The organism is Chlorogloeopsis fritschii PCC 6912 (assembly GCF_000317285.1).
GTDB lineage: Bacteria > Cyanobacteriota > Cyanobacteriia > Cyanobacteriales > Nostocaceae > Chlorogloeopsis > Chlorogloeopsis fritschii.
The window spans coordinates 1-57,671 of record NZ_AJLN01000066.1 but is presented as its reverse complement, the minus strand read 5'-3'; the positions used below and the strand labels follow the sequence as shown (position 1 = coordinate 57,671).

Annotated in this window: 51 protein-coding genes (1 of these 51 running past the window's edge); 21 read left to right on the top strand and 30 right to left on the bottom strand. The window is 41.0% G+C overall.

Annotated elements, in window-relative coordinates:
• On the top strand, positions 1-2,723 hold the 3' portion of the coding sequence (locus UYC_RS0111530) for a type I restriction endonuclease subunit R (protein ID WP_016878817.1). Its footprint begins 313 nt before the window's first position; the window shows 2,723 of its 3,036 coding nt (coding positions 314-3,036); the start codon falls outside the window, past its left edge; it ends in the stop codon at positions 2,721-2,723.
• Positions 2,724-2,894: 171 nt separating this feature from the next.
• A complete protein-coding gene (locus UYC_RS0111525) occupies positions 2,895-4,598 on the top strand; it encodes a glycosyltransferase family 39 protein (protein WP_016878818.1) in 1,704 nt (567 codons plus the stop codon).
• Between the two features lies 1 nt (position 4,599).
• Here the strand turns inward: UYC_RS0111525 and UYC_RS0111520 are convergent, their stop codons facing one another.
• Together UYC_RS0111520 and UYC_RS0111515 are read right to left on the bottom strand one after the other, a co-directional pair.
• Positions 4,600-5,940 (bottom strand): SCP2 sterol-binding domain-containing protein, encoded by a 1,341-nt coding sequence (locus UYC_RS0111520; protein ID WP_016878820.1) that lies wholly within the window; start codon positions 5,938-5,940, stop codon positions 4,600-4,602.
• Between the two features lie 177 nt (positions 5,941-6,117).
• Positions 6,118-6,576 (bottom strand): MarR family winged helix-turn-helix transcriptional regulator, encoded by a 459-nt coding sequence (locus UYC_RS0111515; RefSeq protein WP_016878821.1) that lies wholly within the window; start codon positions 6,574-6,576, stop codon positions 6,118-6,120.
• A gap of 306 nt (positions 6,577-6,882) precedes the next feature.
• Between UYC_RS0111515 and UYC_RS0111510 the strand changes: the two genes are divergently transcribed.
• A complete protein-coding gene (locus UYC_RS0111510) occupies positions 6,883-8,160 on the top strand; it encodes a sugar ABC transporter substrate-binding protein (RefSeq protein WP_235083181.1) in 1,278 nt (425 codons plus the stop codon).
• A gap of 128 nt (positions 8,161-8,288) precedes the next feature.
• Positions 8,289-10,835 carry a hybrid sensor histidine kinase/response regulator gene (locus UYC_RS0111505; RefSeq protein ID WP_016878823.1) on the top strand — a complete coding sequence of 849 codons (2,547 nt, stop codon included), beginning with the start codon at positions 8,289-8,291 and terminating at the stop codon, positions 10,833-10,835.
• 37 nt (positions 10,836-10,872) lie between these two features.
• On the opposite strand, the gene UYC_RS0111500 is transcribed toward UYC_RS0111505, so the two are convergent.
• Complete coding sequence (locus tag UYC_RS0111500) at positions 10,873-11,955, bottom strand: RuBisCO accumulation factor 1 (RefSeq protein WP_016878824.1); 1,083 nt, start codon at positions 11,953-11,955, stop codon at positions 10,873-10,875.
• 358 nt (positions 11,956-12,313) lie between these two features.
• On the opposite strand from UYC_RS0111500, the gene UYC_RS0111495 reads away from it, so the two are divergent.
• The 3 genes from UYC_RS0111495 to UYC_RS0111485 all read left to right on the top strand — a co-directional run bounded on the left by UYC_RS0111495 (position 12,314) and on the right by UYC_RS0111485 (position 15,454).
• Complete coding sequence (locus UYC_RS0111495) at positions 12,314-13,276, top strand: response regulator (RefSeq protein ID WP_016878825.1); 963 nt, start codon at positions 12,314-12,316, stop codon at positions 13,274-13,276.
• 173 nt (positions 13,277-13,449) lie between these two features.
• The gene (gene ubiE, locus UYC_RS0111490; RefSeq protein WP_016878826.1) at positions 13,450-14,142 is read left to right on the top strand and encodes a bifunctional demethylmenaquinone methyltransferase/2-methoxy-6-polyprenyl-1,4-benzoquinol methylase UbiE; all 693 of its coding nucleotides are present in this window, start codon (positions 13,450-13,452) and stop codon (positions 14,140-14,142) included.
• Positions 14,143-14,212: 70 nt separating this feature from the next.
• A complete protein-coding gene (locus tag UYC_RS0111485; RefSeq protein ID WP_016878828.1) occupies positions 14,213-15,454 on the top strand; it encodes a DUF445 domain-containing protein in 1,242 nt (413 codons plus the stop codon).
• Positions 15,455-15,610: 156 nt separating this feature from the next.
• Here UYC_RS0111485 and UYC_RS0111480 read toward each other — a convergent pair whose 3' ends face one another.
• Both UYC_RS0111480 and UYC_RS0111475 read right to left on the bottom strand, forming a co-directional pair.
• Positions 15,611-16,156: a hypothetical protein gene (locus tag UYC_RS0111480; RefSeq protein WP_016878830.1), complete on the bottom strand. Its 546-nt coding sequence runs from the start codon at positions 16,154-16,156 to the stop codon at positions 15,611-15,613.
• 319 nt (positions 16,157-16,475) lie between these two features.
• Positions 16,476-17,825, bottom strand: coding sequence for a trans-splicing intein-formed DNA polymerase III subunit alpha C-terminal partner DnaE-C (locus UYC_RS0111475; RefSeq protein WP_016878832.1), 1,350 nt, complete (start codon positions 17,823-17,825; stop codon positions 16,476-16,478).
• A gap of 277 nt (positions 17,826-18,102) precedes the next feature.
• Between UYC_RS0111475 and gatA the strand changes: the two genes are divergently transcribed.
• The gene (gatA, locus tag UYC_RS0111470; RefSeq protein WP_016878833.1) at positions 18,103-19,560 is read left to right on the top strand and encodes an Asp-tRNA(Asn)/Glu-tRNA(Gln) amidotransferase subunit GatA; all 1,458 of its coding nucleotides are present in this window, start codon (positions 18,103-18,105) and stop codon (positions 19,558-19,560) included.
• Between the two features lie 69 nt (positions 19,561-19,629).
• Here the strand turns inward: gatA and UYC_RS0111465 are convergent, their stop codons facing one another.
• Positions 19,630-20,388, bottom strand: coding sequence for a helix-turn-helix domain-containing protein (locus tag UYC_RS0111465; protein WP_016878834.1), 759 nt, complete (start codon positions 20,386-20,388; stop codon positions 19,630-19,632).
• A 140-nt stretch (positions 20,389-20,528) separates the two neighbouring features.
• Here UYC_RS0111465 and UYC_RS0111460 point away from each other — a divergent pair, with 140 nt between their 5' ends.
• From UYC_RS0111460 to UYC_RS0111435, 6 genes are all read left to right on the top strand, one after another.
• Positions 20,529-20,735 (top strand): hypothetical protein, encoded by a 207-nt coding sequence (locus UYC_RS0111460; RefSeq protein WP_026087789.1) that lies wholly within the window; start codon positions 20,529-20,531, stop codon positions 20,733-20,735.
• 90 nt (positions 20,736-20,825) lie between these two features.
• Positions 20,826-21,908 carry a class I fructose-bisphosphate aldolase gene (locus UYC_RS0111455; RefSeq protein WP_016878837.1) on the top strand — a complete coding sequence of 361 codons (1,083 nt, stop codon included), beginning with the start codon at positions 20,826-20,828 and terminating at the stop codon, positions 21,906-21,908.
• A 407-nt stretch (positions 21,909-22,315) separates the two neighbouring features.
• Positions 22,316-22,573 (top strand): type II toxin-antitoxin system ParD family antitoxin, encoded by a 258-nt coding sequence (locus tag UYC_RS0111450; RefSeq protein WP_016878840.1) that lies wholly within the window; start codon positions 22,316-22,318, stop codon positions 22,571-22,573.
• Entirely contained in the window at positions 22,573-22,881 is a 309-nt protein-coding gene (locus tag UYC_RS0111445) for a type II toxin-antitoxin system RelE/ParE family toxin (RefSeq protein ID WP_016878843.1), read from the top strand. The genes UYC_RS0111450 and UYC_RS0111445 overlap by 1 nt, the downstream gene beginning before the upstream one ends.
• A gap of 169 nt (positions 22,882-23,050) precedes the next feature.
• Entirely contained in the window at positions 23,051-23,302 is a 252-nt protein-coding gene (locus UYC_RS0111440) for a hypothetical protein (RefSeq protein WP_016878844.1), read from the top strand.
• Complete coding sequence (locus UYC_RS0111435) at positions 23,299-23,781, top strand: type II toxin-antitoxin system VapC family toxin (protein WP_016878846.1); 483 nt, start codon at positions 23,299-23,301, stop codon at positions 23,779-23,781. Before UYC_RS0111440 ends, UYC_RS0111435 begins: the two co-directional genes overlap by 4 nt.
• Positions 23,782-23,860: 79 nt before the next feature.
• Here UYC_RS0111435 and UYC_RS38570 read toward each other — a convergent pair whose 3' ends face one another.
• Positions 23,861-24,028: a hypothetical protein gene (locus UYC_RS38570; RefSeq protein WP_162139001.1), complete on the bottom strand. Its 168-nt coding sequence runs from the start codon at positions 24,026-24,028 to the stop codon at positions 23,861-23,863.
• 204 nt (positions 24,029-24,232) lie between these two features.
• On the opposite strand from UYC_RS38570, the gene UYC_RS0111430 reads away from it, so the two are divergent.
• The 3 genes from UYC_RS0111430 to UYC_RS0111420 all read left to right on the top strand — a co-directional run bounded on the left by UYC_RS0111430 (position 24,233) and on the right by UYC_RS0111420 (position 26,388).
• On the top strand, positions 24,233-25,399 hold the full coding sequence (locus UYC_RS0111430; RefSeq protein ID WP_026087744.1) for a pyridoxal phosphate-dependent aminotransferase: 1,167 nt from the start codon (positions 24,233-24,235) through the stop codon (positions 25,397-25,399).
• A 270-nt stretch (positions 25,400-25,669) separates the two neighbouring features.
• On the top strand, positions 25,670-25,942 hold the full coding sequence (locus UYC_RS0111425; protein ID WP_016878850.1) for a DUF2281 domain-containing protein: 273 nt from the start codon (positions 25,670-25,672) through the stop codon (positions 25,940-25,942).
• A gap of 56 nt (positions 25,943-25,998) precedes the next feature.
• Positions 25,999-26,388 carry a type II toxin-antitoxin system VapC family toxin gene (locus UYC_RS0111420; protein ID WP_016878851.1) on the top strand — a complete coding sequence of 130 codons (390 nt, stop codon included), beginning with the start codon at positions 25,999-26,001 and terminating at the stop codon, positions 26,386-26,388.
• A 43-nt stretch (positions 26,389-26,431) separates the two neighbouring features.
• Here UYC_RS0111420 and UYC_RS0111415 read toward each other — a convergent pair whose 3' ends face one another.
• The 10 genes from UYC_RS0111415 to UYC_RS0111365 all read right to left on the bottom strand — a co-directional run bounded on the left by UYC_RS0111415 (position 26,432) and on the right by UYC_RS0111365 (position 39,763).
• Entirely contained in the window at positions 26,432-27,070 is a 639-nt protein-coding gene (locus UYC_RS0111415) for a Uma2 family endonuclease (protein ID WP_016878852.1), read from the bottom strand.
• A gap of 155 nt (positions 27,071-27,225) precedes the next feature.
• Positions 27,226-28,068: an HAD hydrolase family protein gene (locus UYC_RS0111405; RefSeq protein ID WP_016878854.1), complete on the bottom strand. Its 843-nt coding sequence runs from the start codon at positions 28,066-28,068 to the stop codon at positions 27,226-27,228.
• A gap of 234 nt (positions 28,069-28,302) precedes the next feature.
• Positions 28,303-33,276, bottom strand: a complete 4,974-nt coding sequence (locus UYC_RS0111400; protein WP_016878855.1) for a PAS domain S-box protein — start codon at positions 33,274-33,276, stop codon at positions 28,303-28,305.
• 173 nt (positions 33,277-33,449) lie between these two features.
• Positions 33,450-35,078, bottom strand: a complete 1,629-nt coding sequence (locus UYC_RS0111395) for a PhnE/PtxC family ABC transporter permease (RefSeq protein ID WP_016878856.1) — start codon at positions 35,076-35,078, stop codon at positions 33,450-33,452.
• A gap of 52 nt (positions 35,079-35,130) precedes the next feature.
• On the bottom strand, positions 35,131-35,895 hold the full coding sequence (locus UYC_RS0111390) for a phosphonate ABC transporter ATP-binding protein (RefSeq protein ID WP_016878857.1): 765 nt from the start codon (positions 35,893-35,895) through the stop codon (positions 35,131-35,133).
• A 98-nt stretch (positions 35,896-35,993) separates the two neighbouring features.
• Positions 35,994-36,332 carry a hypothetical protein gene (locus UYC_RS0111385; protein WP_016878858.1) on the bottom strand — a complete coding sequence of 113 codons (339 nt, stop codon included), beginning with the start codon at positions 36,330-36,332 and terminating at the stop codon, positions 35,994-35,996.
• 91 nt (positions 36,333-36,423) lie between these two features.
• Complete coding sequence (locus tag UYC_RS0111380; RefSeq protein ID WP_016878859.1) at positions 36,424-36,810, bottom strand: nuclear transport factor 2 family protein; 387 nt, start codon at positions 36,808-36,810, stop codon at positions 36,424-36,426.
• 72 nt (positions 36,811-36,882) lie between these two features.
• Positions 36,883-38,382, bottom strand: a complete 1,500-nt coding sequence (locus UYC_RS0111375) for an FAD-dependent oxidoreductase (protein ID WP_016878860.1) — start codon at positions 38,380-38,382, stop codon at positions 36,883-36,885.
• Positions 38,383-38,556: 174 nt separating this feature from the next.
• Positions 38,557-39,297 carry a DUF3598 family protein gene (locus UYC_RS0111370; protein WP_016878861.1) on the bottom strand — a complete coding sequence of 247 codons (741 nt, stop codon included), beginning with the start codon at positions 39,295-39,297 and terminating at the stop codon, positions 38,557-38,559.
• A gap of 100 nt (positions 39,298-39,397) precedes the next feature.
• On the bottom strand, positions 39,398-39,763 hold the full coding sequence (locus UYC_RS0111365; protein ID WP_016878862.1) for a Lin0512 family protein: 366 nt from the start codon (positions 39,761-39,763) through the stop codon (positions 39,398-39,400).
• 300 nt (positions 39,764-40,063) lie between these two features.
• Between UYC_RS0111365 and UYC_RS0111360 the strand changes: the two genes are divergently transcribed.
• The gene (locus tag UYC_RS0111360) at positions 40,064-40,954 is read left to right on the top strand and encodes a GNAT family N-acetyltransferase (protein WP_235083184.1); all 891 of its coding nucleotides are present in this window, start codon (positions 40,064-40,066) and stop codon (positions 40,952-40,954) included.
• 157 nt (positions 40,955-41,111) lie between these two features.
• Complete coding sequence (locus UYC_RS0111355) at positions 41,112-42,131, top strand: S66 peptidase family protein (protein WP_016878864.1); 1,020 nt, start codon at positions 41,112-41,114, stop codon at positions 42,129-42,131.
• Between the two features lie 312 nt (positions 42,132-42,443).
• On the opposite strand, the gene UYC_RS0111350 is transcribed toward UYC_RS0111355, so the two are convergent.
• The 5 genes from UYC_RS0111350 to UYC_RS0111330 form a co-directional block, all read right to left on the bottom strand.
• Positions 42,444-43,508: an ATP-dependent 6-phosphofructokinase gene (locus tag UYC_RS0111350; protein WP_016878865.1), complete on the bottom strand. Its 1,065-nt coding sequence runs from the start codon at positions 43,506-43,508 to the stop codon at positions 42,444-42,446.
• 12 nt (positions 43,509-43,520) lie between these two features.
• Entirely contained in the window at positions 43,521-43,715 is a 195-nt protein-coding gene (locus UYC_RS0111345) for a DUF2949 domain-containing protein (protein ID WP_026087746.1), read from the bottom strand.
• A gap of 352 nt (positions 43,716-44,067) precedes the next feature.
• Positions 44,068-44,943 (bottom strand): polyphosphate kinase 2 family protein, encoded by an 876-nt coding sequence (locus tag UYC_RS0111340; RefSeq protein ID WP_016878867.1) that lies wholly within the window; start codon positions 44,941-44,943, stop codon positions 44,068-44,070.
• 2 nt (positions 44,944-44,945) lie between these two features.
• Positions 44,946-45,434: a hypothetical protein gene (locus UYC_RS0111335; RefSeq protein ID WP_016878868.1), complete on the bottom strand. Its 489-nt coding sequence runs from the start codon at positions 45,432-45,434 to the stop codon at positions 44,946-44,948.
• A 200-nt stretch (positions 45,435-45,634) separates the two neighbouring features.
• Complete coding sequence (locus UYC_RS0111330) at positions 45,635-46,195, bottom strand: peroxiredoxin (RefSeq protein WP_016878869.1); 561 nt, start codon at positions 46,193-46,195, stop codon at positions 45,635-45,637.
• Between the two features lie 243 nt (positions 46,196-46,438).
• Between UYC_RS0111330 and rlmN the strand changes: the two genes are divergently transcribed.
• Complete coding sequence (rlmN, locus tag UYC_RS0111325) at positions 46,439-47,617, top strand: dual-specificity RNA methyltransferase RlmN (protein ID WP_016878870.1); 1,179 nt, start codon at positions 46,439-46,441, stop codon at positions 47,615-47,617.
• 117 nt (positions 47,618-47,734) lie between these two features.
• On the opposite strand, the gene UYC_RS36490 is transcribed toward rlmN, so the two are convergent.
• The 4 genes from UYC_RS36490 to UYC_RS0111305 all read right to left on the bottom strand — a co-directional run bounded on the left by UYC_RS36490 (position 47,735) and on the right by UYC_RS0111305 (position 52,162).
• Entirely contained in the window at positions 47,735-47,911 is a 177-nt protein-coding gene (locus UYC_RS36490; RefSeq protein WP_071588497.1) for a replication restart DNA helicase PriA, read from the bottom strand.
• Positions 47,912-48,762: 851 nt separating this feature from the next.
• Positions 48,763-50,640 (bottom strand): excinuclease ABC subunit UvrC, encoded by a 1,878-nt coding sequence (uvrC, locus tag UYC_RS0111315; protein WP_016878872.1) that lies wholly within the window; start codon positions 50,638-50,640, stop codon positions 48,763-48,765.
• A 97-nt stretch (positions 50,641-50,737) separates the two neighbouring features.
• Entirely contained in the window at positions 50,738-51,160 is a 423-nt protein-coding gene (locus UYC_RS0111310) for a response regulator (protein ID WP_016878873.1), read from the bottom strand.
• A 510-nt stretch (positions 51,161-51,670) separates the two neighbouring features.
• Positions 51,671-52,162 carry a hypothetical protein gene (locus UYC_RS0111305; RefSeq protein WP_026087748.1) on the bottom strand — a complete coding sequence of 164 codons (492 nt, stop codon included), beginning with the start codon at positions 52,160-52,162 and terminating at the stop codon, positions 51,671-51,673.
• 164 nt (positions 52,163-52,326) lie between these two features.
• On the opposite strand from UYC_RS0111305, the gene UYC_RS0111300 reads away from it, so the two are divergent.
• Complete coding sequence (locus UYC_RS0111300) at positions 52,327-54,243, top strand: serine/threonine protein kinase (RefSeq protein ID WP_016878875.1); 1,917 nt, start codon at positions 52,327-52,329, stop codon at positions 54,241-54,243.
• A gap of 288 nt (positions 54,244-54,531) precedes the next feature.
• On the opposite strand, the gene UYC_RS0111295 is transcribed toward UYC_RS0111300, so the two are convergent.
• The 4 genes from UYC_RS0111295 to ndhL form a co-directional block, all read right to left on the bottom strand.
• On the bottom strand, positions 54,532-55,176 hold the full coding sequence (locus tag UYC_RS0111295) for a coiled-coil domain-containing protein (RefSeq protein ID WP_026087749.1): 645 nt from the start codon (positions 55,174-55,176) through the stop codon (positions 54,532-54,534).
• Positions 55,177-55,454: 278 nt separating this feature from the next.
• Complete coding sequence (gene trpA / locus UYC_RS0111290; RefSeq protein WP_016878877.1) at positions 55,455-56,279, bottom strand: tryptophan synthase subunit alpha; 825 nt, start codon at positions 56,277-56,279, stop codon at positions 55,455-55,457.
• Positions 56,280-56,371: 92 nt separating this feature from the next.
• The gene (locus UYC_RS0111285; RefSeq protein WP_016878878.1) at positions 56,372-56,683 is read right to left on the bottom strand and encodes a DUF3007 family protein; all 312 of its coding nucleotides are present in this window, start codon (positions 56,681-56,683) and stop codon (positions 56,372-56,374) included.
• A gap of 27 nt (positions 56,684-56,710) precedes the next feature.
• Positions 56,711-56,932: an NAD(P)H-quinone oxidoreductase subunit L gene (gene ndhL / locus UYC_RS0111280; protein WP_268744036.1), complete on the bottom strand. Its 222-nt coding sequence runs from the start codon at positions 56,930-56,932 to the stop codon at positions 56,711-56,713.
• Between the last annotated feature and the right edge of the window lie 739 nt (positions 56,933-57,671).

Below are 57,671 nucleotides of genomic sequence, written 5' to 3'. Positions count from 1 at the left end.
GCATGAACCCTGAAACCTTGGCACTCTACGAAAAAAATCGCCTCACCATCACCCGCCAAGTCAAAATTAAAACCGCAGGTATTCCCGATATTCTCCTCAGCATTAATGGTTTACCGATCGCAACTATCGAACTCAAAAACCCCTTCACCGGGCAAACCTACCAAAACGCCATTCACCAATTCAGACACCATAGAGATCCCCAAGATCCCCTATTTACCTTTAAACAACGGTGCTTAGTCCATTTCGCCGTAGATACCGAAGAAGTTTGGATGACTACCAAACTCGCTGGAGAAAGTACCCATTTCCTACCTTTCAACAAAGGACATAATCACGGTGCAGGCAATCCCCCCGGAAATAATGAAGAATATCGCACCAGTTACTTTTGGCTAGAAGTCTTACAAAAAGATAGTCTTTTGGACATATTGGCGCGTTTTCTCCACATCGAAATTAAAGAAACCAAAATTCCCACTGCCACTGGCGTTAATTACCAGAAAAAAGAAACCCTGATTTTCCCCCGCTACCATCAACTTGATGTGGTGCGTAAACTGGTAAACCACGCCAAACAACACAAAGCCGGACATAATTATTTGATTCAGCATTCGGCAGGATCGGGAAAATCAAACTCTATTGCTTGGTTAGCCCATCGCCTAGCCAACCTCCATGACAACCAAGATGAAAAAATCTTTCATACCGTTGTCGTAATCACAGATCGCACCGTACTGGATCAACAACTGCAAAACACTATCTATCAGTTTGAACATAAAGCGGGAGTTGTCCAGAAAATTGACGAAAACACCCAACAACTCGCCACAGCCCTCAGCGACGGTGTACCTATTATCATTTCTACAATTCAAAAATTCCCTTTCATTACTAAAGCCATTGAGACTTTAGCGAAAAAAGGTAAAACCATAGACATTACCACCAAAGATAAACGCTTTGCCGTCATCGTTGATGAAGCCCACGGCTCCCAAACCGGAGAAACCGCCACAGAACTCCGCAAAATTCTCAATAAAGATGGTATCGAATCAGCGATCGCCGCCCAACTCCTAGAAGATGAACTTGAGGAAGACGATCTGACTGATGAGGCTAAACAACAACTCCTCAAAGAACAACTCACCCGCACCAAACAACCAAACCTCAGTTATTTTGCCTTTAGCGCTACCCCCAAACACAAAACTCTACTTATATTTGATCAACCAGGGGAGAATGGTAAAGCCCCTTTCCATCTCTACACGATGCGCCAAGCGATTGAGGAAGGCTATATTAAAGACGTTTTGGCAAATTACACCTGCTACGAACGCTATTACGAACTTGTTCGCACTTGCGAAAATAACCCCGACTTACCCCGTCGCCAAGCAGCCAAGGCGATCGCTCGATTTGTCGAACTCCATCCGCACAACATCGCCCAAAAAGTAGAAATCATCATTGAACATTTCCGCAACCATACCCGCCACAAAATTGGGGGTAGAGCCAAAGCAATGGTTGTCACCCGTTCCCGCGAACACGCCGTTAAATACAAACTCGCCTTTGATAAATACATTAAACAAAAAGGCTATAGCGATATTAAATCTCTCGTTGCCTTTTCCGGTTCGATTACCCTTGATGAGTTCCCCGGAGAAACATTTACTGAAGTCAACATGAATGGCGGCATTAAAACTTCAGAAATTCCCGATAAATTTGCCAGCGATGCCTATCAAGTGCTGCTTGTCGCCAACAAATTCCAAACCGGATTTGATCAACCATTGCTCCATACTATGTTTGTTGATAAACGACTCGATGGAGTTCAAGCCGTTCAAACCCTATCCCGCCTCAACCGTACCACCACAGGGAAAGAAGACACTTTCGTATTAGATTTTGTCAACAAACCCGAAGACATCTACCAAGCCTTTAAACCCTACTACGAAGAAACCCCCATAGGAGAAACCGCCGAGCCGCAACAATTAAATGAGCTGTCTTACCAACTTTATGAATGGCAACTTTTTAGCCAAGACGATGTCAAGCAGTGGTGTGAAATTTGGTTTCGCCCGAAAACCTCCCTCACCGGAAGCGAACACAAAAAATTAAATACATTACTAGACCCCATTATTGAAAATTATAAAGTCCTCCCAGACCCAGATAAAGAACAATTTAGAAGCCAGCTTACCAGCTTCCGCAATCTTTATTTATTCCTTGCCCAGATTATCCCTTATCAAGATTCAGAACTGGAAAAGCTTTATGCCTATGGGCGTTTCTTACTAAAGAAATTACCCCATAGTAACCAAGCTCCAAAAATTGATTTATCTGGGGATATAGAACTGAAATTTTATCGCCTTGAAAAAATCAGTCAAGGAAAAATTGATTTAAACGAAGGTAAAGCAGAACCATTACGAGGTGCGATCGCACTCGGAACTCGGCAGCTAGATAAAGAAGTACCCTTATCCGCGCTGATTGATTCTCTTAACGAACGTTTTGGTACTAACTTTACTCCAGCCGATCAACTTTTTTTCGAGCAAATCACCGAAACAGCGATCGCTAATGACTCTATCAAACAAGCGGCTCAAGTCAATACAAAAGAAAACTTTGCCCCAGTTCTAGAAAAGCATATTGAAAATCTATTTATCGAACGCATGGACGGTAATGAAAAAATCTTTATGCAAGTGATGAACAATGAAGAATTTAAAGCAATTGTGTTTGAAAAATTACTATCTAGTATTTATGAAAGTATCAAAAGTGAGAATTTATGAATAGCACTTGGCACATTGTCAGCGAATTTATGTACTAAATCCAAATTTGGTGTTGAGACGAGATGCGGGAATCACTAAAAGCGAAATCGCTAAACCAAGAAAGCAAAAAAACGTTGTTTTGTTATTTAGTGAAGCGATAAGATATCTGATTAAAACCGCTTCTACTGACAAATGATAAATCACAGATTTTATCTACATTATTTAGGTTTAACCGGAGTCATCGCCCTCGGTATCATCCTGCGCTTTTACAATTTGGACTTAAAACCTCTGTGGATGGATGAAGTGATTACTGCCATCTTCAGCTTGGGTAAAAATTTCCATGACTTGCCTTTAGACGTAGTCTTACCTATAGAAAAATTGCAGAAGATTTTTACTTATCAACCAGGGAAAAGTTGTGCTCAAATAGCCCACAATCTTGCTAATCAGTCTACTCATCCACCGTTATTTTTTTGCTGGATGTATAGTTGGCTGGGTTTGTTCGCCCCTCTAGGAGAGAATTGGATAATTAAATTACGATCGCTACCTGCTCTGTTTGGTGTGGGTGCGATCGCGGCTATTTATTGTCTCAATCGTCTTGCTTTTTCTAAAGCGGCTGGATTAAAAGCAGCAATGTTAATGGCAGTCTCGCCTTTTGCTGTTTACCTTTCCCAAGAAGCAAGGCACTACACTTTACCCATGCTATTAATCACTTTATCATTACTGGGATTAATACAAATCCAATTAGATATTTTTCAGCGACAACAAATTAGATTGTGGGTTTGGTTAAGTTGGACAATTATTAATATTGTTGGTCTTTATGTTCACTACTTTTTTATTCTTGCTCTCATTGCAGAATTTGGAATATTATTAGTTTTATTGTGCCTGTATAGGGCAAATATTACAAATCAATTGCCAGTTTGGTTAGCATCAATTTTATCTATTAGTGCACTTACACTGAGCTTTTTGCCCTGGCTACCAGTGATATTAAGAGATTATCATCGTCCTGAAACTGATTGGCTTTATTCTCCAAATCATATTGCCCCTTTTTATCAAACCTTACTGAACTGGATACTGATGGTAATTGCTCTCCCTGTTGAAAGACAGCCTCTTGCGATCGCTATCCTATCGGGAGTATCCATGCTTTGTTTTGGGATTTGGTTGGGATGGCAAGTTTGTAAAGGATTAAGACAACTATGGTGTAAATCGACAACTCATTTAGCTACACTTACACTTTTAAGTTTTTTCGTTGTAATTTTATTAGAATTTTTTGCTATTGCCTATTTTTTAGAAAAAGATATTACGGCTATTCCTCGCTATAGTTTTGTCTACTATCCCAGCTTCTGTGCTCTTGTTGCTGCCAGCCTAATAATTACTAAAAAAGTAAAATTAAAAATTAAAAATAATTCAATTATTACTATTTTCTTTGTAAGTTTTATCAGTTGTGTTTTTGTTGTTTCTAACTTAGTTTTTCTCAAACCATTTATACCAGAACAAGTAGCTCAAACGATGAACCAAAACCCTTCTACACCACTGATGGTTGTGGTGGGATATGGAAATTATCAGGATGTAGCATTGGGATTAAGTTTTGCCTTAGCATTAAAAACAGTTAGAAATGGGAAAGAGAAAGTATCCAAATCTCATATCCCATTTGCGTCTACTGATTTTGCTTTTTTCCAAAAATCACCTGATTTTCAATCTATATGGGCAAAGCTTTCTCAATTACCTAATCTAACCACTTCTAACCTCAATTTATGGGTTGTTGCTCCTGGAATTAAACGCCGTGATTATCCACAACAAGTACTACTTTCACAATCTACTGTTTGCAACATAGATGTCAAACAGCATTATCGTGTTGGTGTTCCCTATCAACTTTATCGGTGTGGTGAGAAATTTTAGATCAGGATGGAAAGCACTTGCTGAAAGCTTGAAGTAATCGGAGTGAACCTTTAACGCGAATCTTCCTTCGCAGCAATGCCCAGATTATGTTTTGCTCCTTGGCTAGAAAGCGAAGCCAATTATCACTATCAGCAGTAATATGAATATCTGCATTGCCAACGTACCCATCATGCACCTGTATTTTCTTATCCCTAATAATTACTGTCGCTTTGCATTCCTCCGCACCTGTGAATGTGAAGTGGTAAGTTGCATCTAAACCTTCTGATTGGTTCCTTTGAAAGGTTAGCGGTAAACCACGGAGAAATCCGCGGATCGAACTTGGCTGTAATCCATTGCTAATTCTTTTTACTTTTTTATGAGGAAACCGACGTTTTACATGGGCTTCCGCATCAGAGCCAGGAACGACATAGATAGTTTCCTCTTTATTCTCTAAAGGCTTGACTACTTCTTGAATGAAGTCTTTCCGATTTGTCAAAAACGCAGCAATCACATCTTCTCCCGCCGGGCAAACAGCCATGCAGTAAGCAGCTTTATAGTTTGCTCCAAAAGAAAGACTTTGCCACATTGATGCTGATTCAGCACTACTCGCTTTTTGACGGTAATTTCTGGCACTCTTACTTTCAGCAATATTTTCTACCCAATCTGTGAATCCTCCCATAAATTCCCGATAATTATGGGTATAGCAAGCTGAGAAGTTAAAGTGCCCATCTGTACCAATTGCTCCCACTGGACAGGCTGTGACACATAATTTACACTCCAAGCAAGGATTATAGTCGATGGGTTGGTTGTATTTAGTTACTTCCTTATCTATTAAAATTGTCCCCAACAAGATGAAGTTGCCAAATTTAGGATGAATGACGTTACGGTGAATTCCCATATGTCCTAAGCCTGCTGCCACTGCCACGGGTTTGTGGGAAATCACCCAAACTTTGCCTGGGAAGCGCTCCATCTCCATTGGGAAACCCATTGCTGGATTTAAGGCTCGTACACCCTGTTGCTCAAGAGCAGCGACAATTTCACGAGCAACATGATTAACTTCATCACCTGTACTGTGAAACTCTACGTTGGCAACAGAACGTGCCGGGCTGCGAACATTCTCTTTGTTCATCCGACATACAAAGCTAATCAGAGTTTTTGTCGGCGGAAAGGCTGTTAGAATGTCTTGGTGTTGGTTGGCAATTTGCGATCGCTCAATCTCGACAAAACCCACATCATCCGCCCCAGCTGCTAAACAAAGATTGCGTAACCACTCAGCATCAATCACAGAAGTAGACTTGGAATCATTGCTCTGTACTTGTTCGCGAAAACGTCTCACTGTCGGATGGTGATCGAATTTTGGCATATATATTCATCCTGTGAAAACAAAGTTTAAGGGAAATAGACAGGACTTACGCAGGAGTTATGGAAAATAAACAAACCGCAGAGTACGCGGAGAACACTGAGGAAGGAGGATTTTAGAGAGATTTTGGTAAGTGCTAATAGAAAAAAAGAGTGTATATACACTTATTAATCAAAAAAATTAGCTTTTTTGGAGGGTGGAAACGGTATCAGACAAACTTTTTAACAATATGCTCCATCTTTGTTGTCCTAATTGCTCTACCACAAGAGTTTGCGCCTCCTCCCACAGGGGAAGTGCTTTTTCTAAAGCGGCATAACCTTCAGCTGTTAAACTTACAACTCGCATCCGTTGATCTTTGCCAGGTTCTATCTGGATTAATCCCTGTCTTTCTAATGGCTTGAGGTTGCGTGTTAATGTAGTTCGATCCATGACTAATTCTTGTGCAAGGCGCGTGATTGGTGCCGATCCAGCTATGCTGATAGCAGCGAGAAGTGTAAACTGATTCACTAACAATCCACTTGGTTGTAGCACTTCATCGAAAAGTTGTGTGACAACGCGCGATGCTTTGCGCAGATTAAAGCAGGTACAGGTAGCGGCGACTTTTTTACATAAAGTTAACTGAGTATTTTGGTCTTGCATAACAATCAGTGTATATACACTCTTTTTCCCTGTCAAGTGTTTGATGTGGAATTAGCGTAGCTGGGTTAGTTTAGCGCTAAGAGGCATTAAATAGGGTATCTACTTATATAGAATGTGAGTTCTATATCTATGTTATTCAAAATAAGAATCGGTCAAATTGCTCAAAACCTTAGGAGTTTGCGAAGAATTAAGCAAACTTATAAGGATGTGCTAATAGCATTAATACTCTGCTTCATAATTATTGCCTGTACTAGCACCTCTAAATTAGAATCGTCCTCACTCACTCAGTTATCTAATGACAATACAGTGTTGAAGATTTGGTGGGATAAAGGCTTTACTTTAGAAGAGGATGAAGCACTCCAAAAACTTGTGAAGCGCTGGGAGCAAAAAACTGGTAACAAAATCAAGCTTTCTTTCTATAATGATGACGAGCTAGCACAGAAATCACAAAGGGCGCTTCGAGCGGGTGTTCCGCCCGATTTGATGATAAGTTTAATAGCTGAAAGGCAGTTAAATCCGCGTCTTGCTTGGGCTGGCAAGCTCGCAGATCTCTCAGATGTAATTGAACCAGTCAAAAGTTTTTATTCTAAGGCTGTACTGGAAGCCGTTCATTTGTATAACAATGTAGATAAAAAGCGGAGCTACTATGCTATTCCGATTCACCAAGCAACTATTCAAATATTTTACTGGCGGGATTTAATCAAACAAGTTGGTCGTAAAGAAAGCGACATTCCCAAAGATTGGGTTGGCTTTTGGGAGTTCTGGAAACAAGTACAGGTTGATCTGCGCAGACAGCAAAAAAAGGAAATTTATGGATTAGGCTTTCCTTTTTCCGTTGGAGCTTCAGATACTTACTACCTGTTTGAGCAGATTTTAGAAGCATACGATGTTCAAATTTTAGATACTAAAGGTCAACTGCGCGTTGACGATCCCGAAGTTCGTCAAGGTATTATTGATAGCCTAGACTGGTATGCCAAATTTTACCAAGAGGATTATGTACCACCCGAAGCGGTGAAGTGGTTAAATCCAGATAATAATCGCAACTTGCTTAACCGTGTTGTGGTTATGACACCCAATCCTACACTCTCAATTCCTAGCGCTGTACGCCAAGATGATGATACTTATCGCAACAATTTAGGCACTATAGTTTTTCCTAACAAACCTAATGCCAGTTCGATGCGTCATTTAGTTACTCTTAAAGAAGTAGTTTTGTTTGCCCAGTCTCAAAACCAGAAAATAGCCAAGGACTTTCTTACCTATTTAATACAACCAGAGGTAATGGGAGATTATCTGAAAGCTGCTGGAGGTAGGAATTTTCCAGTACTTAAACCAATTTGGAAAGATCCTTTTTGGACTAATCCTGCCGATCCGCATATTTCGACTGTTGCCAAAACATTAACTGATGGTCAAACGCGCTTATTTTATAGTACTCAAAACCCTGCCTATAGCTTAGTTTTGGAAGAGAACGTTTGGGGCAAAGCTCTCAATCGGATAATTGCAGATGGTTTATCTCCAGAACAAGCAGCTGATGAGATAATTGCGCGGATCAAGCAAATTTTTGAGCAATGGCAGCAAGCAATATAAAAGCCAAAAATTAAAAGATAAATTTAACAATCTGGAAAATTATCTTTGATTGCGTAAAAAAATCAACAGCCTGCGTGAAGATTAAAAAAGGTGATAAATCTTCAGTGGGAACAAAGCGCTCATAGCTTATGAAGTTTTGGAACCAATACTTTACCACTAATATTACTCGTTCCTTCTTACTCCTATCCTTAGTAAGTGTCGGTGTAGTAGGAGGAGTTGCCTTTTTTAAAGCGAGAGAGGCTTTAAAACAAGCTGCTTTCAATCGACTGAATGTGACTGCAACGCTCAAAGAAGAAGAAATCACCCGCTGGTTTGAAGATCAACAGCGAGATTTTCTGCTTGTGACTAAGCTTCCAGACGTAAAATCGAATGTAAATAAACTTTTGAGCCAGACAAAATCTGCTCCAGATTATCAAGCTGCTTACAAAGTTCTCTCTGAATACTTACTTAAGGTAAATCGCCTCAAACCCAGCCTAAAGGAGATTTTTATTCTCGATCGCAGTAATCGAGTGATTTTATCAATTAACAAAGTACACGAAGGTCGATATGAACCTTTAGGTAACGTGACTTACGTTGAAAAGATTGAACTGGGAGATTCCTTTGCTCCCATTTTTTATGTTTCACCTATTACTGGTAAACCGTCAGTCACCTTAGCAACACCTTTGCGCGATGTAACAGGAAAACACAAGGGTATAATTCTAGCTCACCTGAACCTAGACCGAATCGATCGCATCGTCCGAGAACGTACAGGTTTAGGTAAAAGTGGCGAAACCTACTTAGTTGGTTCGATGGTGACGAGAAATACTTTTATTTCTAAAGAGAATGACAACAGGCAGGAATTTGCTGAAGGAGTTAGCAGTCAAGGCATTGATGCGGCAATGAGTGGAGTAAGTGGTTACGGTCTTTATTTTAACTATGCGAAAGTGCCAGTGATTGGAGTATATCGCTGGCTCAATGACCAAGACCTTGCCTTACTAGTGGAAATGCATCAAGAAGAAGCCTTTGCTCCGGCTCGCCAACTAGCAGGGACGATTGTGGCAGTAGGATTGGTATCAGTGATATTTCTAATAATTGGAGTAAATTGGCTTACACAACAGTTAAAAATTTCGCGCGAGCAGTTAGAGAACTACAGCCACAAACTGGAGATGAAAGCTCAGGAAGCCGAAGCTGCTAATCGCTCTAAGAGCGAATTTTTAGCCAATATGAGCCACGAATTACGCACACCATTGAATGCCATTCTTGGCTTTGCTCAACTTATGGAGCGAGATCCTGCTCTTACGCCAAAGCAATGTGAATTTTTAGCTACCATTAACCGTAGTGGCAAACACCTGCTGGGTTTAATTAACGACGTTTTGGAGATGTCTAAAATTGAGGCAGGACGTGTTGCTCTTAAGCCCGTACCTTTCAATTTAAGAACTTTTTTACAAACTTTGCAGGAAATGTTTTTGGTGCGAACTGAAGCAAAACAGTTATCGCTGCAGTTTGAGCTTGCACCTGACTTACCTGAGTTTATCGTTACTGATGAAGGTAAATTACGGCAAATTATAATCAACCTCTTGGGTAATGCTGTTAAATTCACTTCTGCTGGGGGAGTGACGCTGCGAGCAAAGTTAGGTACTAGGTACTGGGGACTAGGGACACTTGAAGAGGACACGGGGAATAATTCTCCCCCACTCCCCCCCTCTCTCCCTCTCCCTTTCCTCTTTTTCGAGGTTGAAGACACTGGATGCGGAATTGCACCAGAAGAAATGAAAGATTTATTTAAACCGTTTGTGCAAACTAGCAGTGGTGTTCAAATCAAGGAAGGTACTGGGCTGGGACTAGCTATTAGCCACCAGTTTGTGCAGTTGATGGGAGGAGAACTCTGTTGCAACAGTACTTTTGGGCAGGGAACTATTTTTCGGTTTGATGTACAAGTCCAAATAGCTAAATTACCAGAAGAAGTTGCTCAGACAACTCAAAGACGAGTTCTCAGGCTTGCTAATAACGAACCAGCATACCGAATTCTTGTAGTTGATGACCATCAGGAGAATCGGGAACTGTTAGTACAATTGTTGCAAAGCGTTGGTTTTGATACTTGCAGTGCAAGTGATGGACAAGAAGCAGTCACCATTTGGCAGCAGTGGCACCCCCATCTGATTTGGATGGATATGCGAATGCCTTTGATGGATGGCTATCAATCTACCAAGCAGATTAAGGCAATGGAGAGGAATCAACAAGATGGGGATAACTTACCCGCCGTGTCTTCTTCCCGCACGATCATCATCGCTCTGACTGCCAGTGCCTTTGAAGAACAGCGAGCCAACATCCTAGCTGTAGGTTGTGATGATTTTGTCCGCAAACCTTTCCAAGAGCAGATTATCTTTGAGAAGATAGCTAAACATTTAGGAGTTAAGTATATTTATACCCAACAGCAGGAGAGCAAACAAACACAGGTATATAACAGTAACTTCAGATTAGAAAACAAGCTCAAGTCAGACGATTTGATAGTGATGCCCCCCTCTTGGAGAGAACAAATGTGTCAAGCAGCCTTAGAAGTTGATGCTGATAAGATTGTTCAACTGATTGAGTTAATTCCCAAAACTCATTCTGCCCTGGCAGACAAACTCACAAAACTTGTACGTAATTTTTGCTTTGATGAAATTCTTGAACTAACCCAGGGAGAATGCGAGTAAGAGAAAAATGTTTATCACTAAGTATCTTGAGCTTTAACTACTCATCAATTTGCCAAGCATCCTTAGTTACTTCCTCATCTACAATTCTCTTCGGTCGCACAATCACGATAATTCGCCCTAATAAAGGAACTTCTGGTTCTGTTTCAAACCACTGAAAATCTAATTCCCCAGAATTGTTCACCACAAAGTAGCTAATTGCATCCCATCGCCGTTGAGCGCGATCAATAACTACCATTACTGGTTCTACAGTATTTTGTGTTTGATTTGGTAGGCGATCGCTATTACACAAAATTACTACCGGATCTTCTGCACCCAATACCAGCTGCCAACCAGGTAAGGGAACCCAAGCTTGTTCTCCAGCAAATTTAACCATGCGAAATGGCCCAATTTCTTCTACTAAAGGAACTGCTTGTAGGTCTTGTGGTGTTAATGGTAACTCACCTACTACTGGTACCAGGCGAGGCATTTCTTCCTCTGATTCTGGTCTATACAACGGTAAACTTGGTGCAGGTTTTTTAGGTACAACAGTAAAATCTGTTAATAATTGTTCTATTTGTTGCCTAGCAGGTTGCGTATGTGCAAATTTTAAACCCTTGGCAATTAAACGCGATCGCACTTGAAAATCTGAGTTTTGTCGCGCCAGTTTCCAACATTGATAGGCAACCGCATCACCGGGATGATTGGAAAAACCTTGGGGCAATTCACGGAAACGAGAGAAATCTTTAATTGCCTTTGCAACTTCCCGCGCCTCAAGTGCATCTAGTTTGTGTTGCCAGGTGAGTGTAGCAGCAGCAGCACGCTCTTGTTGGTTAAGCAAGCGCAGCTCGTACAAAATGTCGCTGCCTCGCTGGGAATAATTTGAAAGTACCTCTTGTGATGCTCCTTCCTTTTCTAAAGAATTGTAAACTTGCGAGCCGACAATAACCTGATTTTGTTGCGATGGCTCAAAGCCTGTAGCTTCAAAAATCGCCTGGGGACTATAACCAGCTTTTTGTAAGTAGGCACATCCTTGTCCCCATTCCACCCAGTTGCCTTGTTTTTGTCGCAATTTTCGTAGCAACTCTTGGGCGACATTGTCATTATCTATCTGATTGTGAGCGTTGGGTGGTAGGTCAGTCATAAGCGATTGGCAAATTTCCAAAAAAAGGCTATTCGTACTTGAGCACCAAGTATCTATTTTATGTCTGGTGCTGCACTAGCACTCATAGTTTTCAAAGCAACTGGGGAGAAGTAAGACTCTGCACATAACTCTAGCGGTAAACAAAATTATGAGTTATGAATAAAAAAGGTGTTAATAATATTTTAAGTAATTACACTTAAAAAACAAAAAATAAAAATTGCCATTTTTATTGTTTAAGCTTCTAAAATCTCTAATTATAGAGCTTTTAGAAATGGCTTTAAAGCCTAACACCGATTAGACAAAATAAAGTTTATTTAGTATAAATTAAAACTAAATTACTATTACTTACAGAACTTATATGGATAGTCCCATTTCCGAATTTGATAAAGTACGCCTTCAATTGATGAGTTTGGAGAGACCGAAAAAACAAAAAATATTGGTAGTTGATGATGAACCGGATAATTTGGATCTGCTGTATCGTACCTTCCGACGGGATTTTAATGTCCTTAAAGCAGATAGTGGTATGAATGCCCTGCAAGTTTTGGCAGCAGAAGGCGAAGTAGCAGTTATCATCTCCGATCAACGAATGCCAGAAATGAAGGGAACTGAGTTTTTGAGCAAAACTGTACCTCAGTTTCCCAATACAGTCAGAATTATCCTCACCGGTTTTACCGATATTGAAGACTTAGTGGAAGCGATTAATGCTGGACAAGTTTACAAGTACATTACCAAACCGTGGGATCCAGGGGAACTGAAGGCTGTTGTCCAAAGAGCAGCTGAAACCTATGATTTACTGAATCAGCGAACAGAAGAATTGCGTCGTGCTAATGCCCAAATGGCGCTATTAGCAGTTTTGGTGCAGGTTGCTCAGGATAATTTTAGTTTAGAGGAGACTTTAAACTCAATTGCCAGGGCTTTTGGTGAAAGTTTCGCTGTCGATGGAGCGATTTTGCAAATTGTAGATGGTAGTAATCTAGTTGCCACTCAAGGTAATTACAGTTGTGCAGGTTCTGTAGAAAACTGGCTAGCTCAAGATCCTTTGGCTACTGAAGCGATCGCCACTGGGCAAATGCAAGTTTCAGTTAACGTTCCTCAAGATGATAAATTGGCTGGTGTCGCTCACTACTCAAATACTGGTGTAGAAGCACATTTAATTATCCCAATTACCTCGGCAGGCAAAGTGTTGGGGGTATTGTCCCTACAATGGAAAAAACCCTGCACTTTACGAGAAGATGAACTCAAACTGATTCATTTATCAGCACAACTGGTGGCGATCGTACTTAGTTCCGTTCGTTATCATCAAATAGCCCATGCTGCATAAGCCAATCCAGTTCAGTTAAACGTATCTGGCATCTTAAGATCAAGTCTGCAGAGCTGGGCTTTGTATGTATAGCTCCAGGCTTGAGCCTGTGAGCTTGTCTTTAATAGTCTATAGTCTAAAGTGGTTGACTGTTGAACCTTAATCCTTGACTATAGACTACTAACTGATGACTAATGGCTAACGAAATTCGCAACATTTTTGATCGGATCGCTCCTGTTTACGACCAGTTGAATGATTGGTTGAGCTTAGGACAACACCGAATTTGGAAAGAAATGACGGTCAAATGGAGCGAAGCTAAAGCAGGAGATACTTGCTTGGATTTATGTTGCGGCAGTGGCGATTTGGCTTTTCGGCTGGCACGGCGTGTAAAAGCAAGTGGACAAGTATACGGAGTAGATTTTTCACCTGGGCTGTTAGAAATTGCTCAAACACGCTCTCAAAATTTGTATCCGTCTTTGGCGATCGCTTGGGTAGAAGCTGACGTTTTAAATTTACCCTTTGAAGATAACCAATTTGATGCTGCGACGATGGGCTACGGTTTAAGAAATGTAACAGATATTCCTCGCTGTTTAAAAGAATTACATCGGGTGCTGAAAATAGGTGCGAAAGCCGCAATTTTAGACTTTCATCGTCCTACAGATTCGACAGCTAGAGCTTTTCAGCAGTGGTATTTGGGCAATCTGGTGGTGCCGATTGCCGAACAATTGGGTTTAAAGGAAGAATACGCCTATATCAGTCCCAGCTTAGATCGCTTTCCTACAGGCAAAAAGCAAGTAGAAATAGCTCTAAAAGTTGGTTTCACAGCTGCCACACATTACCCCATTGCGAACGGTATGATGGGAGTGCTGGTGGTAAATAAAGCTTAATAGTTATTAGTGATTAGTTATCAGTGATTAGCTAATGACTAATGACAAATGACTCATGACTAATGACTGAATGAATCTGGATTGGTCTCATCTTTGGCTGTATGTATCTCCGCCAATCTTGGGTGGAGTAATTGGCTATTTCACTAACGACATAGCCATTAAAATGTTATTTCGTCCTTATAGAGCAATTTACATTGGCGGACGAAGATTGCCCTTCACTCCTGGATTGATTCCTCGCAACCAGGAACGCTTGGCTAAGAATATCTCTAACACGATTATGGGATCGCTGCTCACGCCAGAGGAGTTACAGAATCTGGCGCGGCGATTGTTACAACCAGAACGCGTGGAATCAGCAATTCTCTGGTTGCTGAGAATGGCAATCGATCAAGTCAAATCTGATAAAGAGCAGAAAACAGCCAAGATTGTGGCGGGCATTTTGCGGGATTTGTTAGGGGAATCATTACCACGGTTGCTGAAGGTATTGGCGCGACGGGAAGACTTTTTAGAAGCCCAGATCAATCAAATTTTTGACCAAATACTTTTGGAATTTCAACTGAGCGATGAACAAGCTTCTCGCCTTGCTGATTGGCTTTTGCAAGTTGTTCTGCCACCAGAGACAATTCGGTTAGCGATTATTGATTTTTTAAGCGATCGCACGATTCAGACTATAGATGAAAGCTTTCGAGAAAAAACTAGCGGTACCTATTGGGTAGTGGCAAATCTGTTTGGTTTACGCAACACCTTATCCCGCCTGCGCACTTATTGTTTGGATGAGAAAGAGGCTACCAATCAGCTGTTGCAGGAATGGATTCAAGATTTGCGAGTACGCGATCGCCTCAAAAATGTCTTGCAAAATCTGACTTTACAAAATTTACCTATAGGTACGGTGCGGCAACTGCGCAAGACTACACGCGAAAGTGTTCGCCAATACCTACAAACACGCGGTAGCGATTTCCTACAAGGATTAAGTGATTCAGTTGACTGGCATAATATTGCTGTCTTATTAGTTAACCGCCTGAGTACCTCACCTGTTGTAAACACTTCTTTAGAAGTTGCAAGTCAAGAATTGGCTTTAATCTTAGAGCGTTACTTGGAAAAAGATTTAGAAGTGATTGTGACTAACGCAATTCCAATTTTGTCCATCGATCAGGTGATTATGGATAGAGTCAAGTCAACTTCACCAGCAGATTTAGAAGCTGCTATTGAGGGAATTGTTAAAAATGAATTGCAAGCAATTGTGACTTTAGGTGGTATTTTGGGCTTTATTGTGGGGTTATTTCAAGCAGCATTTTTGTTGATTAATAATGTTTAATTAGGGGCGAGGGACTAGGGATTAGAAATTTTAGATTTTAGATTTTGAATTTTAGATTAAATTCCAATTCAAAATGGCTTTTCATCAAAATCCAAAATTTAATTGCCCAATCATCAATCCCTAATACCTAGTACCCATCTCTAAGTTATTTTTACCTCATATATTGTTCATGTAATTGTAATTTTGTCGCCATTTTTCTAGTTTTTCAATAGATACTGATTTCGTCACGACATTTACACCATTCCCTCGCCAATCAATTTCTGGATCTGTTGTAAATACTCCACACTCTAATTCCTCCAATTTGATATCCCAATATTCGCTAAATCGACTTTTTAAAGTTATCACCTGTTCAAAAACCTTATTCCTGTGTTTATTTCTTCTTTTTCTTTCTGTTGCTCCTGTTGCTTCAGTATCAATAAATTTAGTTTCTATTAAAAACAATTTTTTGTAAGATGTGAGATAGACAAAATCACACTTTCCCAAATCTGTATAATCGGCAATTGGAGACTTTTCAAATAACAGCAATTCAGCGCAGGTCGGAAATAGGTCTGTGATATTTAAAAATAAATATGCTTGCAATAAAAGTTCCTTGTCATAAGGAAACCCAACAACCCCCTCAAAAAACTTTTTAATGTCTTGTTGAGTTTGAGGTTGAATTTTTTTGCAGTATGCCACAAATTGACCTAGCGCATCTGCAGTCATTAAGTATTTGCCTCTTGTTCTGGTTACTGCATTTATCCTCATGGCATAAAAAAATAACATTTCCTCCATGAAGACTCCCACCGCAGAAGTAACCAAAAAAACCAGCTTATCTAAAAATACTTAGTAACTATTACTGAGGTGCAATAATTAAAAAAATGTTAAAACACTGTTTAATTAGTATGTTTTACGGAAAAAAAACATACACAAAAGATAAATTTGCTAATTGCCATTTAACAAACAAAGTATTAATTAGCACTTTAAAAGAATTCAGAATTCAGAATATTCTGGCTTCTGGCTTCTGAATTCTGTCTGATCAAAATCAGTCATTTACAAGCGGTTGTACACGAGCTGTAAATTGAGCATTTTGTAAAGCCTGAACTGTGCTGATAGAATTTTGCACCCAAAATTGCCGCCCAAAACGAACAAGGCGACGTGAGTTTCCAGCTTGTACAACTCCGATTACAGGTACTTTTGCTTTTTCTTTTTCTCCTGACTGTTCTTGCAAAATAGTTCGCAGGCGATGTTGTTCTTCAATTGTGGCTGCTTGTTGAGGATTGAACTCTACCATTACCATTTGTACTGTTTCGACTGGTTCGGCATCTTCAACAATAAATTGAGTTTGTTCGTCTCGCCGATCTACTTTACCCCAAATTATTAATCTCGCATCAACTTGTAGAAGCAAATTAACGCGTTCATAGTTTTTTGGAAAGACTACGGCTTCTGATTGTGCAGTTAAATCTTCTATTTGCAAAATGGCCATTGGATCGCCTTTTTTTGTGATTACTTTTTTCACATTATTGAGAATCACAACTGCACACAAAGTTGTATCTTCCTGTTGTTCACCTAGTTGGGAAAGGTTAATTGGAGCCAAAATTTTTGCAGATTTACGTATAGATTTAAGAGGATGATCTGATACATAAAATCCCAAAAGTTCTTTTTCCATCCGCAATTTTTCTTGAGGAGGAAAATCAGGAACAGATTTAGCTTTGGGCGCACTATCAAAGCTATTTTGCGGCGTATTATTCTTACTAGAAAATCCACCACCCAACAAATCAAAAAGGTTTCCTTGTCCAGTCGCTCTATCTCTAGCACGGGATTGCGCCCAATCGTATACTAAATCCAAATCGTGGATGAGCTGATTACGGTTGGCGTCAAGTTTGTCAAAGGCTCCACAATAAATCAACGACTGTAAAGTGCGGCGGTTTACAGCAGCCAAATCTATGCGATCGCAAAAATCAGCCAAGGATTTAAACTCGCCAGTAGTTTCTCTTGCTTCTAAAATTGAGGCGATCGCATTTTGTCCAACGTTCCGCACAGCCGATAGTCCAAATACAATCTTGCCACCCAAAGGAGTAAAATCGACACCAGAACGGTTAATATCTGGCGGATCGATTTGAATTCCCATATTCGTACAGGTGGCAATGTATTTTTGCACCTTATCTGTGTCGTCACAGTTAGCTGTCAACAGCGCCGCCATGTACTCTAACGGATAATTGGCTTTTAAATAGGCGGTTTGGTATGTTACATAACCGTAAGCTGTAGAATGTGATTTGTTGAAGCAATTGGAAGCTACCAAACCATTTTTAATGACGAAATTATGGTCGCGTTCCACTCCGATGTCATATACGTTCTGCGTACCAAGTGATTTTTTAGCAATTATTTTAACCATGTTCTCAACCGATAAAATTTATAAAATTTATAAACAGTTCGTAAATCAGCTTTTTTGTAGTTGTTCAGACAAAGGCACAAATAGGTGTTAAATCCCGTAGGGTAAACTAATAGCTTTGTAAAATAAATTTAGTTTACAAACTTGCTTGGTGTGCAATCCATATTAGCAAGAGTGTGAGCCGCCTTCACGCAAAACTGTAGGTGCGGCTAAAACCAATTGAGCAGAAACTGACAAACTGTACTAAAATCAAGGACTTGAGTCATATAAGGAAGCAATCATGGCATCCATTCGCGAGTTGCACAAACAGCTAGTAAACAAAGAACGTTCTGCGGTGGAAATTACTCAAGAAGCTTTAGAGCGTATTCAAGCCCTAGAGCCGAAATTACACAGTTTTTTGTGCGTGACTGCTGAACGGGCATTAGAACAAGCGCGTGCTGTGGATGCCAAAATCGCCGCTGGAGAAGAAATTGGCACCCTTGCAGGAATTCCGATTGGCATTAAAGACAATATATGTACTAAAGGAATTCGCACCACCTGCGCTTCTCGCATCTTAGAAAATTTTGTACCGCCTTATGAATCAACGGTAACGCAAAAACTGCTAGAAGCTGATGCGGTGATAGTTGGCAAAACCAATTTAGATGAGTTTGCCATGGGCGGTTCTACAGAAACTTCCGCCTTTGGGATGACGGGCAATCCTTGGGATACATCAAGGGTTCCGGGTGGTTCTTCTGGCGGTTCAGCAGCAGCAGTAGCAGCAGAAGAATGTGTTGTATCCCTTGGTTCTGATACTGGCGGTTCGATTCGCCAACCAGCATCTTTTTGTGGTGTAGTGGGGATGAAACCGACTTATGGATTGGTTTCTCGTTATGGTTTGGTGGCGTTTGCTTCGTCTTTAGATCAGATTGGGCCTTTTGGGCGCACAGTAGAAGATGCAGCGATATTATTGAATGCGATCGCCGGATACGATCCTAAAGACTCTACTAGCTTAAAAGTTCAAATTCCCAATTACGCCGCAAGCCTAAAACCAGATCTCAAACCGAGAGGACAACTGAGAATCGGTATTATTCAAGAAACTTTTGGTGAAGGTTTAGACTCTCAAGTTGAACAAGCCATAAAACAAGCGTTAGAGCAATTGCAAGACTTGGGTGCAGAAATTCACGTAATTTCTTGTCCCCGCTTCCGCTATGGCTTACCTAGTTACTACATCATCGCTCCTTCGGAAGCATCGGCAAACCTAGCTCGTTACGATGGTGTGAAATATGGCTATCGTGCTTCTGAGGCAGATAACTTGATGGAAATGTACACCCGTACTCGTGCTGGTGGTTTTGGCGCAGAAGTCAAACGCCGGATTATGGTTGGAACCTATGCCTTATCTGCTGGTTATTACGATGCCTATTATCTCAAAGCACAAAAAGTACGTACTCTGATTAAGGAAGACTTTGAAAAAGCTTTTGAACTTGTTGATGTCTTAGCTTGCCCTACGGCTCCCACCACAGCATTTAAAGCAGGAGAAAAAACCTCCGATCCCTTGAGTATGTATCTAGTTGACTTAATGACTATTCCAGTCAATCTTGCGGGTTTGCCTGGTATAAGTGTGCCGTGTGGCTTTGACGACAAGGGCTTACCAATTGGTTTACAGCTGATTGGTAAACCACTGCGAGAAGATCAGCTGTTTCAGGTGGCTTATGCTTATGAGCAATCAACTTCATGGCATCTGCAAAAGCCTAAAATTTAGTCATTGGTCATTAGTCTATAGTTAATAGTCATTAGTCATTGGTCATTAGTTTTCACTACTAACCACTAACTATTGACTATTGACTGATTCAGGAGTAAATGTTACTTGTTTTACACGACCTGAATTTCCGAGAGGTTTTTGCTCTGTGTTGTTGGCAGAAACTAATACAGCTCCAGCATTTTGAGAAAGAATAGTCAAATGCTTGTTTGCTGTCCAGGTTTTTCTTTCTCCCTTGTTTAAAGTTCCCTCAAATGCTGTTTTGCCATCTGCCTTGACTCGCAACCACGAATCATCTTGAAGTTCAATAGTAACTTCGACAGGAAATACTCGTGAGGAACGAGAAGCTCCTGTTTGCAAGCTAGTCACTGTTTTTTCGATGGCAGCGCTAGATTGATTTTTGCTTTTAGCCACTGATTCAGCTGAATTCTGGGGACTAAGTTTAATAAACAGTGCAAAGGAAGCAACGGCTAGCAAGATTGCATAGGGAACAGCAAGAGGAATATGTATGCTTTTTATATTTGACTTTTGCTTGGCATCACTATTTTTGTTCTCCGAGTCGAGTAGGAAAAAATTAATAGCAAAATTTTTAGCTAAATCAGTACCATTTAGCCCTAAAGCATCTCCATAGCGCTTGATAAATCCTTGCACAAACACAGGTTCGGGCAAATCTTCGTATCGCCCTTCTTCCAAAGCTTCTAATAAAACTTGTCGAATCAGTGTTTTTGCGGTGATTTGTTCTATACGTAAGCCTTTTTCTAGTCGTAGCTGTCGTAAATATGCTCCTATTTCCTTGAGTTGCTCTTGTTGAGCATCATTGAAGGAATTCACTGCAATCTCCTAAAATTTACAAGTTTACATTTTTATTTAGTTAAACTTTATAAACATAAATTCTTTGATAAAAATTATTAATTGTCAAATACTGAGGTTAGTTTATTTCGCTGAGATACATTGTATATATAAATACTGGCATGATGATAAGTAAGCTGCAACATAGAATACAATTATTAATTAATTTGCTGATTTTGTTGAGAGCGATCGCAGCACTAGGTGATTGTGCTGTCAGTATACTGCTTTTTTCCGCAACCACAATTTATCTTTTTTCCATCTCCTCTCAAATTCGTTCTCTGAATGAAGTACGGGTTTGCCAAAAAGAACTTGTATTGATTTGTACCTGAGAGTAGATTTGGCAAATTCTTTAGTAGCGTCATCATAGTATTAGCGTTGCTGATAGTAGCAACAGTTTTTTAATTGCTAAAGGAAAGGCTATGACTACAACGTTAGTAGTGCCCGATTCCATTGAGTCCTTGCTAGGGCAAGAAGCAGAAGAACTATTAACCTACAAGGCAAAAGTTCCTAAAGATTTGTTACATTTACCAGGCTCGGATTTTGTAGATCGAGTGTGGCTCAACAGCGATCGCAATCCCCAAGTTTTACGCAATCTCCAGCTACTCTACTCGACTGGCAGGCTTGCCAATACTGGCTATCTTTCCATCTTGCCAGTAGACCAAGGTATCGAACACTCGGCAGGTGCATCTTTTGCACCCAATCCCCTTTACTTCGATCCAGAAAATATCATCAAGTTAGCGATCGCGGCAGGATGTAATGCTGTTGCGACAACTTTGGGAGTGTTGGGAGCAGTTTCACGCAAATATGCCCACAAAATTCCCTTTATCGTCAAGCTTAACCACAATGAACTGCTAACTTACCCCAATCAATTTGACCAAATTATGTTCGCCTCTGTCGAACAAGCTTGGAATTTGGGTGCTGCGGCAGTGGGCGCGACAATTTACTTTGGTTCAGAAAATTCTACCAGACAAATTCAACAAGTCAGCCAAGCATTTAAACGCGCCCATGAACTGGGGATGGTGACGATTCTTTGGTGCTATTTGCGTAACAGCGCTTTTAAACAAGACAAAGACTATCATATTGCCGCCGATTTGACAGGGCAAGCAAATCATTTAGGTGTGACAATAGAAGCTGACATCATTAAACAAAAACTGCCAGAAAACAATAATGGTTATGACGCAATAGCCAAAGCAACAGGCAAGAGTTACGGTAAAACCGACAAACGGGTTTACTCAGATTTGACAACCGATCACCCCATCGATTTGACTCGCTACCAGGTGTTGAATTGTTACTGTGGACGTGCAGGCTTGATTAATTCTGGTGGCGCTTCTGGTAAAAATGACTTTGCCGAAGCAGTTCGCACCGCAGTGATTAACAAACGTGCTGGTGGTACAGGGTTAATTTCTGGGCGTAAGACTTTCCAACGTCCGTTTGAGGAAGGTGTCAGGCTATTCAATGCCATCCAAGATGTTTATCTGTCAAAAGATGTAACTATTGCTTAGATTGGATTTTTGAGGAGGGTAAAACCCTCCTTGAATTTAAGCAGATGTTTCCCTAAACATTAGAAAAAAAATAACCACAAAAGACACATAGATATCCGCATGGGCAGCTTCCCATAAGGGTAGAGACGAACAAAAGGTATCAATAGATGATAGAGATTAATTTTTCAAAATCTTGGTAATCAAAACTTTGGTATATTCGGGAAGATTGACCACATATTTGATAGAAAATTTTATCTTCTTTTACATTGAATAAATATCCTTCTATTTATGAAATCTAACAAAGCCCTTAGAGACTGATTCACATCAGAACTGACTTGGGCTTTTTTCAAACAACAGCAATAACAAATTTGGATATTTTTTGTTATTGTCGCTAAAATTATTGGTATTAGCCTATCAAGAGGTAACATATGAACGTTTCTCTAACACCCGAATTGGAAAAGTGGGTGCAATCTAAAGTTGAAAGCGGTATGTATACTTCTGCTAGTGAAGTTATACGGGAAAGTTTACGGCTTCTTAAAGAACAGGATGCTTTGAAAGAAATACGCCTAGCAGAGTTGCGTCGGGAGATTCAGCTTGGGATTGAGAGCGGAAACTCTACACCTCTAAACATGGATGAAATTATCGCCAAGGCAAAACAACAACGGCAGGAGTTAGAATCTCCATAATGCCGATTATTCTCAAAAAGCCGCTTGCAGAAGCTGATTTATTGGAGATTTGGAATTTTATTGCTAATGACAGCTTTGAAAAAGCAGATCGATTTCTACAAAAAATAGAAAACCAACTCAAAATACTGGCATCAAATCCAGGTATGGGAAGAAGACGTGACTCCTTAGTGCCAAATCTGCGGAGTTTTCCAGTAGGGAATTATTTAATTTTCTACAGTTCCATCAACCAAGGGATAGAAGTCATTCGTGTTCTGCATGGAGCAAGAGACATCCAAAGCCTTTTTGAAGATTCAGAAGATGATGAATAAGATAATTGAGACGATCGCCCACAAACAACCCAAAAGCACTACAGCGATCGCCTGGCAGCGACGACTTGGGGACGTTGTAGTGTAATCTGGAAGTCACGCCAGAGGAAGGATGGGATATATTCAAGAGTAGAGACGCTAAAATTTACAGCAGTTAATAAGGGTTAGGTTGATGAGTCTGTCACTTGAAAAAATTTTAAGTGAGATTGAGCAACTGACTCCAGAGGAGCAATTGACGGTAATGGGGTATTTGGTGGAGCTTGTGAAGAAACATCTTACTCAAGCGCAACCAAAACACAAGTGGAGCGATTTGAAGGGTATGGCACCCTATCCGTTATTAAGTGAAGATGCTCAGGAATGGGTTTCGCGAACTCGACGAGAAGCAGATGAGCATCGAGAACGGTTGTTGCAAGGAGAGGAATGAGGATTAGTGATGCCTTAGCTGGAGTTTCTCGCTTATTTCTCGATACAGCACCCGTAATTTATTTTGTAGAACGCAATCCGCAGTTTGTGGATTTAGTCGATCCAATTTTTGATCGCTTAGAAACTGACATTACAGCAGTAGCATCTGGGATAACGTTATCAGAGTGTTTGGTGGGTGCTATCCGTCTGGGGTTAGTGGATTTAGAGCAGGCTTTTGTCGATGTATTGCAACAAGAACAAGTAGTTTTTGTGGAAATTCATGTTGCTATTGCGCGAGAAGCTGCGAGAATTCGGGTGCGTTATAACCTTCAGTTACTCGATGCGTTGCAGGTGGCGGCGGCTTTAATGGCTGGTTGTGAGGCGTTTTTAACTAATGATATAACTTTGAAGCGGGTGACGGAGTTGAGGGTTTTGGTGGTGGGTGAGATGGAGGTGGAGTCAGTTTCAGTGCTCAAAGTTTTAATTCCTAATGGGAGATAATTGAGGCGATCGCCCACAAATAACGCAAAAGCACTACAGCGATCGCTTTGACAGTGGCTTGGGAACGTTGCAGTGTTATCTAGAAGTTACGCCATAACAGAAGCGAAAAGCTTGTTATTGCTTGCAGTCGGTTTCCTTGGTTTCGCACCCATGCCCACAGTTCTGCTGCTTTTCGCATCGTTGCAGGGGTTAATGGGATGAAGCAGATTTGACTGAGTTTGTTGAGACGCTCTATCTTCTCTAGCATTTTCCAGGTGAAATCGGATGAGGGGTGATATCCCCTAATTCAGGAAATCATGACAAGAGGTGGAATTCTCGATCGAGATTCTGAGATATTCTGGAATAGTTGAGAATTTTATTGCAAGAAGTGTTCTACTTCAATCGCTCATAGGGATTTTATTCCCTTGGCTGAATGTATTTTACACCTAATTTACGGATCATTTTAGAGACGATGAAGCTGGCAGGAAGAGTAAGTCAAGTGACACCTTCTATTACCTTAGCCATCGCAGCGAAAGCTAAGGCAATGAAGGCAGAAGGAATTGATGTTTGTAGTTTTAGCGCTGGCGAACCAGATTTTGACACTCCAGCGCACATCAAAGCCGCAGCCGAAAAGGCTTTACAGGAAGGAAAAACAAAATACGGGCCAGCTTCTGGAGAACCAAAACTAAGAGAAGCGATCGCCAAAAAACTAAGAACCGATAATGGTCTAAATTATAAAGCAGAAAATGTCATTATTACTAATGGCGGCAAACATTCTCTGTTCAATTTGATGCTGGCAGCAATTGAACCAGGAGATGAAGTAATTATCCCTGCTCCCTATTGGTTAAGCTACCCGGAAATGGTAACGCTAGCAGGTGGAACTTCTGTAATTGTTCCTACAGATGCCTCTACAGAGTATAAAATTACTCCTGAACAATTGCGAAAGTCAATTACTCCCAAGACAAAGTTATTTATCCTCAACTCGCCGTCTAATCCTACGGGTATGGTGTACACGCCAGAAGAAATTAAGGCGCTGGCAGAAGTAGTAGTAGAAGCAGATATCTTTGTTGTCTCTGATGAGATTTACGAAAAGATTCTCTATGACGGCGCAAAACACGTGACTATTGGTTCCTTAGGAGACGAAATTTTTGCTCGCACTATTATTAGCAATGGTTTTGCCAAAGCTTACTCAATGACGGGATGGCGAATTGGTTATTTAGCAGGGCCGATTGATATGATTAAAGCTACAATTACCATCCAAAGCCACAGTACTTCTAATGTATGCACCTTTGCTCAATATGGTGCGATCGCGGCTTTAGAAGATTCCCAAGACTGTGTCGAAGAAATGCGCCAAGCTTTCGCTAAACGCCGCCAGGTGATGCTAGAAAGACTCAATGCTATACCCGGATTGAGTTGTCCCCAACCAGACGGCGCGTTTTATTTGTTTCCCGATATCAGCAAAACTGGACTAAAATCCCTAGATTTTAGTGATGCCTTATTGGGAGAACAGCAAGTAGCAGTAATTCCTGGTATAGCTTTTGGTGCTGATAACAACATTCGCCTCTCCTACGCAACCGATTTAGCCACAATTGAAAAGGGGATGGATAGGTTAGAGAAGTTTGTAAAGTCGCGGATTTAGGTAAGAATCAAGTTTAATTTACCTGTAGGGTGGGTTGGGCGCAAGTCTTAGCCCACTGTTACTATTAGTATTTGTGAACTTAGTTTCTGCAAGTTAGTGAAGAGATTATTTATGACAGGTGACAGGGTTAAAAGACTTTTGGTGTCTAAGTTTTATCATCTGTTGATGTCCTAACAACTTGGGCTGTTGCTAGACAAGCAACAATTTGATTGATAAATAAAATTAATAAGGCTATTTCTGGCTTGGCAATAATATAAATATAGAGGAACAATGACAATTAAAGAACAGATTACTCAAGAACTAGAAAAATTACCTGAACCGCTATTACAGGAAATTTTAGACTTTGTTCAGTTTTTGCAAGCCAAACATCAACAACTCGACATACCTACAAATAAACAACCAGAGCAAACACTGATAGTAGAGCATACTCTAACAGGTTCCACTGCCCAAGATTTATTAGAATTTATAGGAAGTTGGGAAGGTTCAGATATTAGAGAATGTCTGCAATTAGTTCATTCTAGTCGTATGCCACTAGAATTTTAAGTATGTATCTTCTTGACACTAATCACTGTTCCTTCTTGATTTAAGGTGTGCCTAATGTGGCCAATCATTTGCGTTCACTTGGTCAAGTACCAATAGCAACTAGTGTCATTGTTGCTGGGGAATTACGCTTTATGGCACAAAATTCTGAGCAAAAAGCTGCTAATTTAATTAAAATAAATGCGTTTTTGCGACGAATTAACCTATATGGAATCGACAAAGAAACAACAGAAATTTACGGTGATTTGAAATCAGAAATTCTCAAGCAATTTGGCCCGAAAAAAAAAAGTAAACGTAAAACAACTAAACTAAATACTATTGGCATTAGTGAAAATGACCTTTGGATAGCGGCAACAGCTTTACGTCACTCTTTGATTGTCGTTTCATGTGATAGTGATTTTGAGCGAATGCGACAAGTACTAAAATTTACTTTGGAAAGTTGGGTTTAGGCTTGGTTTTAGTAATGGAAAAATTGCTGAAACTGTAATATCGCTAAGGAGCAAGATAACTTCCATGCAAAAAGCTTCTTAACCACTTAATCGCCTCACTTGTTGTTTGCTCGTTTGCAATTTGCAAGCATTGCTGCACAATTTCTTTGACGTTGGGAAAATAGCTGCTTTCTGTAATTGCGTAATTTTCACCCTGTAATCTATAAACTAATAGCTGCTTATTTTTTAATAGCCAAACCTCTGGCACTTGATAAGGGAGATAGTCATTAATATCGGTATAGCTAGTAACATCTATCTCAATTACTAAATCGGGTGGAGGATCGTTGAGCCAGTCGATACGGCTTTTACCTACTACGGATTTCCAATTTTCAATGTAAAAGCAATAGTCAGGCTCAATGCCACTGACTTCTGGCAAGCTCATGGTGATGGGCGTAAATGAATCGTATCTGCGGTTTAAGTGGTCAAGTAAAGCTGTTACTATCAATCCCAGCAAGCTCGCATCTCTTCCATGTTCTGGTAGCGGTGCCATTAGCAAAATCTCTCCAGATCGATATTTAATGCGAGGCGAGCAGCGATCGCCAAGTTGCTGACTCAGTAGTTGATAGTCTTGCCAAGTTCCCAACATCCTTACGACTGTGCCAGGTTGCAGCTCGATTTTTTCAGGTGTAATTACAGTATGCATATTCGCCTGCCTTTAGAAACTCCGGCTACACCAAAAGGTTGGCTGTGTTTTGATGACTCCCTGTTACGCACTCTGCTGGGCACCAAGCCGAACAACTTCTACATTAACATTGCATTAAATTGATGCCTATTTTCAGAGTATTGGAAACACCTAATTCATATTTTTAACCAATCTTGGCGAATGTATTTAACAACGCTATCTTCTGTGTTAGAGCCAATTACCAATGTCGCATAACGCTGAAGTTCAGCATCTGCGTTAGCAACCGCAATAGCACGATCAGCTATTTTGAACATTTTGATGTCATTAATTTGATCTCCAAAGACTATAATCTCACTTTCCCCTAACCCATAATTATCTACCAGAGTCCGAATAGCTTGGTCTTTAGTAGCTTTGCAGTCATGAATTGTTAACCAGTACCACCCTGGAGAGTATTGGTTCTCGATCAAGTGTGTCTCTGTGCTATTTCCATGTCTTTGAATAATCGCACCTTGAAGTTCGAGCAGTTGCTGTGCGTAACCAATTACCGTTAGACAAACAATTTGCTCGCAAAAAGAATGCGTCAAATCTTCAATTGCTCGCCATCTTCTGTCTTTGTTTGTTAGGCGATCGCTGAGATACCAACGCATACCATCGTTGATTACATCTTTATAATAGGCACAGTCTTCTGTACCATTAAAACTAGATACAAACGGAACACAGCCGAACTCAAGAATAAGTTTGTAGATACTTTCAACTACATCAGGACATATAGAATTAATAATTTCATGTCTGCCAGAATCCAAATCAGAAATAAAAGCACCATTAAATTCGATCACCGGGAGACGAAGATTTAAACCCTTCAGCATCACTTGCATAGAAACAACGCTACGCGCGCTGGCTACAGTAAACTGTAGTCCTTTATGCAAGAGTTCGTGAAGGACTTTCTTGCTGAACGAAGAAAGAATTGCATTGTTTCCCAGTAATGTACCGTCTAAATCTGAAACATAGACAGTGTTCATAAACTCATCGGGGACACTGGTTGAGAGAAGAATTATAACTTAATTCCAATTAAAGAATGAAATTTTCTTTCCCTATCACCTATCCCCTTTTCTTCTCTGGTAGGTTACGCGGAGGTACGAGTCTGCCTTCAATCGTTTTTGTCTCCAGTATACTTTTGCTTGACAAAACTTGATTCTGACTATTAAAAAATATCAAATTTCTTTTCAACTAAATTTATTTTTAGGGTTATTCACTCAAGTATCAGGTTGCGCGAACGGCAATGTAAAATAAAACGTGCTTCCTTCACCCAATACGCTCTCTACCCAAATTTTTCCACCATGTTGCCGAATGATGGTTTTACAGATTGCTAATCCCAACCCTGTTCCCCCTTTTTGACGAGAATCAGAAGCATCTACTTGCTGAAATCGTCCGAAAATAGTTTTGAGTTTGTCAGACGGAATACCGCGTCCATTATCTCTCACAAAGAACAGAACATGATCAGGAAATAATTCTGCACTTAACCACACACTACTACCAACGGGTGAGAACTTGATGGCGTTACCTAACAAATTAATTAGGGTTTGGGTGATCGCATCGGGTGCTGCCCAGATTTGAATTTTGGGGAATGTGGCACAGAGGGTGATATTGGCTTCGTCTGCGATCGCTTGCACTGTTTCAGTTGCCTGTTTAATTAAATCACCAATCTCGCATTCTTGCATAATCAGTCGGACTTTACCCGACTCCAGGCGTTCTAGATCGAGGATATCGTTAACAAGACGCATTAAGCGGTTGCTGTTTTTGAGAGCAATTTGGAGTAATTCTTTGGCTTGTTGGGGTTCATCTTTTAAAACTCCGGTTTCTAAAATACCCAAAGAGCCACGAATAGCTGTTAATGGAGTACGCAGTTCGTGACTGACGATGGAAATAAATTCATTTTTCATGCGAGAAATTTGCTGGCGATCGCTGATATCCTGATATTGATTAATAAAGTAAAGTGGTTTTCCGTCCCGCTCTCTGACTAGCGATGAACTCAACAAAATCCAAACTTCATGTCCGAGTTTGTGAATGTATCGCTTTTGTGTTTGGTAGGTGCGAGTTTCTCCAACTAGGAGGCGCTGTCGATAATCGAGAGCCTTGTGTAGATCATCCGCATGAGTAATATCTTGAAATGTCAGTGCTAAAAATTCCGCTTCTGAGTAGCCTAAAATTTCGCACAGCGAACGATTAACCGTAATAAAGCTGCCATCAATTGCAACCATTGCCATCCCAATAGCAGCATCATCAAAGGCTCTGCGAAATCGCTCTTCACTTTCGCGCAGTGCCAACTCTGTCTGTTTGCGATCTGTGATGTCAAAGTTTACGCCCCCACCGTATACGGGCTTTCCGTTGTCGTCAAAATAGAAACGCCCGCGAGCCGCCATCCAGTGAATACTACCATCTGGCCATTGAATACGTACCTCGAAATCGAGTTTGCCGGTTTCCATCGCCCGAACAAACGCCGCATCAAAAATTTCGCGATCTTCTTCCACAACGTGGCGTCTAGCAATTTTCTGTCCCCATTCACTTTGCAGTGTGTCGTAACCAAAAATTTGGTCATGGCGCAGCGATCGCTTTGAGGCAAAATCTTTAGTAATATCCAAATGCCACGTTCCCATTTGTGCGGCTTCGATGGCGATAGTTAAACTCTCCTGTGCGGCTTGCAAAGCTTTTTCAGTGTGTTTGCGTTCAACTAGTTCAATTTGCAATTGATGATACAGGTTTGCCTGATGAATGGCGATCGCTAGTTGGTTGCAAAGCTGTTGCAAAAACTCTACCTCAGATGCTTGCCACTGGCGGTAGTGGGAGCAGGCATGAACAATGAGCAATCCCCAAACTTTATTTGAGGAACCTTCAAAGGATTGGACAATCGGCGCAACTACTTTAGACTTGACGCCAACTTCTTGCATAAACTCAACCAAACACGCTCCCCAATCATCCTTTGCCACATCAGGCACAATCCGAGCATTTCCCTGGCAATAGTACTCATAGCATTCATCTGGGAAACACTCATCAAGCCAACGCATCTGATTTGTGACGGGATAATCAGGAATAACGGCTTCTTGAATGATCTGTCCCGATCCATCCTGATTCAACTGGAAAATCAAGGCTCTATCCGCTTGGAGAGTCTGCTGTACTTCAATTACAGTTGTTGCCAGAATTTCTTCCAGATTGAGCGACTGACGGATGTGTTGAGTAATGGTGCCAAGCAAGCGTTCCTGTTGTGCCTGCGATCGCAAGAAATGTTCCAGTTGCTTGCGAACAGTTATGTTGAAGGAAGTACCAATCAGACGATAAATTTGCCCATCTTCGCTCTGAAGCGGAGCTAAGTTAGTAATCCACCAGGTTTCTTTTCCCTGAATTACCAAAGATTCTTCATAAGTAATGGGTTTTCTGGCTGCTACACAAGTACGATAACGATCAATAACAGCTTGTGCATCTTCTGGTGACAAAACTTGTTCAGGAGTTCTACCAGCAATCTCTGTTGATAAAAGTCCAGACATTCGCTCATTGGCGGGGTTGATGCCCACATAACGAAACCTGCCATCTTCTAAGACATCCACTATAAACACTGCCGCTTCAATGCCTTCATAGATGCTGCGTAAAAAGTGTTCGCTTTCTCGCAGGGATTCTTCTGTGCTTTTGCGCTCCGTAATATCTTCTGCTAATCCTACGTAGCGTAAAAGTTCTCCCGATTGAGCGAGAATTGGAAACACTTCGGCAAAAATCCAGCGAGTTGTTCCATCGTCTCTAATAATCCGATATTCTCGCTGGACGCGCTTGCCTTCATTCTTTTGATAGAGAGAATGCAAAACAAGTTGGCGATCATCCGGATGTACAAACTCCAGCCAAGACTTGGGATTTTGATAGAGACTTTCACAACTTTGTCCCCAAATTTTCTCATAGGCAGGGCTGAGGTAAAGATACTCTCCTGAATCGGCAGATAGAACAAAGAAAAATTGGTGGATATTTTCCGCAATTTGACGAAATCGCTCCTCACTTTCTCTAAGAGCAGCCTCGGCTTGTTTGCGTTCAGTAATATCTCGGATTAGCCAGCGTAGAGAAATGAGTTGATTAGAGGAGCCACAAACAGGAGCAACTGTCATTTCAACCGCAAAAGGCTCACCGTTTATAGGTTGCAGTTTCAGTTCCCAGGTTTGCTTTTGTTGAAGCGATAATAGCTGGTTTAATTGAGTACGAAACGCCCGCCGATCACCCTCTGAAATAAAATTAGCTAAAGGTTTGCCAGCTAAAAATTTCAAATCTACAGACAGGTATGCTGCGATCGCATGATTTGCTTCTTGAATGATCCCCGTTGCATCTGTTGTCAGGTATCCATCGGGTGCAAAGTTAAATAAATCCTCATAGCGCTTTTGTTCGATTATTAACTGGTGATACTGCTGTTGCCGCTCTAATTCAAAAAACTGTAGCTCCTCCAGCATACATTGCAATTCTTGATTCGTGGCTTGTAGCTCGGCGTTGTATTCTTCTAATTTTTTGTAAGCTTGTTGTAATTCTTCCTCTGTCTGTTTGCGAGCAGTGATATCACTAGCTGTTCCCGTTGTACCAATAACTTGTCCTTGCTCATCAAAAAGTGCGATCGCGTTAAACAACAGGTGAATCAGTCTGCCATCTTTGGCTCGATGGGTAGTCTCATATAAATTGACTGGTGTTCCATTCAACAGTTGTTGGAAAACTTCTAAATCTTTAGCAGCTATTTCAGGTGGGAGAAAATCAGTAAATGGATGCCCGATCATTTCTTTGGGATCGTAACCATAAATCTGTTTGACAGCTTGGTTGACGAATGTTATTGCTCCCTGGCGATCGCACGACATAATTATGTTCTGCGATGTCTCAACTAAATTGCGATATTTCTGTTCGCTCTTGGCAAGAGCGGCTTCAGTCAACTTTCGTTCAGTGATATCGCGTACAAAAAGGATGTTTTCATGACTACCACAGGCGACGATGCGAACTTCATAATCGTGAAGCCGCCCATCAATAGGTAGCTGATATTCTAAAATTTGGGTTTCTCCCAACAATATAGCTTGTTGTTGAGCTTGCAGTATTTTCTGTGCCACTTGATCTGGCAATATCTTTTGAATTTTTTTGCCTAGAAACTTACTAGGCGGCACAAAGGGTTTTAGATCTTTCGCGGGTTTGAACTCTAGATAAGTTCCATCAACATGACAGCGAAAAACCATATCGGGGATGGCGTCGAGAAGGGCGCGATTCTTGATTATGCTTTGCTCTAGTGCTTGTTGTGCTTGCTTGCGTAGACGCGTAGCGGCTTGCCGTGAGGCATCGCTAATATCTCGTACATTTGCCCACATGATCTCCGGTTGTCCGCAATCATTTTTCTGACAATAAACTGTTAACTCAACTGGGAAGATCGTGCCATCCTTGCGGATATATTCCTTCTCGTAAGTATCAGAGTATCCCCGTTCAATAATTTGTTGCTCAACGATTTCGGCTTCCCAACAGTGCCATTGGATCGGTGTGAGATCCCAAAAGCTCAATAGCTTGAGTTCCTCTGGAGAATATCCCAACATCTTTTGATAGCTAGCATTGCAATCAATAATTCTCCCTTGCATATCGGTGAGCACTATGCCATCAACACTGCCCTCAAATAGTCTGCGATAGTGCTTCTCCTTGTTTTTGAGCTGCTCTTGGGCAATGTTGCGCTCTTTGATTTCCTCTACTAGTTGTTTTGTTAGTCTCTGGATGCGTAGTTGATTTTCGACACGAGCTAAAACTTCTTCTGGCTGAAATGGCTTAGTAATATAGTCTGCTGCACCGAGGGAAAAGGCTTTAACTTTATCGAAGGTTTTATGTAAGACACTGAGAAAGATAATCGGAATATCCTTGGTTTGGGCAGATGCTTTTAGCTGGGAACACACCTCGAAGCCATCCATTTCCGGCATCATGATGTCCAGCAAAATCAAGTCGGGTAGCGTTGACTCGACAGCTATTAAAGCCAGTTTACCGCTCGGAACCAGTTGCACTTGATACCCATGTTTAGACAAGATTTGGATGAGAAAATCTAAATCGTCAGGGTTATCGTCAACAACTAGTATATTTTCTTTTGGTTTGGTACTTTCCGAACGAGCGCACAAGGCTTCCTGCGGTTGCAGATTGGTTGAAACTTCCTCCCTATCAAAACCCATCCCTACTTTTTCACGATCAGGTGGCATCCCTAAGTCCGACATAGTATCCTTTTTTAAAGGTATTGCGGATAAAATTATTACAGTCTTATTCTCAAATACTAGTCTTCAGCGCGAGCAAAAATATTTTTGTAATTGGGGATTTGATGTTTTGAATTTTTCAAGAGAATGTTACCATGCTCCAATGGAGAAATTATGATAATTTAGCGAAGAGCTTCTCTGAGATTTCCACTGATCAAGTCGATCACAAAGGTAAGACCAATCAAAACTATCAAAGTTGTCAATAGACCTTTATAATCAAAACTGCTCAATTGTTCTGTCAGCAAACGTCCTAAACCACCAGCACCCACTAACCCGACAATAACTGTAGCCCGAATGCAGACTTCCCAACGGTAGAGAATGTAAGCGAGGAAGTGAGGAAAAGTTGCAGGTAAAACACCGTAAAGAAAAACTTGGGAATTACTTCCACCTAAAGCTTTTAAAGAAAGTAATGGACGCCGATCTAGATTTTCTACAACTTCTGCCATCAATCTGCCAATAATACCCAAATTGTGGAGAGCCAGAGCGATCGCACCAGGTAAAATCCCTGGAAATAACACAAATAAAAATATTAATGCCCAAATTGGTTCCGGTACAGCACGGGCGACAAGCAATAAAAAGCGGGTAATACCAATTCGGATTTTAGATATGAGATTGTCTATTGAGAATTGTCTGCTTGCCTCCAAATTTCTCCTCGCTGCTGGGAAGGAAAGCAAAATACCACCCACTGCTGCACCAACCATTGCCAAGATAGACATGGCAAGAGTTTGAGCAGACAGAGCCAACAATTGATGCAAATCAATCCATTGTGGCGGAAAGACATCTTGGATTACTCTTACTAAACGTTCGGCTGTGCGTGGTTCCCAGAATTTCGTGAAATCGGCTTTGATATACCAAAAGGAAAATACTAATAGGATAACTGCACATAACAGCGACAGAGTAGAGAAATGGGAGCTAGGAGCTACCTCTGGGGTAGGGCGTTGTGAGAAAGTAGGGGAGCGGTTTGGTAATTTTAAATGCTGGCGCAACAACCCACTCAAAAAATCAGTACAACCACTCAAAAATAGCAATGCAAACATCAAAGTCCACACTTGCTCATATCGCAGTGATTGAAGACTCAAGAAAATTTGATAACCTAGCCCTCCAGCACCAATAATACCTAAAACTGCCGCCGAACGAATGGAACACTCCAACCGATAAAAAATGTAAGAAATGAGATTGGGCAACGCTTGGGGAATCAGGGTATAGACAAAAGCACTGAGTGGAGGCACACCATTATTTAGTAGCGCTAATAATGGTTCGCGGGGTGTTTCATCTAGAATTTCGGAAAACACTTTAGCAGTCATTGCACCAAAAGGAATAGCGATCGCCAACACCGCCACGAGTGGATCGAGTCCAAAAATATTGATGAAAAACAATCCCCAAATCAGTTCGTGAATTGCTCTTGGTATTGCTAAAGTTGCCCGGATTGCTAACCAAGGGGTTTTGTAGACTTTACCTAGAGATTTCCACCACACTTGAGATGATAAAACACCAGCCACAAACCCAATCGCGACGCTAAAAAATGTGCCGCAAACCGCATAGGCGAGGGTTTTAAGCGTTGCGTCTAAAGTTAGCAGTAGAAAATCTGGACTGATTTCAGGGGAGAGTGCAGCCACCAGAAAACGAAAGACTAGACTCCAACCACCTTCATTAATTAAATCTCCTTGAAATATACCAGCTACCTGTAATGACCAAACTATCAGCACCAACAACACCAAGCACCCAAAAAAGAAGGGAAAGGGGAAAAACACTATTCTTCCTTTCTTGCAATTATCCTTTCTCCCCATCTCTTCCTCTGTGTTCTCAGCGTCTCTGTGGTTCAATTCTATACAAATCTTCCACCATCGTCATTGATACTTCCTCAGCAGGCGCATCAAACAAAATCCTACCGTGACGCAAACCAATAATTCGCTGGAAATGATTTCGGGCATACTCAATTGCGTGCAGGCTGCTAATCAATGTTTTGCCTGTTTGTTGGCTTAAATCGCATAATAAATTTATTATCTCTCGACTGCGCTCTGGATCGAGACTAGAGATCGGTTCATCGGCGAGGATAGCGGCAGGATTTTGTACCAAAACACGGGCGATCGCTACTCGTTGTCGCTGCCCTCCAGACAGGCGATCGGTGCGTTCGTACAGTTTTTCTGGAATTCCTACCTGCATCAATACTTTAGCTGCTGTCTCCAGTTCTAAAGGATGAATCAAGGAAATAGCTGCTTTCAAAAATGACCATCGCCCTAAATTGCCAGCATTAATATTATGAACTACTCGTAGGTTATCTACTAGATGAAATTGCTGATAAATTGTACCAATTTGTCGTTGTACTTGCCGAAGTAACTTAGAACGCGTGCGTGCCAAATTGTGGCCTAATACCCATACTTCCCCTTGGCTAGGTTGTAGTGTACCGTTGAGTAAGCTAATTAAGGTACTTTTGCCTGCACCACTAGAACCAACAAGAGCAACTCTTTCACCAGGGTAAATTTGCAAGTTAATATCAGTTAGACATGGAAATTGATGAAATTTTTGGGTGACGTTTTTGAGTTCAAAAATTGGTGCAGGTAAGTTCATAGTCAAATATTTGCACCACATAGACACAAAGTGGCTTACCGTTAGGGTAGGTGCAAAAAACACAAAGGTCAAGAAGATTTTAATTGATAAATCAGTAGTTAATCTTCATCTAGAGCCGGAAAAAATTCCTCAAACTGCCACAAATCGTCTTTATTTTCTAGAAACCAAACACGTGCTTGTGGAGTTAATTTACTCCAAATAATTTCTGGAGGGATGTGAGGAGATGCATATCGATATTCTTTGCCAAGAGCTTTCAAATTTTCCGTCACATCATCGGGAATGCCAAAGTCTTTCCAATCGACTTCTCTATAAATACCAGACATTCCTCTAGCTGGATCGAAAATCAATTGTACAGCTCTGATTAAATCAGCAAAGTGTACTGGCTTGAGTTTGTAGATTTCTTGAATTTGGATCGCTTCGTTATTCTCTTGAGACATCGTTACTGGAGTGGTGAAGATTAGTCATTGATTCAGGCTTACTGTCAGAGACTTCCACCCCTATGCCTCTAGTTTACCGCACAGTCGCTCCTTAAGAGCGCAGTTGTGCTACCATCGCTGCTGGATTCCAGTAAGCACGAGTGCTCTGAATTTTGCCAGCCTCATTCATCTCAAAGATTGTAATTCCCTCAAATGTCACTGACTTGTTACTCTTGCTGATGCCCTGCATTGTCCACATTACGGCTGCTTCATTGCCTGCAACAAAAATATGCTCTGTAGTGGGTTCTAGTTTCTCAAAGACTGCTTGCAATTGCCCGATAAACGCACGAAACCCCTCATGAACTTTTGTCGGTGGCTCTCCTACTGGATCGTGACTAACAGCATCTTCTGCAAAATTTTCTACCCAACCTTCAGCGTTCATAGCAGCAATGTTGGCAAAGTAGCTAGAAACAACGCTTTCTATTGTTTCTTTTATCATCGTGTTAGTTTCTTTTATTCTTGGACTAACTCTTATTTTGTCACGAATTACTAATGTTTTTACAGGCAATCATCAAATCTCAGCTACTTTCAACACTACAGCTAAATAGCCAACAATAAATATTAAACCAAGTAAATACAAGATTTGGGTTGTACGTTGAACCATAGCCCAGATTTGCTGGTAAGAAAGTTGCTGGTTTTGGATAAGAAGGAAAGCTGGAGAACTAAATATGAAAGGTAGTAACCGACTGAGTAAAAGCCGGAGAAAAAAGTTGACACTCCACAAGTTTCTGCGCAAAGGATCTTGGTTATATTGCCACGGAAAAGCAGTTTGAGCAAGACGTACCAAAGCTTTAACATCAGGCAACCGTAAAGATTCGTATAAAGGCAGAGCCAGGGAAATATCATCATTACTTCTGGAAAGTGCCTCGTTAAGGACACATACATCTTCTAATGCCGAATTTACCCCTTGTCCAATATCTGGAGGAAAGCAATGGATGGCATCTCCTAAAAGTACTATCCCAGTTGCACAAGATTGATTGGCTTTTAATAAGAAGTGCAACCCAGAACAGTATTGGGGAATGGGAAAAGAACCACCTTCACTTTTGGCAAATCTATCTGCTTCTTGAGGTGACACTATTTGACGTATGGGCAATTGGGGGAAGGCTGGCTCTAAAAAGTTGTACAACTCCTCACTATTTTTTAATTCCCAGATTTCGTGGTCTGGGTATGTAATGATATTTGCAGTTCGAGGTTCATCCGGGTTTTTAAGCGGCAATAAACCAAGAGACACAGAACGCGTGCGCCCTTTAAAAGCCCCACGAATAGCATAAGCCATTGTAGATACGGCGTGTTCCTCACCTTTGCGATCGAGAGGTAAATTTGGCGGTAAGCTTAAAACTTTATATTTCAAGCCAGAACTGGGCGAAGGAAAAAGCTTCATTTCAAATTTATCCGATCCAGATTTATCCCACTCTTTTAGAGTATGGCGGACAATGGAATTAAGACCATCACAACCAACCAAAAGATTGGGTGCAAATTTTACAATATTGCCATTTTCTCCTTTGACAACAATTTCAAGTTTTTCTTCTGCGTTATTTATAGCTATCTTATTGATTTGGAGGCAGCTTGTGTTAAAAAGTACTGTGATACTGTCTTGCCAATCCCGTTCAATTTCTTGGTATAACAAAAGCAGAAATGCTCTTCTCGGTAGCCAGTAGGCAGTTTTGCGTTTTGGATCTACGATGGGTAATTTAAAGGTTTTGCGGCTACCATCTGGTTTTATTGTTGTTAAATAAAACTCCGTACTTGGAACGCTAATTGTTGATAGTTGATGGGTTAATTCCAAATAATCTGTAAATTTTTGACCGCGTCCATCAATTTGATAACTGAATGATTTATCTGGTTCATAATAGCCAGCAGTAGGGCGTTTTTCCAAAACTGTAATATTTTTCCAACCACGTTTGGCTAGCATTAATGCAGTAGCAAGTCCTGCGGGCCCTCCTCCTACAATCAATACGTTACATTGAGAGTAGTTAGTTTCGCTGGCTGCAAATGAATTTTCAGTATTCATAGTTTATGCTGGTGTTAGCTGTTTTCTTTCGCCATAAGCTTAACAATTGAACCATAGCAGCTATTTTTTTAACTCATATCTTCCCCAGAGATGAAGCTGAAATGAATGGTAGCAGATGTGAGTGCGATCGCCCTGGACTAAATTGCAAAATTTAAATGCTCAATCCACTCACGCTCAGACAGCAAGGTTGAATGTTTCCAGTTTAAAATTTGTAAAACCAGAAGCATCATAATTCCGAATCCCACGTTGCAATAAATTAGAATTAATCTGCCAATCTACTGACACAAATAAATCTTTGCCAAGGTGAATATTACGCGGACAACTAATAGAAATTCCATCTGAAAAATGTAAAATTAGGTAATCAGAACCAATATTTTCTAATCTATGCCATGATGTTTCGCTAGCAGGCGAGACTATCCAATCAGGTGTCATGGTTTTACCTGTTCCTCTCCAATTGTTGGGAATATCTTTTTCAGACAACGGAGAATTTGGCTTTTCTGGAAAATTTGTTAAAGTTTCGGGGATAACTACAATCTTTTCTAGACTACCAGCACTGTCATATAAACTCGCTACACTTGCGCGCCTATCTTCATATCTAAAACCTGTTTCAAAGCCAAAATTGGAACCAATTTCTATTTCGGTAGAACCCCAAGAAAAACTGTTATCTAAAAATAAAGCTCTGGTAATTGGTTTATGATAAGGGCCAAATGTCTTTGTCTCTTTTTTCCCATCTGCATATGTATAGTGATTTTGGTGATAAATCTCACTACCATCTGGACTAATTTTAAAACTTCTAATACAGTGAAAACTCTCTATAATTTGTCCATCTGAATCGTATCTTGTCCAAGTACCATACCAATCATTATTGGCATGGTGCCGACAAAAATTATCCCAATTTTCTAGCTGTGCTTCCATAGTTTTTATACTCCTGATTAACTTCTGTTTCTTGTTCTCTATGAAACACTTCAGGAATGAATCGGCATTTTTTGGCTGAGTCTTACACTCACTGTTTCAGTCACTCATTCTCAACCAAAACTGTCACCGCAGCGACAGCTATCAACATTTCGTCATTTTTATCATTAAGCCCTGCAATTGCTCTTCCTTGCACAACCATTCCCCCAAATTTCACATTTAAAGATTTACGCCCAAACGGAAGGACAGCAAGTACTTCTTCTTTTCGTACTTGCTCCGGGTATGGTACTGCAACTTCCACCTCCACAATCATTTGATTTGGATCGCTCAAGCCAGCTACTTCCCAAACACCAGGCAAAGCATTGTTTGCGATTGCATTTCTTACTGCCCTTGCTGCTGCTACTGTTGGCTCTTGCCCGTGTTGATCCACTCCCATCCCCATCTCGATAATTAAGCGTTTACGCGCCATTTTTACCTCTTTAAGCTTTTTGATTTGCGATCGCTCGCGCAGGTTTTTCTCTACACAGCCTACTAAATTTCCGGAACTATTAACCGATATCGAATTGAAGATAGGGAATAGGTGACAGGTGATAGGAGATAGGTGACAGGGTACAGGGATTTCTCGTTACCAGGTTGAACCTGGTAACGAGGGTTTCGAGGCTTTGCCTCCAGGTTGTTGGAACTTGTGCAATTTGTGAATTAACCTCTTGATCAGAAATGATTGTGTAGCATATGTAGTATAAAAATTAGAATTTCGTTTTGGTTGAGCATGGGAACTATAAATCAGTATCGCTTCCGGCGGTCATTTTCTGAAGATCCGACATTAAGCCATAATCTATTTAACCTGCTAGAGATGATTTTCCCTGGAATTAGAGATGCAGCAACACGTATCCGGAAGTTGGGCGCAGCTTGGGAAGATGCTTCTACCCCATTTATCCGCTTCCACAATGACTTAGCTGTTACCCATGTGGGAGTTCTGGAGATTCCCATGCGACTGATGGGACAAGATATAGTTGTAGGGGGAATTCATGCTGTGTGTACCCATCCAGAATTTCGACGGCGTGGCTACTACCGGGAAGTGATGGAAGAGGTACTTATCTACTGCGATCGCCACTATCAAATTTTGGTATTGACTACAGCTCAACCTGAATTATATAAACCTTTCGGCTTTCGCTTTATCAAAGAACATATTTTTACAGTTACAAGTAAGTGTGATTCAAAGGGTGGCATAGATGGCTTTCGATTGCTCAATACCAGTGATCGCAAGGATATAAAATTGCTACACAGACTTTTGGAAATACGCCAGCCAGTTTCTAATATTTTAGGGATAGTCAAAGAGAAAGCGATATTTTGCTTCCAGGAAGGAAACAATCCTCTGTATTATTTCCAAGATTTGGATTTGGTTGCGGTAATGGAGATAGAAGGTAACAAGCTCAAGCTTTTCGATGTGGTAGGAACACAAATATGTACTTTGGCAGCTATTCTCAAACGAATACCACAACCGATTGACGAAGTTGAAATTTATTTTTGTCCGGAATGCTTAGATGTGGATGTACAAGCACTTCCTCACTTACTTGACGGCGATTCTTTTTTGATGGTTCGCGGCGCTTTCCCCTTAGATGCAGAGAAGTTCATGATACCCCGTTCCGCTCGTTGTTGATGAGTGAAAATTTGATAGTAGCGATCGCAGTTTTTATAGAGCACAAAAGTAAAAGGTAGAAGGTAAAAGTAACAGGAAGGTTTTTGCTTTTACCCTTTACCTTCTGCTTTTTTTCCTAGCATTGGATACAGGTTCCAAATGATACCACACTTTTGCCATGACCATCAAGCGTCGAAAATTTGTCAAATTCTTGGGTTTAGCTGGCTTATCTTCTCAAATTCCTGTACTTCCTGTCCAAGCCAAATTATATTCAAATACCATTATTAAGCCGCCACGTTTAAAGGTAGGTGACACGGTAGGATTAATTAGTCCTGCTGGTATTATTGAACCACAAGACATCGAAGTAGCGAAAAAAGCATTATTGACTTTAGGATTAAAAGTAAAGCTAGGGGTACATATTTTAGATAGCTACGGTTATTTAGCAGGTAAAGATATTGACCGCGCTACTGATGTTAATGCTATGTTTGGCGATCGCTCGGTCAAAGCCATTATTACTATGCGCGGTGGTTGGGGTTGCAATCGAATTTTACCCTTAATTAACTATTCCTTAATTCGCTCCCATCCAAAAATTTTTATGGGTTACAGCGATATTACTTCCCTATTGTTAGCAATTTATGCTCGCAGTGGGCTAATTACTTTTCACGGGCCTGTTGCTACATCTACTTGGAATGAGTTTAGCGTAGATTACGTCAAGCGCATCCTTTTTAATGCGGAAGTTGTGACAATGACAAATACGCTCACGACTGAAATTGGCCGCAAAATCATTACTCCGGGAAAGGCTAAGGGTAAATTAGTTGGTGGTAATTTGTCGGTACTCTCGGCAATGCTAGGATCTTCTTATCTTCCCTCATGGCAGGATAGCATCTTATTTGTGGAAGAAATAGGCGAGGATATCTACCGCGTCGATCGAATGCTCACTCAGTTAAAAAATGCGGGTATTTTCAACCAAATAGTTGGTTTTGTATTTGGAAAATGCACTAATTGCAGTCTTGGCGATCAACCATCGCTGACTTTAGCCCAAGTATTAAAGGATCACATTCAACCTTTGGGTATTCCTGCTTGGTACGGTTCGATGATTGGTCACATTAAAGATAAATTTACTGTACCTGTAGGTGTTGATGTGGAAATAGATGCCGAGAATGGAACACTACGAATGCTAGAAACTGCGGTTCGGTGAGGTAACTTAATTGACGGGTTGAGGCTGACACCGGGACAGGGAGACGCGGAGAAACCCTCGTTACCAGGTTGAACCTGGTAACGAAAACTGGCGCCTCTGGCTCCTGTGATTTCTGCTTATTTTATTGATATGTTGCACCATATCAATAAACCGCCATAGGTTAGAAACCTATGGCTAATAGTAAAAGTCCTCTCAAGAGGACTAAAACCATTGTCTTTCCTACCTACGCTCTTGCACGACAGCGTAAGTAGACGCGTAGCGGCTACTGCCCCTGGTGCTCCTGAAGCTCCTCTACTCCTCTGCCCTCTGCCTTCATTTCCCCACATAAACACCCAAACAGCGAGCAGTTTCTACTAAAAAACTATTGGGATCTACCAGTAAAGGACTTTTCGCTAAAACTAAATCTAAAGAAACTGGCACTACTCTCCCATTTTGCCAGGATACCATTAAACCAGTGTGCCCGCTAACAACCAAATCTACAGCAGCTTTACCAAAGGCTGTGGCTATCAAGCGATCGCTAGCTGAGGGAATACCCCCGCGCTGGATATGCCCTAATACTGAAACTCGAACATCAATGGGATAAGTGCTGCAACGCCGGATTTCATCAGCGATATACTGCCCCATCCCGCAACTCGGTTTTTCACAAGCTGGTTGCAAAGATGAATCTTCTGCGATGCCAATGCCTTCTGCTACGACAACAATTGCAAATCGACGCCAGTTGCGATCGCGTAATTCTGCTAAATGTTGGCAAATTCCTTGGATTGAGTAAGAAATTTCCGGAATTAGGATGATATCCGCTCCACCTGCAATTCCTGCCTGTAGCGCTAGATGTCCGGCTGTACGTCCCATTACCTCTACAATCATAACGCGATCGTGACTAGCAGCAGTAAAAGTCAAACGATTTAGAGCATCAACAATTGTATTAACTGCTGTATCAAATCCAACTACTCTTTCTGTCAGTGCTACATCATGATCGATAGTTTTCGGAATGGCGATGAACTGCCAATCGCCTTTGGATTGTAGCTCTTTGAGAATTGCTAAACTACCGTCTCCGCCAATACCAATCAAGGCATCCAATTCTAAAGCCTGATATCCAGCTAGAATTTCATCAATATGAGTGAGGGTGTCTCCTTTATTGATACTGCCGAGAATCGTTCCGCCTATGCACAGTAGAGTGTCAATACCGTGCAAATCTAAACCATGCATCGACAGAGGAACTGTTTTTCCCTCCAAAAGTCCCGTCGTGGCATAGGGAATGCCCACCACTTCCCAATCATAAGAAAGGGTGGCATGGCTGACAACTGCTCTAATTGCTGTGTTCAATCCGGGGCAGTCGCCGCCACTGGTAAGAATGCCAAGACGTTTTTTTGTTTTCATTGTGGCTTAACCTCAACCATTCCCCTGTAACCAGTCAAAAATCAGATCTAGCTGGTTCAACGTTACCAGCCCATATTGCCACAGAATTATAGGTAACAAATTCGGATTTTGCTCAGGATGCCGCAATGCTAATTGCAGATCGTCTGCTGGAATTGCTAAATCTTCTTGCAAAAAACTGAGGAATTTTGCAAGTTTACTTGCTTCCATACTTGCCACTTCTCCTTCGGCAATATTCATGAGATTAAGTTATAAACCTGAGGAACTTGTGAGGATTTGATGAGATTAAGCTTGGCTTGCAAAATCAGCCATACATAACCTGTGGTCAAGTACGGGCTTCTGTATAGCTTTGAGCAAACAATGTTCAATCCAGTTGAGCACTTCTTTTTGCTTACCCTAGTTAACACAAAGCTCTGCTATTGTAGCTTCAGGATGAATACTTATGGTTAAAAAGTAGCACTCTATCTGGATTGGCAGTGTTTTAGTTAATGAATAGGCATAATAATATCACTATCACAACAGAGGTGAATTTTAAAATTTTTATCTTTTTTTCACTCTCTAGTTAGTCTTCACGTTCTAATATTGCTTTTGCCTGTAAAAGTTGCTGTTTATGTTCCTCACTTACCGTTGGATATTTTAGATTAAGTTCTTTTAATTTTGAGCAGATAATTTCAGAGACAGCAAGACGCATAAACCATTTGCGATCGGCAGGAATAATATACCAAGGTGCCCAAGCTGTGCTGGTGTGATTAAAAACATCTTCATAAACTGACATATAATCATCCCAATGAGCGCGTTCTTGCACATCATTTATGGAAAACTTCCAATTTTTTTCTGGTAATTCAATTCTGTCTAAAAAGCGTTTTTTCTGTTCTGTTTTAGAAACATTTAGAAAGAATTTAAGAATGACAATGCCATTATTTACCAGATATTTTTCAAAATTATTAATTTCCTCAAATCGCTGCTTCCAGATATCATTTCCCTTAAGTGAATCGGGTAATTGTTGCTTTTGTAAGAGTTCTGGATGAACGCGAACTACTAAGACTTCTTCATAGTATGAACGGTTGAAAATTCCAATGCGTCCTCTTTCCGGCAAGGATTTAGCCGATCGCCACAAATAATCATGATCTAACTCTTCCGCACTGGGTGCTTTAAAGCTGAATACCTGACAGCCTTGCGGATTAACGCCAGACATCACGTGCTTAATCGTGCTATCTTTACCAGCAGCATCCATTGCCTGAAATATAATTAACAAAGCATAAGTATTTTGAGCATACAGAACATCTTGATATTTTCTCAGTTGCTGAACGCCTGCTTCTAATTTGCCTTGTGCATCAACCTTACTTTGGAAATTGCCCGTATATTTAGAGTCATAATCTGTTAATAAAATCTTAGAACCAGGTTTAACTATTAAATGGTTGTGGTTGATGTCATTCATACTTACCGTTTGTTAAATTTTTGAGGCTTTTCAGTTGGACGCATTGCTTCTCGACCGAGAATAAACATTCCCGCTACGCCCAAACACACAAACCAAACGTATTGATACCAATATAGACCAATTTGTTCAACTGGACTGAGTTGTGGATGTAACGTGGTAAGGTAAAGCAGCAGTACAACTATCATCAGCGCCCCAAAACCAACAAAGCTTAATCCCACACGGATACGTGCAGAGCGTAGTTCCCAGTCGCTAATTTTCTCCAGTTCAATTTCGGCTAACTCTTTCAAGGAATCTTCTGCGACACAAGAAGCTGCTTGCAAGTTTTTTCCCCACTTTGGTGGTAAAAGCGGCACCAATGTTGCTACTGTTGGACGACGTAGTAAAGCTTCAGTATCTCTTAGCAATTCCAGTGGTTTAGCAGGAGTCGGTGGTTGAGCAAATTCAAATTCTTCTGTTGGATTTTGAAAATTTGCTTCGTGTTCAAAATTCATAGTACGCCTCGCCAAGGAGCTATCAGCTTTTATTTATTAGTTATCAATTTTTTCTAATTTTGCCTATTTATATTATGAGTGTAAGACTAATAACTGCTGACTGGGGAAGGATGTAAAGGCATAAAAGAGGTGAAAGGTTAAAGGATTTATTTTTCCTTTTCCCCTTTCTTTAGTCTATCCACCCACCCGATCGCCCCAAGTTAGGAAGCAGTAGCTTTTTGCAATTCCTCTAGCCGAGATAAGACTTCTTGACTGTGGATAGTTGGATTAACTTTGACAAAAGTCTCGCGCAGAACACCTTGCGGATCGATGATAAATGTGTGGCGCGTAGAGATAAAGCTCATCCAAGAACCGTAAGCTTTACTCACCGCACCTGTTGTATCTGCCAATAGGGGAAATACTAAACCCTCTGAATCACAAAATTCGGCGTGGGAGCTAACATCATCCGCACTCACACCAATGATTTGGGTATTTTTTTCTAGATATTTGGGCAAATCTTGCTGAAAGCGACGTGCTTCTATTGTGCAACCAGGGGTGAAGTCTTTTGGATAAAAGTACAGAACCACCCACTTACCCCGCAAATCAGAGAGAGAAATTTCACCATCACCAGAGTTTGTCGGCAAAGTAAATAGGGGTGCCGGTTGATTAATCGGGGGCAGTTTGCCTCCCAATGCACTAGCCGTTGGGACAAAATTCAACCAACCGATGAGAGCAAAACAACTAACGAATAATATGCTCAGAAAATTGCGGCGAGAAATCATAAATGCAAACCAAAATAAAACTTAACATAAGTTTACAATAATGAGTTTTCAGATTGAGGAAATACCTCTCTAACTCTTATTCCTCTTCTTCCGTGTTCTCTGTGCCTGGAGTAGTTTGATTATTCCGTGGCTCGTGCGTAAGTTCTAAACTTTTGAGAGAGAAATAGGCGATCGCTCTCGGTCAAAGCAAGATTCGGCAAGAAGTTATAGGATAGATATGCCACCGTGAATTTGTGACTTTTTATGTCTGCTACACCTCTGTTACCTGGGGTTGACTCTCTTACCAAACAAAAATTAGATACAGCATCAGGAGAATTAACTCCTCCGTTGCTGGGTGCTTCGCTTGCCGAGTTAACCGCTTGGGTGCAACAGCAGGGGCAACCTGCTTACAGAGGAAAGCAGCTGCATGAATGGATTTATCAAAAGGGAGTGCGATCGCTTGCTGATATCTCTGTCTTCCCCAAACAATGGCGGGCGGAAGTTGCAGAAATTCCGATTGGGCGCTCTACAATTCACTATCGCTCTGTTGCTCCCGATGGTACTGTCAAATATCTTTTGCAGCTAGCAGACGGATATATTATTGAAACAGTCGGTATCCCCACTTATCCCAGAGAGGAAGAGTGGGAGAGGGGGAGATGGAAAGACGCGGGGAAGCGGGGAAACTCTGACGTGGAGAAATTCCCAAATCCAAAATCTCTAGAACGTTTGACAGTTTGCGTCTCAACTCAAGTCGGTTGTCCGATGGGATGTGATTTCTGTGCGACTGGTAAAGGCGGCTACAAGCGCAATTTGACACGGCACGAAATCGTCGATCAGGTGTTAACTGTTCAAGAAGATTTTCAGCAACGGGTAAGCCATATCGTCTTTATGGGTATGGGCGAACCGCTGTTAAATACAGATAATGTTTTAGGAGCAATCAAATCCCTTAATCAAGATGTGGGTATTGGGCAACGCTGCATGACTGTCTCCACAGTGGGAATACGCGATCGCATTCGTAAATTTGCCCAGCATAAATTACAAGTTACCCTAGCAGTCAGCCTCCACGCTTCTAACCAAGCACTACGAGAAAAACTCATTCCTAGCGCTCGTTCTTATCCAATTGAAGATTTGCTTGCCGAATGCCGCGAATATGTGGAAATTACGGGACGTCGGGTGACTTTTGAATACGTTCTGCTTGCGGACGTTAACGACTTACCAGAACACGCTGCTGAATTAGCGCAAAGACTACGGCGATTTCAAAGTCATGTTAATTTAATACCCTACAACCCTATTTCAGAAGTAGACTACAAACGCCCGACTTCCAGTCGCATTCAAGCTTTTGTCAAAGTTCTTAAACAGCATCATATTGCTGTGAGCGTGCGCTACTCTCGTGGTTTAGAAGCAGATGCTGCTTGCGGACAACTACGAGCAAGTAAGCAGTAGTTAGTAGGGGCGGGTTTAGAAGATAAATTGTCGGTAGTAACCGTTCATATAATCAACCAAACCCGCCCGTACAGTAGTTAGTAGTTAACCACTATCTACTATCCACTAACCTAATTATCAACGTGCATAAATACCAGGGGCATAAGCTTCAATAACTTTACCTGTACGCGTGCAACATACCATTAAGTAGTCGCAACGTTGGCATTGAGTTCTTGTTAACTGTCTATCAAAAATATAATGTCTTTCTGCTTTACTACCACAGTTGGGGCAGTAAATAGTTTGTACTATCTGCATTTTTAAATCCCTGGATATCATGATTAATTTTGCTTGAAACAATAAGCAGGCTAATTAAACTAGCTAACTTTTGATAGTCCATACTTAATAAAATTCAACATTAACGTTAGCTAGTACATCAATTTAGCCTGGAAAAACTTAACAACCTATAATTCTTCTGATTATCTTAAACTTTATATCTCTAATCATCTAGCTTTGGATATAAAATTATCTTGTTTATGCTGTGTTAGCTTATGGTTTTAGTGATCCCTACTGCGATTAGCTTGAGACTATAGTAATGTTAGCCCTTGACGTCTAGCATTTACTGATAAAATTACTGGCAGCTTTTAGCAAGTCTTGAGCAAAACATATATCAGTATAAATATGTAGAAGTAAGCTTTGCTTCTATTGGCACACGGCTCTATCAGGAGTAAGAGATTGATAGTGGATTCAGTGTAAAAACATTATTTTGTAAAAAGATAATAGATTTTGTATGTTAAGTTACAATTTTTTAGAGATGGGTAAAAAAGCTTGTTAATTTAGGTTTTGTTTAAAAAATAGCTGTGAAAATAGTGTTACTATTAAATTGGTAAAAACATAACAAATTATAAGTTCGAGTAAAAAAATATTAATTTTAAGTAGAAATGATTTGTTTGTTACTGTAAAAAAATGATTAAAATTTAGAGATAAAATTTAAGAAAAAATTCCAATTAACAGAGGAATAGCATCAGTAATGTTTGCTAATCTAATGATTAGTAATGGGTAATGGGTAATGGGTAATGGTAATGGGTTTTCCCACTTATCAATTACCCATAATTTCTTTTTGCCTGCTTATAAGCATTCAATTGGGCTTGGCATTTTATCTGCCTACTTTAAGCAGGATGAAAATAATCATAAATTTCTTGAGCTAAACGCGAGCCAATTCCCGGAACCTCAGCTATCTGTGCGGGCGTAGCTTGGCGAATATAATCAACCGAGCGGAAATGTCCCAAAAGTTGCTTTTGGCGATAATGCCCTAAACCAGGAATTTCATCTAAACGCGATCGCTTCAATTTATCGCTGCGTTGCTGGCGATGAAAACTGACAGCAAACCGATGCGCCTCATCTCGCAATCTCCGCAACAGTTGTACTCCTGGTTGTTCTGCTTCTGTTGACAGCGGCTCTGATTCTCCCGGTAGAAAAATTTCTTCTCGCCGTTTTGCCAGACTAATCACGCGCAAGTCTTCCAATAAATTCATCTCTTGTAAGACTGCTACAACTGCTGATAACTGACCTTTACCACCATCAATCATAATTAGATCGGGCCAGTCAGGATTGCCAATTCGCGACAGTTGGGGATTTTCGGCATACTTGCGAAAGCGGCGGGAGATAACTTCAGCAAGACTGGCAAAGTCATCCGAGTGCCCGGTTGTGACTGTGGGATTTTTAATTTTGTAGTGACGGTAGTGTTGCTTGGCACTGATGCCGTCGATAAACACGACTTGGGAAGCTACAGCATTTGAGCCTTGGATGTGGGAGATATCATAACCCTCAATGCGGTGAGGTAAGTCGGGTAAATCAAGAATGGCAGCTAAATCTTGCATCGCTTGTTGGTTGCGATCGCCCAATTTTTGCATTCTTTGCAATTCATATTGAGCGTTTCGCTCTACCATTTCTATTAATTCTGCTTTGGTTTGTCGCTGGGGAGCTAGAATCGTCACTTTTCTGGCTTTACGCTGTGTCAGCACATCCGCCAGGATGTCTGTATCTGGCAATTCATGCTGCACTAAAATTTCTGTGGGAATTTCTACCGCATCGGCAGTTTGGTAGTGTTCCTCCAACACGCGTTGTAAGATTGCTCCTGGTTCGGCATGAGCATCCGCAATAAATGCAAGTCTGCCTACCAATTGTCCGGCACGAATTTGAAATAATTGAATGCAGGCGTGTTGTGCATCCGCTGCTAGAGCGATCGCATCACGAGAAACCGTATCGTCTGGTAGGGAAACTTTTTGATCGGCATTTAAAGACTTCAGCCCGGCAATTTGATCGCGAATCCGCGCTGCTGCTTCAAAGTTGAGCGCCTCCGCTTGCTTGTGCATTTGTTCTGTCAAGATGTCAATTAGCTCGCTGCTTCGCCCTTGAAATACCATCGCCACTTTTTGCACAGTTTTGCGGTATTCTTCTGGGGAAATCAACAACTGACACACACCCGGACAACGTCCTATATCGTAATTTAAGCAGGGACGGTCTTTAAATAGTGGTTGAGGGCGCTGTCGCAGAGGAAATATCCGCTTGCACAAGCGCAATATCTCCCGCAGTAAGTGAGAATCAGTATAAGGGCCGTAATACTTGTCCTTTTCTTTACCTAATTGGCGCTTACGGGTAATATAAATACGGGGATAATCTTCTGACCAAGTAATACAAACGTAAGGATATTTTTTATCATCCTTCAGCAGCACGTTGAAATACGGTTGGTGTTGCTTGATCAGATTGGCTTCTAAGGCTAAGGCTTCCGCTTCAGTATCGGTGACAATGAATTCAATCTCTGTCACCTGCCTTACCATTGTGGCGATACGTTCGCTGAGTTTTTGTGATTCTCGAAAATAAGAACGAACACGCGATCGCAATTTCCGAGATTTACCTATATAGATGATGCGATCGCTACTGTCTCGCATCATATAAATTCCAGGTTCTGGCGGAATTTCGGCTAGACGACTTTCTAGACGTTCTGGTTCTTTAACTAGTGGTAGTGTTTGAGTAGATGTTGTCACAACCAAAGTTTGGCAACTTTACAATTTACCTATATTTATTTTAAGTAAAATTACTATGAAATTTTATTGATTTTATCTTTTTCCGATATTACCAATTTCACTGTAAAAGCTGACAAGCTAATTCTTCTTCGATTGCCAAAACTAACTCACTCAAGTTTACAGGCTTAATAAAGTAGCGACGAGCACCTAATTTTATCGCTCGTTCCCTATCTTCTTTAAAAGCAAATGCCGAAACTATAAAAATTGGTATCTGGGATATGCCTACTTCCTGCTGTATTCTTTCTAGTAAAGAATAACCATCAATATCAGGTAATTTTAAGTCTAATAAAATCAAATCTGGTTGAAAACTCTTGATAGTAGCAATAAAATCAGCTCCCCCTGCCAAGCCTTGAACCTCAAATCTAAAGTGACTCAGATAATCACTAAGTAACATTCTGTTAATATCATTATCTTCTATTAATAAGATCCTTCCTCTATGGAATTGCAATTGCTGCTGTATTTTAAGTAATTGTGCTGTCATTTTTACCTATGCAATCTTTAGGTGAAAAGTGAACAATTATTGCTAAAATATAAAAAAATCCGGCTTTCAAGTTATTAAGTGTTAAGATATTAAACTTGCCGAAAAAATACTCTAGTTAGTAAGAAACTATATCTAACTGCGCTAGTAATTATACTTTCCGCTTACTAAAATAGTCTGCGTCCCAGAATACTATAACCAAAATATAAATTTAATCAAAAGTTAAAGTTTTCTTTAATTTAAGTTTTAGAAAGTTGTGCTGAGTTATTAATTTTTAAAGAGAATCAGACTTAGTTGTTGAAAAAAGTCAGAAAATTGTAGATAAGAAAGCGATCGCTCTATTTCTCCTTTCTTGGTGTCCGACAAATCTTACCTAGTCTGGGCGATCGGACTTTGGCTTCTGGTAGTGAAATTTCTTGCTTGACGGACAAGAGCACATCAGCGTCTGTGTTGTTCTTAGTGGTAGATAAAAATATTCCCCTCTCCACTTGTGGAAAGGGGCTAGGGGTGGGGTTATTCTGGAGGTAAACTTGCAAACACTTGTTCTACTAACCTTTTAGTTTTAGCTTCCAAAGCATTCCAATCCACATCACCCATTTCATCGATTAAACTAATATCAATATCAACAGGTTTATCACTCAAAGAATTGTAATCAAGAAAACACACTTGATAACACAATTCCCACAAATCCACGCTCACTTGTTGCTCTTGACGCTGCAAACACAGATGATATCCTGGATGGGGCATTGGTAGACGGGCAAGAGTCTCTCTAATTTCGGCTGCTTTCTCAGGAGTGGCAGCTTCTAATTCTTGCAAAAGTCTTGTCACAACTGCTTTTGTCTCATCGCTGGTATTTGGGGGCCAAATCAGTACATCCTGGTAAGTACCCTTCCAAGCAGATACATCAAGCAACTTGCGAATATTATCCACAACGCGAATGAAAGCAGGTTGCATGAGGAGTTCAGCCTGCTGCCACGCGACTGAATTTGTTATTTTAGGTGGCATGGTTACTAAAAAAGGATATTGAAATCAAAATTAACAATGTTTATTGACTAAAAAATTACGTTTTACATCCAAATCTTTTCTCAAGATAGCGGATTTTATCGAGGAAATTTTGGAGATATTTATTACCATCCTGAGAAAATGGGTGTTAATACTGGGGAGGGAATATGATTGGCAAGTTACTAGACCACCGATACCAAGTTATGCAAGTCCTGGCAACAGGAGGATTTGGTGAAACCTATATTGCCCAGGATACAAAACGTCCGGGTAATCCGATCTGTGTGGTTAAGCACCTCAAACCAATCAGCGCCGCGCCCTCGTTGTTTGATACTGCCAAACGCCTGTTTGAAAGCGAAGCCGAAACATTAGAAAAACTGGGGAACCACGACCAAATACCCCGACTTTTAGCTTACTTTGACGAAAATCAAGAATTTTACTTGGTGCAGGAATTTATCGAAGGACATCCCCTTAGTGATGAACTGATTTCTAGTGAAAACTGGACTGAAGGGGAAGTTATCGATTTGTTAACAGAAATTTTAAGTATCTTAGATTTTGTTCACAGTCATGGTGTAATTCACCGCGACATTAAGCCAGACAATATTATCCGTCGTGCCTCAGACAAAAAATTAGTCTTATTAGACTTTGGGGCTGTGAAAAAATTGCGTACACCTTCCGAATACGCAACCCAAACATCAATTCTCAATGCCGCCGGGTATTTCTCGGCTACGGTAGCTATTGGTACTCCCGGTTATATGCCCACAGAACAAGGGCAAGGCAAACCCCGCCCCAATAGTGATATCTACGCTTTGGGTATCATTGCCATTCAGGCACTGACTGGAATAGCGCCAGTAGATATGCAAGAAGATCCCCAAACAGGCGAAATTCTCTGGCAGCATTTAGTGCCTATCAGTCAAGATTTGGCTGCGGTGTTAAGCAAAATGGTACGCTATCACTTTAAAGATCGCTACCAAAGCGCTCAGGAAGCATTGGAAGCGTTGCAGGCAATTGATATCCGCTCTCAAACTGGAGAGTATCGCAAAAATCTCAGCTATGGGGCAACTGCTTTCTCGTCACGCCAATCTCAGCAAAAAACGATCGCCCTTGCACCAGGCAATCATACATCTCCAGCACCACCAGAACCAGCCTCCAAGCCGCTTGCTTCGGTTTCCAGGGCTTCTAATGGCCCTGACTTATTGCAGCTGTTTGTTCTAGTATTTTTAGCAGGTAGTGCTGCTGCTATTGCTCCCTTGGTAGTTAAGAATGCCCAAAATTTTGCCGCAAATGTGACAGAAGGTAATGACATGATCACAGCGCCCACCTGTTTAGCCGTAGTTGGAGCGAATCAAGCAAATATCCGTTCAGAACCGAGTGCGATCGCTAGTGATAACATCGTGCAAAAAGTTAACAAGGGCAAGAAGTTAGAAGTGACGGGAAGACGGACAAAACGCGGTTGGGTGGAAGTGAAACTAGAGTCGGAGCGGGCTTGGATAGAGCAGGTTCATATCAAAAATAAAGATGGATGGGTTACTTGCCTGCGCGATAAAGGCATTGCCGTGAAAACATTAGATGATGTTGACTTAATTGGTTCTCTGTCTACTCCCCCACCAAAATCTGTTGTGGATAGGCAAACTTCGTCTCCAGAAAGATTAGAACCATCTTCTCCAAAATTGGAGTCAGAAAAATCACAAGGAGAAACATCTACTCAGACTTTAGAAAAAGCTAGAAAAAAGTATGAATCTGGAGATTTACAAGGTGCGGCTGAACTGTTAAAAAACATTCCCAGAAATGCTTCTGGCTTAAAAGAAACTACAGAAATGTTAAACCAATGGCGGCAAGATTGGGAAAAGTCAGAAGCGTTCTTTAATGAGATTAATAAAGCATTAGATAGCGGTGAATGGGATAAAGTTTTAGCTTATAAAGATAATCCAGAAAAATTACCAAATATTCAATACTGGCGAAATAAAATAGAGCCTTTATTTAAGCAAGCTGCTGAAAATATTGCTAAACAAAAGCTTCCTCAGGTAAATAAGCCCAATAATAATTCTCAAGACAAGCTTTCTACTACTGAGTCAAGTAAACAGTAAAGATAATAAAGTAAGAGTAAGATCCCCGACTTCTTAAAGAAGTCGGGGATCTATGTTTCTAGCTTAGTTAATGGACTTTTAACCTCGAATGGCAACAACTATAAAAATCAAAAAAAATGATTAATTTAGTTCATTTAATGAAGGGCTTATTAACAAGTACTAAGTTAAATATTAGATATTTTTTACTATAAAAAACATGAAAAACAAGCACGATAAAATTATTTTTCGCACGTCTGTGTATTGGGAAAGCGTTGTTCAGTAGGAAATACTTTGTCCTGCTTAAAACTTTTAGTAAGTGTCTTCGTATTCTGGTGCATTTACCCGCCTTGTTTCCGTGTGAGGTGGCAGAAACTCAGCTCGACGCACTGGAACTAACGGTGTTGCAGAACCATTGTACGGATGAATAACTTGGACTGTACGAGTATGTCGCTGTTTGGGAGAGAACAAAGACAGTACCCCAGCAACAACAATACCTCCACCGATAGTTAAAGACATACCTCCCACTGCCCATACTATAGGTGAAGACCACCAGGGGTTTTCGGATTGTTGCAATCGTGACGCTGCATTCTGGTTTTGCTGGGCGTTGAGTTGCAATTGATAGTTGTAAGCTTGTTGGAGTTGGGCTTGGAACTGCTGCATCTGACTTTTGAGTTGCTCGTTTTCCTTCTTTAGCCCTTCATTTTCCATTTTGAGACGTTCCATTGCCAAACGCTCATCAGGATTAGGACTTGCAGGTGTTGGAGCAACAGGTTGTGGTGCGTAAGGATTGTATGTTGGTGGCTGCTGTATCACTCCAGGCATCATAGTAGTTGGCAATTGTGGAGCAACTGCGATATTTGGCTGCTGCAGGGGATTTCCAGTTCCCTTTAACAGCAAAATAGCTGCTAGCCCCGCCACAGCGACACCGCCGATAAACGCCATACTCTCACTCATTGCCTTTACCTCTATCCAGCGAAACCACTACGATCGCTTGTGACCGATACACTCTAACACTCATAATCATAAAATTCACATCCTAAAATAATGTACTTTCAATCACACCAAAATCCGGATTGGCAGTAAAGCCTACTTTTTTACCGCTTGATATCTGCTTTATATATTCAAAACCATATTTTTTAAAATGTCTACCAAGGAAGGTAAAAAAACTCCGTTTTTAAACATTTTAATCTACCTTCCTAGTTTGTCTCGCTCAAATTCTCATTTGCGTTTACTTAGGGGTTTGCGATCGCGCTTTTAAGAGTTTGACAAAATTCAGCGATCGCCTTTAAACCTTGCTGTGGAGTACCTTCCGCCAGGCGTTTTACAAAAGCACTGCCAACAATTGCGGCATCTGCTCCCCACTCTTTAACTTGACGAGCTTGTTCTGCTTGAGAAATTCCAAAACCTACCCCAATCGGTTTTTCTGTGTAATTACGTATTTTTTGCAATAAATCAGATACTCGTGTTTCAACTTGCGATCGCATACCCGTAACACCAGTCACGCTTACCAAATAAATAAATCCTTGCGAGGCGCGAGCAATTGCTTCGATTCGTTCGGGGGAACTGGTAGGAGCTATCAACAAAGTGACATCAATGCCAATTTCAGCAGCGGGTTTGAGTAAGTTAGCAGCTTCTTCTAAAGGTAAATCTGGCACGACTAATCCAGCTACGCCAGCATCAGCAACTTGCTGGAGAAACTTATCAATGCCACGATTGAGAATGGGGTTATAGTAGGTAAAAAGAATAATCGGTATTGGCGCAGCCTTTCCGGAGGAAACTCGCAAGCTAGGAGAAGTTGCTTTCAGCATTTCCAGCACTTGATCTAAAGTTGTTCCCTTTTGCAAAGCGCGAGTCGCAGCAGCTTGAATAACAGGCCCATCAGCAAGTGGATCGGAATAGGGAACACCAAGTTCAATTATATCCGCACCGCTGTGATTCAAAACTCGCAAAGCTTCTGCTGTAGTTTCTATATCTGGATCGCCAGCAGTAATAAAGGGAATTAAAGCGCACTCTCGTTTATGCGCTAGGTTTTCAAAGCAATCGGAAATCGCAGTCATTAGTAATTAGTCATTAGTAATTAGTCATCAGTCATTTGTCATTAGTCATGAGCAAAGGACAAATGACAAAGGACAAATCACAAATAACCAATTTACACCTTATGTTGTTCTTCCTGCTCTATTTCGGCTTGAATTTTTGCTAATTCTTCTGGAGAAAGTTCTTCTAAGCGCTTTTGCAAGTAAGCTTCTTCGTACTGCTCGCGTTGTTTATGGTAGGTCATGTTATGACTAACTGCCCGGAAAAGATATGTTAGCAACCAGCCAACTAATCCACCGACTAGCAAGGCTTGACTCCAGATACCAGCATTCAAACTATCTAAGCCTGCTAGTTGTAGGAGTAAATACACCAAGCCACCTGCGCTAAAAACGCCCAAGCCAATTCCAATAGCGTCAATGCGTCGCATAAGTCTTATGACCTACCAATCTTAAATTTAAGCTTCAATTTGCCGCCGCTTGGGTCGAAAATTTACAAACGGCGACAGAACTAACAAACCTGGAAAAAAGAAAAATACCAAAAAGTACATAAATGCACGCTCTATGGAGCTAGCCACATACCAGCGTGTATTTAGGTAGAACAGCACAGCCACAGGTATGACTAATAGATAAGCTCCAGCCAAAATCAGGTACAGGAGCGGTACCATCATAGATTCCATCATGAGTTTAATACAGCAGTAACCAACGGGTGCATCTTTCATTTCCATCATAGGCTGAAAGCCTAACACCAGGAAAGTACTGTTGGTTGCTTTTGCTCCTAACGATTGATCTGGCGAGCAGGCAAAGGTGAATTTTCTGCCTTTTTTTAGAAAAGTTCGGTTATCCAGAAAAATTTTTTATGGTTACCAGTTGGCAAATGACACAAATGATGTTGGAATAGATCGAGGAGGTATTTACTGCCTTCTCAAATTAAGAGTGACTCCCAAATCAACTTGGGGGTGTGGCGGAATGGTAGACGCTACGGACTTAAGTAATTGAGCCTTGAAGGAGAAATCCTTTAAGTGTCCGCTCTCAAATTCAGGGAAACCTAAATCTGGTAACAGACAAGGCAATCCTGAGCCAAGCCAAACTCGTCAATTGTCATTAGTCATTTGTATCTCGCAAATGATTACTAACAAAAGGCAAGTTTGGAAGGTGCAGAGACCCGACGGGAGCTACCCTAACGTATAGTCGAGGGTAAAGGGAGAGTCCAATTCTCAAAGCCTAAGATAGTTGAAGCTATCAGGCAGTGGCGAAAGCTGCGGGAGAATGAAAATCCGTTGACCGTAAAAGGTCGTGAGGGTTCAAGTCCCTCCACCCCCATTTTTTAATTACATATCATCAAACGGCATTTGTGACTTTACCCATAACTTTGCCGCAACGGCAAGCTTATACTTCCAATAAAGGGCGGCAAGTAGC

What these genes read in the sequence shown, in the direction of transcription:
- UYC_RS0111525 (WP_016878818.1), top strand. Translation starts at nt 2,895, where the DNA reads ATGATAAATCACAGATTTTATCTACATTATTTAGGTTTAACCGGAGTC.
- UYC_RS0111520 (WP_016878820.1), bottom strand. Translation starts at nt 5,940, where the DNA reads ATGCCAAAATTCGATCACCATCCGACAGTGAGACGTTTTCGCGAACAA.
- UYC_RS0111515 (WP_016878821.1), bottom strand. Translation starts at nt 6,576, where the DNA reads ATGCAAGACCAAAATACTCAGTTAACTTTATGTAAAAAAGTCGCCGCT.
- UYC_RS0111505 (WP_016878823.1), top strand. Translation starts at nt 8,289, where the DNA reads ATGAAGTTTTGGAACCAATACTTTACCACTAATATTACTCGTTCCTTC.
- UYC_RS0111500 (WP_016878824.1), bottom strand. Translation starts at nt 11,955, where the DNA reads ATGACTGACCTACCACCCAACGCTCACAATCAGATAGATAATGACAAT.
- UYC_RS0111495 (WP_016878825.1), top strand. Translation starts at nt 12,314, where the DNA reads ATGGATAGTCCCATTTCCGAATTTGATAAAGTACGCCTTCAATTGATG.
- ubiE (WP_016878826.1), top strand. Translation starts at nt 13,450, where the DNA reads ATGGCTAACGAAATTCGCAACATTTTTGATCGGATCGCTCCTGTTTAC.
- UYC_RS0111485 (WP_016878828.1), top strand. Translation starts at nt 14,213, where the DNA reads ATGAATCTGGATTGGTCTCATCTTTGGCTGTATGTATCTCCGCCAATC.
- UYC_RS0111480 (WP_016878830.1), bottom strand. Translation starts at nt 16,156, where the DNA reads ATGACTGCAGATGCGCTAGGTCAATTTGTGGCATACTGCAAAAAAATT.
- UYC_RS0111475 (WP_016878832.1), bottom strand. Translation starts at nt 17,825, where the DNA reads ATGGTTAAAATAATTGCTAAAAAATCACTTGGTACGCAGAACGTATAT.
- gatA (WP_016878833.1), top strand. Translation starts at nt 18,103, where the DNA reads ATGGCATCCATTCGCGAGTTGCACAAACAGCTAGTAAACAAAGAACGT.
- UYC_RS0111460 (WP_026087789.1), top strand. Translation starts at nt 20,529, where the DNA reads ATGATGATAAGTAAGCTGCAACATAGAATACAATTATTAATTAATTTG.
- UYC_RS0111455 (WP_016878837.1), top strand. Translation starts at nt 20,826, where the DNA reads ATGACTACAACGTTAGTAGTGCCCGATTCCATTGAGTCCTTGCTAGGG.
- UYC_RS0111450 (WP_016878840.1), top strand. Translation starts at nt 22,316, where the DNA reads ATGAACGTTTCTCTAACACCCGAATTGGAAAAGTGGGTGCAATCTAAA.
- UYC_RS0111445 (WP_016878843.1), top strand. Translation starts at nt 22,573, where the DNA reads ATGCCGATTATTCTCAAAAAGCCGCTTGCAGAAGCTGATTTATTGGAG.
- UYC_RS0111440 (WP_016878844.1), top strand. Translation starts at nt 23,051, where the DNA reads ATGAGTCTGTCACTTGAAAAAATTTTAAGTGAGATTGAGCAACTGACT.
- UYC_RS0111435 (WP_016878846.1), top strand. Translation starts at nt 23,299, where the DNA reads ATGAGGATTAGTGATGCCTTAGCTGGAGTTTCTCGCTTATTTCTCGAT.
- UYC_RS38570 (WP_162139001.1), bottom strand. Translation starts at nt 24,028, where the DNA reads ATGCTAGAGAAGATAGAGCGTCTCAACAAACTCAGTCAAATCTGCTTC.
- UYC_RS0111430 (WP_026087744.1), top strand. Translation starts at nt 24,233, where the DNA reads ATGAAGCTGGCAGGAAGAGTAAGTCAAGTGACACCTTCTATTACCTTA.
- UYC_RS0111425 (WP_016878850.1), top strand. Translation starts at nt 25,670, where the DNA reads ATGACAATTAAAGAACAGATTACTCAAGAACTAGAAAAATTACCTGAA.
- UYC_RS0111415 (WP_016878852.1), bottom strand. Translation starts at nt 27,070, where the DNA reads ATGCATACTGTAATTACACCTGAAAAAATCGAGCTGCAACCTGGCACA.
- UYC_RS0111405 (WP_016878854.1), bottom strand. Translation starts at nt 28,068, where the DNA reads ATGAACACTGTCTATGTTTCAGATTTAGACGGTACATTACTGGGAAAC.
- UYC_RS0111400 (WP_016878855.1), bottom strand. Translation starts at nt 33,276, where the DNA reads ATGCCACCTGATCGTGAAAAAGTAGGGATGGGTTTTGATAGGGAGGAA.
- UYC_RS0111390 (WP_016878857.1), bottom strand. Translation starts at nt 35,895, where the DNA reads ATGAACTTACCTGCACCAATTTTTGAACTCAAAAACGTCACCCAAAAA.
- UYC_RS0111385 (WP_016878858.1), bottom strand. Translation starts at nt 36,332, where the DNA reads ATGTCTCAAGAGAATAACGAAGCGATCCAAATTCAAGAAATCTACAAA.
- UYC_RS0111380 (WP_016878859.1), bottom strand. Translation starts at nt 36,810, where the DNA reads ATGATAAAAGAAACAATAGAAAGCGTTGTTTCTAGCTACTTTGCCAAC.
- UYC_RS0111375 (WP_016878860.1), bottom strand. Translation starts at nt 38,382, where the DNA reads ATGAATACTGAAAATTCATTTGCAGCCAGCGAAACTAACTACTCTCAA.
- UYC_RS0111370 (WP_016878861.1), bottom strand. Translation starts at nt 39,297, where the DNA reads ATGGAAGCACAGCTAGAAAATTGGGATAATTTTTGTCGGCACCATGCC.
- UYC_RS0111365 (WP_016878862.1), bottom strand. Translation starts at nt 39,763, where the DNA reads ATGGCGCGTAAACGCTTAATTATCGAGATGGGGATGGGAGTGGATCAA.
- UYC_RS0111360 (WP_235083184.1), top strand. Translation starts at nt 40,064, where the DNA reads ATGGGAACTATAAATCAGTATCGCTTCCGGCGGTCATTTTCTGAAGAT.
- UYC_RS0111355 (WP_016878864.1), top strand. Translation starts at nt 41,112, where the DNA reads ATGACCATCAAGCGTCGAAAATTTGTCAAATTCTTGGGTTTAGCTGGC.
- UYC_RS0111350 (WP_016878865.1), bottom strand. Translation starts at nt 43,508, where the DNA reads ATGAAAACAAAAAAACGTCTTGGCATTCTTACCAGTGGCGGCGACTGC.
- UYC_RS0111345 (WP_026087746.1), bottom strand. Translation starts at nt 43,715, where the DNA reads ATGGAAGCAAGTAAACTTGCAAAATTCCTCAGTTTTTTGCAAGAAGAT.
- UYC_RS0111340 (WP_016878867.1), bottom strand. Translation starts at nt 44,943, where the DNA reads ATGAATGACATCAACCACAACCATTTAATAGTTAAACCTGGTTCTAAG.
- UYC_RS0111335 (WP_016878868.1), bottom strand. Translation starts at nt 45,434, where the DNA reads ATGAATTTTGAACACGAAGCAAATTTTCAAAATCCAACAGAAGAATTT.
- UYC_RS0111330 (WP_016878869.1), bottom strand. Translation starts at nt 46,195, where the DNA reads ATGATTTCTCGCCGCAATTTTCTGAGCATATTATTCGTTAGTTGTTTT.
- rlmN (WP_016878870.1), top strand. Translation starts at nt 46,439, where the DNA reads ATGTCTGCTACACCTCTGTTACCTGGGGTTGACTCTCTTACCAAACAA.
- UYC_RS36490 (WP_071588497.1), bottom strand. Translation starts at nt 47,911, where the DNA reads ATGCAGATAGTACAAACTATTTACTGCCCCAACTGTGGTAGTAAAGCA.
- UYC_RS0111310 (WP_016878873.1), bottom strand. Translation starts at nt 51,160, where the DNA reads ATGACAGCACAATTACTTAAAATACAGCAGCAATTGCAATTCCATAGA.
- UYC_RS0111305 (WP_026087748.1), bottom strand. Translation starts at nt 52,162, where the DNA reads ATGCCACCTAAAATAACAAATTCAGTCGCGTGGCAGCAGGCTGAACTC.
- UYC_RS0111300 (WP_016878875.1), top strand. Translation starts at nt 52,327, where the DNA reads ATGATTGGCAAGTTACTAGACCACCGATACCAAGTTATGCAAGTCCTG.
- UYC_RS0111295 (WP_026087749.1), bottom strand. Translation starts at nt 55,176, where the DNA reads ATGAGTGAGAGTATGGCGTTTATCGGCGGTGTCGCTGTGGCGGGGCTA.
- trpA (WP_016878877.1), bottom strand. Translation starts at nt 56,279, where the DNA reads ATGACTGCGATTTCCGATTGCTTTGAAAACCTAGCGCATAAACGAGAG.
- UYC_RS0111285 (WP_016878878.1), bottom strand. Translation starts at nt 56,683, where the DNA reads ATGCGACGCATTGACGCTATTGGAATTGGCTTGGGCGTTTTTAGCGCA.
- ndhL (WP_268744036.1), bottom strand. Translation starts at nt 56,932, where the DNA reads ATGGAATCTATGATGGTACCGCTCCTGTACCTGATTTTGGCTGGAGCT.